Annotated in this window: 56 protein-coding genes and 1 pseudogene (1 of these 57 cut by a window edge); 27 read left to right on the top strand and 30 right to left on the bottom strand. The window is 60.4% G+C overall.

Features of this window, described 5'->3' with window-relative positions:
* The 7 genes from C8N32_RS11155 to C8N32_RS11125 all read left to right on the top strand — a co-directional run.
* A protein-coding gene (locus C8N32_RS11155; RefSeq protein WP_107893066.1) for an ABC transporter permease crosses the window boundary here: on the top strand, window positions 1–687 show its 3' portion. 159 nt of this gene lie to the left of the window's left edge; only the last 687 of its 846 coding nucleotides appear in the window; its start codon lies off the left edge, out of view; its stop codon occupies window positions 685–687.
* Window positions 688–732: 45 nt separating this feature from the next.
* Entirely contained in the window at window positions 733–1,707 is a 975-nt protein-coding gene (locus C8N32_RS11150) for an ABC transporter substrate-binding protein (RefSeq protein ID WP_107893065.1), read from the top strand.
* Between the two features lie 279 nt (window positions 1,708–1,986).
* Window positions 1,987–2,604 carry a TetR family transcriptional regulator C-terminal domain-containing protein gene (locus tag C8N32_RS11145; protein WP_420853803.1) on the top strand — a complete coding sequence of 206 codons (618 nt, stop codon included), beginning with the start codon at window positions 1,987–1,989 and terminating at the stop codon, window positions 2,602–2,604.
* 160 nt (window positions 2,605–2,764) lie between these two features.
* The gene (locus C8N32_RS11140) at window positions 2,765–4,090 is read left to right on the top strand and encodes an NAD(P)-dependent oxidoreductase (RefSeq protein ID WP_107893063.1); all 1,326 of its coding nucleotides are present in this window, start codon (window positions 2,765–2,767) and stop codon (window positions 4,088–4,090) included.
* A 3-nt stretch (window positions 4,091–4,093) separates the two neighbouring features.
* Window positions 4,094–5,392 carry an NAD-dependent dihydropyrimidine dehydrogenase subunit PreA gene (gene preA / locus C8N32_RS11135; protein ID WP_107893062.1) on the top strand — a complete coding sequence of 433 codons (1,299 nt, stop codon included), beginning with the start codon at window positions 4,094–4,096 and terminating at the stop codon, window positions 5,390–5,392.
* Between the two features lie 394 nt (window positions 5,393–5,786).
* A complete protein-coding gene (locus C8N32_RS11130; protein WP_107893061.1) occupies window positions 5,787–6,938 on the top strand; it encodes an efflux RND transporter periplasmic adaptor subunit in 1,152 nt (383 codons plus the stop codon).
* Window positions 6,939–6,949: 11 nt separating this feature from the next.
* Window positions 6,950–10,105, top strand: a complete 3,156-nt coding sequence (locus tag C8N32_RS11125) for an efflux RND transporter permease subunit (RefSeq protein WP_107893060.1) — start codon at window positions 6,950–6,952, stop codon at window positions 10,103–10,105.
* A 291-nt stretch (window positions 10,106–10,396) separates the two neighbouring features.
* Here the strand turns inward: C8N32_RS11125 and C8N32_RS11115 are convergent, their stop codons facing one another.
* The 3 genes from C8N32_RS11115 to C8N32_RS11105 form a co-directional block, all read right to left on the bottom strand.
* On the bottom strand, window positions 10,397–11,074 hold the full coding sequence (locus C8N32_RS11115; protein ID WP_107893058.1) for a type 1 glutamine amidotransferase domain-containing protein: 678 nt from the start codon (window positions 11,072–11,074) through the stop codon (window positions 10,397–10,399).
* A gap of 11 nt (window positions 11,075–11,085) precedes the next feature.
* Complete coding sequence (locus C8N32_RS11110; RefSeq protein ID WP_107893057.1) at window positions 11,086–12,120, bottom strand: NADP-dependent oxidoreductase; 1,035 nt, start codon at window positions 12,118–12,120, stop codon at window positions 11,086–11,088.
* A 144-nt stretch (window positions 12,121–12,264) separates the two neighbouring features.
* Window positions 12,265–12,855, bottom strand: coding sequence for a TetR/AcrR family transcriptional regulator (locus C8N32_RS11105; protein WP_107893056.1), 591 nt, complete (start codon window positions 12,853–12,855; stop codon window positions 12,265–12,267).
* Window positions 12,856–13,486: 631 nt separating this feature from the next.
* Here C8N32_RS11105 and C8N32_RS11100 point away from each other — a divergent pair.
* A complete protein-coding gene (locus tag C8N32_RS11100) occupies window positions 13,487–14,425 on the top strand; it encodes a 2-hydroxyacid dehydrogenase (protein ID WP_107893055.1) in 939 nt (312 codons plus the stop codon).
* Window positions 14,426–14,437: 12 nt separating this feature from the next.
* Complete coding sequence (locus tag C8N32_RS11095) at window positions 14,438–15,205, top strand: HpcH/HpaI aldolase family protein (protein ID WP_107893054.1); 768 nt, start codon at window positions 14,438–14,440, stop codon at window positions 15,203–15,205.
* Between the two features lie 4 nt (window positions 15,206–15,209).
* On the opposite strand, the gene denD is transcribed toward C8N32_RS11095, so the two are convergent.
* From denD to C8N32_RS11065, 6 genes are all read right to left on the bottom strand, one after another.
* Window positions 15,210–16,178 (bottom strand): D-erythronate dehydrogenase, encoded by a 969-nt coding sequence (denD, locus tag C8N32_RS11090; RefSeq protein WP_107893053.1) that lies wholly within the window; start codon window positions 16,176–16,178, stop codon window positions 15,210–15,212.
* The gene (locus C8N32_RS11085; RefSeq protein ID WP_107893077.1) at window positions 16,175–17,059 is read right to left on the bottom strand and encodes a sugar kinase; all 885 of its coding nucleotides are present in this window, start codon (window positions 17,057–17,059) and stop codon (window positions 16,175–16,177) included. The genes denD and C8N32_RS11085 overlap by 4 nt, the downstream gene beginning before the upstream one ends.
* A 29-nt stretch (window positions 17,060–17,088) precedes the next feature.
* The gene (locus tag C8N32_RS11080; RefSeq protein ID WP_242509516.1) at window positions 17,089–17,517 is read right to left on the bottom strand and encodes an SMP-30/gluconolactonase/LRE family protein; all 429 of its coding nucleotides are present in this window, start codon (window positions 17,515–17,517) and stop codon (window positions 17,089–17,091) included.
* Between the two features lie 53 nt (window positions 17,518–17,570).
* On the bottom strand, window positions 17,571–18,713 hold the full coding sequence (locus C8N32_RS11075; protein WP_107893052.1) for a fumarylacetoacetate hydrolase family protein: 1,143 nt from the start codon (window positions 18,711–18,713) through the stop codon (window positions 17,571–17,573).
* A 537-nt stretch (window positions 18,714–19,250) separates the two neighbouring features.
* Window positions 19,251–19,853, bottom strand: coding sequence for a LysE family translocator (locus C8N32_RS11070; protein ID WP_107893051.1), 603 nt, complete (start codon window positions 19,851–19,853; stop codon window positions 19,251–19,253).
* Window positions 19,847–20,884, bottom strand: coding sequence for an L-idonate 5-dehydrogenase (locus C8N32_RS11065; protein WP_107893050.1), 1,038 nt, complete (start codon window positions 20,882–20,884; stop codon window positions 19,847–19,849). Before C8N32_RS11065 ends, C8N32_RS11070 begins: the two co-directional genes overlap by 7 nt.
* 114 nt (window positions 20,885–20,998) lie before the next feature.
* Here C8N32_RS11065 and C8N32_RS11060 point away from each other — a divergent pair, with 114 nt between their 5' ends.
* The 5 genes from C8N32_RS11060 to C8N32_RS14995 all read left to right on the top strand — a co-directional run bounded on the left by C8N32_RS11060 (window position 20,999) and on the right by C8N32_RS14995 (window position 25,925).
* The gene (locus tag C8N32_RS11060) at window positions 20,999–21,760 is read left to right on the top strand and encodes an SDR family oxidoreductase (protein WP_107893075.1); all 762 of its coding nucleotides are present in this window, start codon (window positions 20,999–21,001) and stop codon (window positions 21,758–21,760) included.
* Window positions 21,761–21,859: 99 nt separating this feature from the next.
* Window positions 21,860–22,777 carry an AEC family transporter gene (locus C8N32_RS11055; RefSeq protein ID WP_107893049.1) on the top strand — a complete coding sequence of 306 codons (918 nt, stop codon included), beginning with the start codon at window positions 21,860–21,862 and terminating at the stop codon, window positions 22,775–22,777.
* A gap of 365 nt (window positions 22,778–23,142) precedes the next feature.
* Entirely contained in the window at window positions 23,143–24,924 is a 1,782-nt protein-coding gene (locus C8N32_RS11050) for an IlvD/Edd family dehydratase (protein WP_107893048.1), read from the top strand.
* Window positions 24,925–24,934: 10 nt separating this feature from the next.
* The gene (locus C8N32_RS11045; RefSeq protein WP_107893047.1) at window positions 24,935–25,669 is read left to right on the top strand and encodes an SDR family oxidoreductase; all 735 of its coding nucleotides are present in this window, start codon (window positions 24,935–24,937) and stop codon (window positions 25,667–25,669) included.
* Between the two features lie 79 nt (window positions 25,670–25,748).
* A complete protein-coding gene (locus C8N32_RS14995; RefSeq protein WP_170106785.1) occupies window positions 25,749–25,925 on the top strand; it encodes a hypothetical protein in 177 nt (58 codons plus the stop codon).
* 255 nt (window positions 25,926–26,180) lie between these two features.
* Here the strand turns inward: C8N32_RS14995 and C8N32_RS11040 are convergent, their stop codons facing one another.
* The 8 genes from C8N32_RS11040 to C8N32_RS11005 all read right to left on the bottom strand — a co-directional run bounded on the left by C8N32_RS11040 (window position 26,181) and on the right by C8N32_RS11005 (window position 34,981).
* The gene (locus C8N32_RS11040) at window positions 26,181–27,092 is read right to left on the bottom strand and encodes a DMT family transporter (protein WP_107893046.1); all 912 of its coding nucleotides are present in this window, start codon (window positions 27,090–27,092) and stop codon (window positions 26,181–26,183) included.
* A 276-nt stretch (window positions 27,093–27,368) separates the two neighbouring features.
* Window positions 27,369–28,262: an NAD(P)-dependent oxidoreductase gene (locus C8N32_RS11035; RefSeq protein ID WP_107893045.1), complete on the bottom strand. Its 894-nt coding sequence runs from the start codon at window positions 28,260–28,262 to the stop codon at window positions 27,369–27,371.
* 10 nt (window positions 28,263–28,272) lie between these two features.
* On the bottom strand, window positions 28,273–29,337 hold the full coding sequence (locus C8N32_RS11030; protein WP_107893044.1) for a Gfo/Idh/MocA family protein: 1,065 nt from the start codon (window positions 29,335–29,337) through the stop codon (window positions 28,273–28,275).
* On the bottom strand, window positions 29,337–30,830 hold the full coding sequence (locus tag C8N32_RS11025) for a UxaA family hydrolase (RefSeq protein ID WP_107893043.1): 1,494 nt from the start codon (window positions 30,828–30,830) through the stop codon (window positions 29,337–29,339). Before C8N32_RS11025 ends, C8N32_RS11030 begins: the two co-directional genes overlap by 1 nt.
* Before the next feature lie 8 nt (window positions 30,831–30,838).
* Window positions 30,839–31,348, bottom strand: a complete 510-nt coding sequence (locus C8N32_RS11020; protein ID WP_107893042.1) for a hypothetical protein — start codon at window positions 31,346–31,348, stop codon at window positions 30,839–30,841.
* Window positions 31,349–31,422: 74 nt separating this feature from the next.
* On the bottom strand, window positions 31,423–33,051 hold the full coding sequence (locus C8N32_RS11015) for a TRAP transporter large permease (RefSeq protein WP_201132373.1): 1,629 nt from the start codon (window positions 33,049–33,051) through the stop codon (window positions 31,423–31,425).
* On the bottom strand, window positions 33,052–33,861 hold the full coding sequence (locus tag C8N32_RS11010) for a TRAP transporter small permease subunit (protein WP_107893041.1): 810 nt from the start codon (window positions 33,859–33,861) through the stop codon (window positions 33,052–33,054).
* A gap of 106 nt (window positions 33,862–33,967) precedes the next feature.
* Window positions 33,968–34,981, bottom strand: coding sequence for a TRAP transporter substrate-binding protein (locus C8N32_RS11005; protein ID WP_107893040.1), 1,014 nt, complete (start codon window positions 34,979–34,981; stop codon window positions 33,968–33,970).
* A gap of 221 nt (window positions 34,982–35,202) precedes the next feature.
* Here C8N32_RS11005 and C8N32_RS11000 point away from each other — a divergent pair, with 221 nt between their 5' ends.
* Both C8N32_RS11000 and C8N32_RS10995 read left to right on the top strand, forming a co-directional pair.
* Window positions 35,203–35,889 carry a GntR family transcriptional regulator gene (locus C8N32_RS11000; RefSeq protein WP_107893039.1) on the top strand — a complete coding sequence of 229 codons (687 nt, stop codon included), beginning with the start codon at window positions 35,203–35,205 and terminating at the stop codon, window positions 35,887–35,889.
* A gap of 49 nt (window positions 35,890–35,938) precedes the next feature.
* On the top strand, window positions 35,939–36,340 hold the full coding sequence (locus C8N32_RS10995) for a fumarylacetoacetate hydrolase family protein (protein WP_242509512.1): 402 nt from the start codon (window positions 35,939–35,941) through the stop codon (window positions 36,338–36,340).
* A 35-nt stretch (window positions 36,341–36,375) separates the two neighbouring features.
* On the opposite strand, the pseudogene C8N32_RS10990 reads toward C8N32_RS10995, so the two are convergent.
* Window positions 36,376–36,939, bottom strand: a pseudogene (locus tag C8N32_RS10990) (transposase); the annotation flags it as partial.
* A 423-nt stretch (window positions 36,940–37,362) separates the two neighbouring features.
* Between C8N32_RS10990 and C8N32_RS10985 the strand changes: the two are divergent.
* The 5 genes from C8N32_RS10985 (at window position 37,363) to C8N32_RS10970 (ending at window position 39,508) form a co-directional block, all read left to right on the top strand.
* A complete protein-coding gene (locus tag C8N32_RS10985; RefSeq protein WP_146159709.1) occupies window positions 37,363–37,818 on the top strand; it encodes a gp436 family protein in 456 nt (151 codons plus the stop codon).
* A gap of 2 nt (window positions 37,819–37,820) precedes the next feature.
* Complete coding sequence (locus C8N32_RS14990) at window positions 37,821–37,994, top strand: phage virion morphogenesis protein (protein ID WP_170106784.1); 174 nt, start codon at window positions 37,821–37,823, stop codon at window positions 37,992–37,994.
* Window positions 37,981–38,199, top strand: coding sequence for a hypothetical protein (locus C8N32_RS10980; protein WP_242509513.1), 219 nt, complete (start codon window positions 37,981–37,983; stop codon window positions 38,197–38,199). Before C8N32_RS14990 ends, C8N32_RS10980 begins: the two co-directional genes overlap by 14 nt.
* The gene (locus C8N32_RS10975; RefSeq protein WP_107893037.1) at window positions 38,196–38,570 is read left to right on the top strand and encodes a DUF1353 domain-containing protein; all 375 of its coding nucleotides are present in this window, start codon (window positions 38,196–38,198) and stop codon (window positions 38,568–38,570) included. The genes C8N32_RS10980 and C8N32_RS10975 overlap by 4 nt, the downstream gene beginning before the upstream one ends.
* 143 nt (window positions 38,571–38,713) lie before the next feature.
* Window positions 38,714–39,508 (top strand): DNA adenine methylase, encoded by a 795-nt coding sequence (locus C8N32_RS10970; protein WP_107893036.1) that lies wholly within the window; start codon window positions 38,714–38,716, stop codon window positions 39,506–39,508.
* Between the two features lie 582 nt (window positions 39,509–40,090).
* On the opposite strand, the gene C8N32_RS10965 is transcribed toward C8N32_RS10970, so the two are convergent.
* From C8N32_RS10965 to C8N32_RS10940, 6 genes are all read right to left on the bottom strand, one after another.
* Window positions 40,091–40,750 (bottom strand): HAD family hydrolase, encoded by a 660-nt coding sequence (locus C8N32_RS10965; RefSeq protein ID WP_107893035.1) that lies wholly within the window; start codon window positions 40,748–40,750, stop codon window positions 40,091–40,093.
* Window positions 40,750–41,007 (bottom strand): tautomerase family protein, encoded by a 258-nt coding sequence (locus tag C8N32_RS10960; RefSeq protein ID WP_107893034.1) that lies wholly within the window; start codon window positions 41,005–41,007, stop codon window positions 40,750–40,752. The genes C8N32_RS10965 and C8N32_RS10960 overlap by 1 nt, the downstream gene beginning before the upstream one ends.
* A 21-nt stretch (window positions 41,008–41,028) precedes the next feature.
* A complete protein-coding gene (locus tag C8N32_RS10955; protein WP_107893033.1) occupies window positions 41,029–41,868 on the bottom strand; it encodes a hypothetical protein in 840 nt (279 codons plus the stop codon).
* Window positions 41,869–41,940: 72 nt separating this feature from the next.
* Complete coding sequence (locus tag C8N32_RS10950; protein ID WP_170106783.1) at window positions 41,941–42,699, bottom strand: AfsA-related hotdog domain-containing protein; 759 nt, start codon at window positions 42,697–42,699, stop codon at window positions 41,941–41,943.
* Between the two features lie 58 nt (window positions 42,700–42,757).
* The gene (locus C8N32_RS10945) at window positions 42,758–43,369 is read right to left on the bottom strand and encodes a hypothetical protein (protein WP_107893031.1); all 612 of its coding nucleotides are present in this window, start codon (window positions 43,367–43,369) and stop codon (window positions 42,758–42,760) included.
* Window positions 43,370–43,505: 136 nt separating this feature from the next.
* Window positions 43,506–44,516 carry a LysR family transcriptional regulator gene (locus tag C8N32_RS10940; protein ID WP_244905917.1) on the bottom strand — a complete coding sequence of 337 codons (1,011 nt, stop codon included), beginning with the start codon at window positions 44,514–44,516 and terminating at the stop codon, window positions 43,506–43,508.
* Window positions 44,517–44,537: 21 nt separating this feature from the next.
* Between C8N32_RS10940 and C8N32_RS10935 the strand changes: the two genes are divergently transcribed.
* From C8N32_RS10935 to C8N32_RS15545, 4 genes are read left to right on the top strand one after another with little or no spacing between them, the layout of a single operon-like run.
* Window positions 44,538–45,521 carry an aldo/keto reductase gene (locus C8N32_RS10935; RefSeq protein WP_107893030.1) on the top strand — a complete coding sequence of 328 codons (984 nt, stop codon included), beginning with the start codon at window positions 44,538–44,540 and terminating at the stop codon, window positions 45,519–45,521.
* A complete protein-coding gene (locus tag C8N32_RS10930; RefSeq protein WP_107893029.1) occupies window positions 45,518–45,898 on the top strand; it encodes a carboxymuconolactone decarboxylase family protein in 381 nt (126 codons plus the stop codon). Before C8N32_RS10935 ends, C8N32_RS10930 begins: the two co-directional genes overlap by 4 nt.
* Window positions 45,899–45,941: 43 nt before the next feature.
* A complete protein-coding gene (locus tag C8N32_RS10925; RefSeq protein ID WP_107893028.1) occupies window positions 45,942–47,132 on the top strand; it encodes an MFS transporter in 1,191 nt (396 codons plus the stop codon).
* A gap of 31 nt (window positions 47,133–47,163) precedes the next feature.
* A complete protein-coding gene (locus tag C8N32_RS15545; protein ID WP_107893027.1) occupies window positions 47,164–47,307 on the top strand; it encodes a tyrosine-type recombinase/integrase in 144 nt (47 codons plus the stop codon).
* A gap of 13 nt (window positions 47,308–47,320) precedes the next feature.
* On the opposite strand, the gene C8N32_RS10915 is transcribed toward C8N32_RS15545, so the two are convergent.
* From C8N32_RS10915 to C8N32_RS10890, 6 genes are all read right to left on the bottom strand, one after another.
* Window positions 47,321–47,647, bottom strand: a complete 327-nt coding sequence (locus tag C8N32_RS10915) for a helix-turn-helix domain-containing protein (RefSeq protein ID WP_107893026.1) — start codon at window positions 47,645–47,647, stop codon at window positions 47,321–47,323.
* 97 nt (window positions 47,648–47,744) lie between these two features.
* Window positions 47,745–49,628, bottom strand: coding sequence for a TniQ family protein (locus tag C8N32_RS10910; protein WP_107893025.1), 1,884 nt, complete (start codon window positions 49,626–49,628; stop codon window positions 47,745–47,747).
* A complete protein-coding gene (locus tag C8N32_RS10905) occupies window positions 49,625–50,581 on the bottom strand; it encodes a TniB family NTP-binding protein (protein ID WP_107893024.1) in 957 nt (318 codons plus the stop codon). The genes C8N32_RS10910 and C8N32_RS10905 overlap by 4 nt, the downstream gene beginning before the upstream one ends.
* The gene (locus tag C8N32_RS10900) at window positions 50,578–52,716 is read right to left on the bottom strand and encodes a Mu transposase C-terminal domain-containing protein (protein WP_107893023.1); all 2,139 of its coding nucleotides are present in this window, start codon (window positions 52,714–52,716) and stop codon (window positions 50,578–50,580) included. The genes C8N32_RS10905 and C8N32_RS10900 overlap by 4 nt, the downstream gene beginning before the upstream one ends.
* Window positions 52,713–53,411: a hypothetical protein gene (locus tag C8N32_RS14865; RefSeq protein WP_211309711.1), complete on the bottom strand. Its 699-nt coding sequence runs from the start codon at window positions 53,409–53,411 to the stop codon at window positions 52,713–52,715. The genes C8N32_RS10900 and C8N32_RS14865 overlap by 4 nt, the downstream gene beginning before the upstream one ends.
* Window positions 53,412–53,629: 218 nt before the next feature.
* Window positions 53,630–53,824, bottom strand: a complete 195-nt coding sequence (locus C8N32_RS10890; RefSeq protein ID WP_170106782.1) for a helix-turn-helix domain-containing protein — start codon at window positions 53,822–53,824, stop codon at window positions 53,630–53,632.
* A gap of 208 nt (window positions 53,825–54,032) precedes the next feature.
* Between C8N32_RS10890 and C8N32_RS10885 the strand changes: the two genes are divergently transcribed.
* The gene (locus C8N32_RS10885; RefSeq protein WP_107893020.1) at window positions 54,033–54,476 is read left to right on the top strand and encodes a hypothetical protein; all 444 of its coding nucleotides are present in this window, start codon (window positions 54,033–54,035) and stop codon (window positions 54,474–54,476) included.
* Window positions 54,477–54,855: 379 nt separating this feature from the next.
* Window positions 54,856–55,749 (top strand): toll/interleukin-1 receptor domain-containing protein, encoded by an 894-nt coding sequence (locus tag C8N32_RS10880; RefSeq protein ID WP_107893019.1) that lies wholly within the window; start codon window positions 54,856–54,858, stop codon window positions 55,747–55,749.
* Window positions 55,750–55,840: the final 91 nt, after the last annotated feature.

The following is a 55,840-nucleotide window of genomic DNA, read 5'->3' as shown; positions in this document are numbered from 1 at the left end:
GGTTTGGACGTGCCTCATGTGATCCTGCCACCGCCATCGGCCATCGCGGAACGCTTTGCCGGCAGTCTCCCCGTTCTCTGGGTCGATTTCGTTCAGACTTTCGTCAAGGGCGCCCTTTCCGGCTACGTGATCGGATGCGGCGCGGCGTTCCTTGTTGCGGTGCTGATCGATCGCTCCCCGTTCCTGCAGCGCGGTTTGCTGCCGGTGGGCAATTTCATTGCGGCTCTGCCCATTGTGGGCACGGCCCCTATTCTGGTCATGTGGTTCGGCTTTGACTGGCAGTCGAAAGCGGCCGTTGTCGTCGCGATGGTCTTCTTTCCGGTGCTGGTCAACACGGTACAGGGCCTGACCGCGACCGACAGGATGCAGCGCGACCTGATGGCGACCTATTCGGCAAGTTACTGGCAGACGCTGACCAAACTGCGCCTGCCCGCCGCGATGCCCGCCGTTTTCAACGGCCTGAAAATTGCGACAACGCTGGCGTTGATCGGAGCCATAGTCGCCGAATTTTTCGGCAGCCCCATCAAAGGTATGGGCTTTCGGATTTCGACCGAGGTCGGCAAACTGGGGCTTGATATGGTCTGGGCGGAAATAACCGTGGCGGCATTGGCCGGTTCGGCCTTTTACGGCGCCGTCGCACTACTCGAAAAAGGGGTCACGTTCTGGCATCCCTCGCAAAGAGGCTGAGCAACCTGAATCAACCAACCGGGAGGAAGACAAATGATAAGGCAGATGAAAGCAGCCCTTGGGGCGTTGGCGCTGACCGCAGGGGGCGCCTTGGCCGCCGACGATGTGACGCTACAGCTCAAATGGGTCACCCAGGCGCAATTCGCGGGCTACTATGTGGCTCTTGAGAACGGCTATTATGCCGACGAAGATCTCAACGTCACCATCAAACCGGGCGGGCCTGACATTGCCCCCGTTCAGGTGCTCATGGGCGGGGGGGCCGATGTCATGATCGACTGGATGCCCTCGGCTCTGGCCGCACGTGAACAAGGAGCCCCGGTCGTCAACATTGCGCAGCCTTTCAAGAGCTCTGGCATGATGCTGACGTGCCGCAAGGACACGGGCATCACCGGCCCGGCCGATTTCCCGGGCAAGACGCTGGGGGTCTGGTTTTTCGGGAACGAGTATCCGTTCCTGAGCTGGATGAGCACGCTGGGCATCGGAACCGATGGGGGGGACGACGGTGTGACCGTTCTCAAGCAGGGTTTCAACGTCGATCCGATTCTTCAGGGTCAGGCCGATTGTGTATCGACGATGACCTATAACGAATACTGGCAGATCATCGACGCGGGCCTGACCGCGGACGATCTCGTGACCTTCAAGTATGAAGATCAGGGTGTCGCCACGCTCGAGGACGGCCTTTACGTGATCGAGGAACGGCTGGACGACCCGGCATTCGTCGATCAGATGACCCGCTTCGTGCGAGCCTCCATGAAGGGCTGGAAATGGGCCGAGGAAAACCCGGAAAAGGCAGCCATGATCGTTTTGGACAACGATGAAACAGGGGCCCAGACCGAGCATCACCAGATCCGAATGATGGGGGAAATCGCCAAACTGACGGCAGGGTCGAATGGCGCCCTTGATCCGGCAGATTATGAGCGGACTGTTTCGACTTTGATGTCGGGGGGGTCTGATCCGGTCATCACCGCGGTTCCGGAAGGCGCCTGGACACATGTCATTACCGATGCCGCGTTGAACTGAGCGTGCCTGACCGATGGATTCGCCGTTACGCCGGTGTGCCGGCGTAACGGTGAGGGGTCGCCATGCGGCGGTGAATCTGCGGCCTGCGATCCGGGCGGAGGCTTGTGTGGGTCAGAAACTTGCGGATAACGTTCGCCGTTGCCGCCCCGCATCCGATCAGGCGTCTGTGGGGGCGTATTTGACATTTTGTTGCCGTTTGGCCAGATTGCTTGCTACCGGGAATTTTGCCGGACACCCGGCCGGCTCCGATGTTACCTGGTTCAGAACGGGCATTGCATCATCTTGAAGCCGCAGCGCAATACCCGCATCCAGCGGAAGAACTCCCAAGCCATCCTCGACGCCGCGCTCGAGGTGTTTTCACGCCATGGATACCGTGGGTCGACCCTGGATCAGATCGCACAGGAGGCCGGGCTTTCAAAGCCCAATCTGCTCTATTATTTCCCCTCGAAAGAAGACATCCACGTGACGCTTTTGTCCGCGATGCTGGAAACGTGGCTGGCTCCGCTGCACAGGCTCGACCCGGATGGCGACCCCGTTGAGGAAATCCTGAAATACGTTCAGCAGAAGCTGGATATGTCGCGCACCCAGCCGCGCGAAAGCCGCCTGTTCGCCAACGAGGTGTTGCAGGGCGCGCCCAGAATCATGGCTGCGCTCAAGGGCGAATTGCGCATGTTGGTAGAGGAAAAATCAGCCGTCATTCAGGCCTGGATGGATGACGGCAAGCTGACGCGGCTCGATCCGAAACACTTGCTGTTCTCGATCTGGGCAACAACGCAGCATTATGCGGATTTCGATGTACAGGTCAGCGCGATACTCAACAGGTCTGGCGAAGACCATTTCCCGCAAGCCGGGGCTTTCTTGAAAAATTTCTACCGCAGGGCGTTGACACCTTCCTGAGATTGCATGCGGTACGGGCCAAAAGGCAGGCGCCAATTCGTCGGACCAAGGCCGTTATTTTCCGGGGTTCGAATGCCGATTTCCGGCCCCCGGAAATTTTTACTTGTTGATCAAAATTTGATCGGGTGTAAAAATTGCTGGGCCATCAGGGAAGAGAGCAATGACCAATGATCATTCCACTCCGGGTGTTGCGTCCGGGCGGTTGTCCTCCGCGCAGATCGGCTCCAATTTCAGTGAACTTCACCCGCCGCTCAGCGATCATGAGGCCCGTGTTGCGGCGGATCGGTGTTACTTCTGCCACGATGCCCCCTGCATGGAGGCCTGCCCGACCGAGATCGACATTCCATTGTTCATAAGGCAGATCGCGACGGGGCGGCCCGAGGCTGCCGCTCACACGATTTTCGCGCAAAACATTCTCGGCGGGATGTGCGCCCGCGTATGCCCGACCGAAACCCTGTGTGAAAAGGCCTGTGTCCGTGAAGAAGCGGAAGGCAAGCCCGTCATCATCGGCCAATTACAACGCCACGCCACCGACCGTCTGATGGCACAGGGGGGGCACCCCTATACGCGCGCGGCCTCAACGGGCAGGTCCGTTGCGATCGTGGGGGCCGGCCCCGCCGGTCTTGCCTGTGCGCACCGTTTGGCGTTGCATGGCCATGATGTCTCTGTTTTCGACGCGCGCGCAAAAGGCGGCGGTCTGAACGAATACGGTATCGCCGCGTACAAAGCCGCGGACGATTTTGCCCAGAAGGAACTGAAATGGCTGATGGGCATTGGCGGGATCACCCTTGAATACGGAATGCGGCTTGGGGGGAATCTGTCGCTTGAGACGCTCCGGAAAAGCCATGATGCCGTGTTTCTCGCAGTCGGTCTGGCGGGTGTGAACGCGCTGACAATTCCAGGCACTCATGACGCCGATGTGAATGCGGTGGAGTGGATTTCCGAACTGCGTCAGTCACGGGATAAAACCGACATTCCCGTAGGCCGCAATGTTGTGGTGATCGGGGGTGGCATGACCGCAGTGGACGCCGCTGTTCAGGCCAGGCTTTTGGGTGCTGAAACCGTGACAATCGCCTATCGTAGGGACAAGGCCGCCATGGCAGCCTCCGAATTCGAGCAGATCCTCGCGACTTCGAAAGGTGTTCGTATCCTTTACAATGCCGCACCAAGATCTCTGGCTTCGGGCAGCATCACACTTGCACGGACCGAAACCCGCGATGGAAAGCTGGTTGAGACCGGGGCCGAAATCACACTTCCGGCCGATCAGGTGATGCGCGCGATTGGACAGGCGCTTGAAGGTGTGCCCGATATTCTGGCGGTACAAGATGGCAAGATTCAGGTGGGGGAGGCCGGCAGAACCTCCGTTGAGGGAATCTGGGCCGGCGGGGACTGCGCTTCAGGCGGGGAAGATCTGACCGTGACAGCCGTTGCCCAGGGTCGCGATGCTGCCGAAGACATTCACAAGAACCTGATGGGGAAGGGATAAGTCATGGCAGATCTGAGTTCGGAATTCATTGGCATCAAATCCCCGAATCCATTCTGGCTGGCATCCGCGCCACCGACGGACAAGGAGTACAACGTACGCCGCGCTTATGAGGCCGGATGGGGAGGGGTCGTTTGGAAAACTCTCGGCGAAGCCGGCCCGCCTGTCGTGAATGTCAGCGGCCCGCGTTATGGGGCGATTCATGGCGCGGACCGCCGGCTTCTTGGTCTGAACAATATCGAACTGATCACCGATCGTCCGCTCGAGGTGAATATCGAAGAGATCACCCGGGTGAAGAAGGATTATCCCGATCATGCCCTTGTGGTCAGCCTCATGGTTCCTTGCGAGGAGAAGCCCTGGCGCGACATCCTCAGGCGGATCGAAGATACCGGCGCCGACGGGGTCGAACTGAATTTCGGGTGCCCCCACGGGATGGCCGAACGGGGGATGGGATCGGCCGTTGGCCAGGTGCCCGAATACATCCGGATGGTGACGGAGTGGGTCAAGAAACACTCGGACTTTCCCTGCATCGTGAAGCTGACGCCGAATGTCACCAATATCCTCTACCCTGCCAAGGCAGCCTTGGATGGGGGGGCGGATGCCGTATCGCTGATCAATACGATCAACTCGATCACGTCGGTCAATCTCGACACTTTCGCGCCCGAACCCACGATCGACGGCTGGGGCGCGCATGGTGGTTATTGCGGACCTGCGGTCAAACCGATCGCGCTGAACATGGTGGCTGAAATCGCGCGCAATCCGGAGACCGCCAACCTGCCGGTCAGTGGCATCGGCGGCGTCACGACATGGCGGGATGCGGTGGAGTTCATGGCGCTTGGGGCAGGAAACGTCCAGGTGTGTACCGCAGCCATGACCTACGGTTTCAGGATCGTACAGGAAATGATCTCGGGCCTCGGCCAGTACATGGACGAAAAGGGCTTCGGGAGTGTCACCGAGATCGTCGGCCGTGCGGTTCCCAACGCCAGGGACTGGCAGGATCTGAACCTGAATTATGTTACCAAGGCTGTGATCGATCAAAACAAATGCATCAAGTGCGGGCGATGCCATATCGTGTGCGAAGATACCTCGCACCAGGCGATCTGGATGCATCAGGGCCGCGTCTTCGAGGTCAACGATGCGGAATGTGTCGCCTGTAATCTGTGTGTCAATGTCTGCCCGGTCGAAGGTTGCATCACGATGCGGGAACTGGAGGTGGGGGAAGTGGACGAACGTACAGGCAAAAAGGTTGGCCAATATGCAAACTGGACAACCCATCCCAACAACATCGGGGCCGGATGCGGTTAGGGGCAGGACCCGGCCCGCGTTTCACCGGCCTCCCCAAGAGATCTTGATTTTGGTTCTGCGATCTCACGGGGAGGGGACATTCCAGGCCACGTTGTGCGGGCGGTTTTCGCTGGGGTCCTGGCCCCGGTCTCCTGCTGGTGAGACCCATTTTAGGTGCCGTTCCCTGGGCTGTCTGTCAGTTCAGCCTGAGTCTTGCGCTGCCGGCGCCGTGGTCAGGCCAGTTGTCGGGTCGAAATGACCTGTTCATGGGGTGGCCTATCAGGGTCAGGCGCGACGAAAAAACCGTATCCATTTAAGAATTAAACTCAAGAAATGCTCTAGAACTGGTTAAAATTCTGCTTTACGCTCGCCCAGCAAATTGCCCGAGAAATGCGTACAGTACAAGGAGCTCACCATGATTTTGTCCGGCCCTCAACGTGCTCCGAGTTCTCATTCCGGAGGCTTGCGCAGGATAATTTTTTATTTTATAATAGGTATTTATTCGATATCGGCGCCTGTGTCCGCTCAGTCGGATGAGGCGGAGCGGCCCGCGCCGGCGGTTACCGTCGCGATCACGGAGACCAGGAATTTTGAGAACGCAAGTGCGTTCACGGGCCGGGTCGAAGCAATAGAAGCTGTTGAACTCCTTGCTCGGGTCCAGGGGTATCTCGAGGCCAGGCACTTCGAGGAAGGGGCGCGTGTGGAGAAGGGCGATCTTCTCTATGAGCTGGATTCGGAAATCTACCGCAACGCGCTCAATCAAGCTCAGGCCGCGTTGCAGATCGCACAGGCAAACGAAAAGCTGGCACAACAGCAATTCGACCGGCAACTCGAGTTGACAGAACGAAACGTCCAATCCCGCGCGATGCTTGAAGAGGCGCAGGCAAGGCTGGACATCGGCTTTGCGAATGTCGCGGCCGCCAAGGCCAAGGTGGAAGAGGCGCAGATCAACCTGGGATACACAACGATCGAGGCGCCCCTGACGGGGTTGATCGGGCGCTCGACCGTTTCTGTAGGGGATTTGATCAGTCCGCAATCCGGCGTGATGGCAAGCATCGTGCAAACCGATCCGGTATATGTGAGATTTCCCGTCCCGCAGACCCTGTTCATCGATATCCGAAAGCGTGGGGCCCGCAATGAAGACGTCTTTGTCGAGTTGACCCTGGCCGATGGCAAAAAATATGAGCACCATGGGCAGGTTTCATTCGCCGATGTAACCGCGAATGCCTCGACGGATACGATTGTCGTCCGGGCAACCGTTCCCAACCCTGACTATTTTCTGGTGAACTCCGGACTTGTGGATGTCCGCGTGGTTTCGAACGAGGACACGAGTGTTCTGGCCATTCCTTTGCAGGCTTTGCTTATCGATCAGCAGGGATCTTTTGTCTTGACTGTCGATGACGAGGATAAAGTCCAGATTGCGCGTATTGAAGAGGGGCGCCAACAAGACGGTTATCTGGAAGTCAGGTCGGGCCTTGAGCCGGGCGCGCGCGTCATTGTCGAGGGGATCCAGAAGGCATCGCCAGGCATCAAAGTGGCTCCGAATGCCGCTCAACCAAGTAACTAAGGAGCGGCGCCGTGATTTCCGAAGTTTTTATTCGCCGGCCACGTCTCGCGTTTGTCATCTCGATCGTGATCACAATTGCCGGCCTGATCGCGATGCGCGTGATTCCGGTATCGCAATATCCAGAGATTGCCCCCCCAACGGTACAGGTTCTGGCCTCGTATAGTGGCGCATCCACCGATTCTGTCGAGGAGGCGGTGGCGCTTCCCATCGAAAGTCAGGTGAACGGCGTTGCGGGCATGCGTTATATGCGTTCCAACTCGAACAATTCGGGTCAGTATGCGCTTCAGGTCATGTTCGAATTGGGCGAAGATCCCGATATCGCAACGGTGAACGTTCAAAACAGAGTCAAGTTGGCAGAGCCCAAGTTGCCGCAATCCGTGCGTGACCAGGGGTTGTCGATCTTCAAGGCATCTACCGACATTCTTCAGGTTTTCACGTTCCACTCCGACAACAAGGATCATGACCAGTTATTCCTGGCGAACTTTGTTGCGATCAACATTGTGGATGAGTTGAAGCGCATCGATGGTGTGGGGGATGTATATAACTTCGGCCTGCGGGATTACGCGATGCGTGTCTGGATCGATCCGCAGAAGCTGGCCGATCTGGATATTGCGCATGAAGACGTCGTGTCGGCAATCCGCAGCCAGCATTTACAGGCTGCGGCGGGCCGTGTCGGTGCCGCGCCTTTGGTCAAAGGCAGCGATACGCAGCTGCAAATGACCATAACGACGAAGGGCAAGCTCACGGATGTTGGAGAGTTTGAAGACATCATCGTGCGGGCCATGCCCGATGGGTCTTATATCCGGATCAAGGATATCGCCGAAGTCGAACTTGGCGGGCAGTTCTATGATGTCGAGACGCGATTCCAGGGCGAAGCCAACGCGCCGGTCGCGATCTATCTGTCCCCCGGCGCCAATGCCGTTTCGGTAGCCGAGGCGGTTCGTGAGAAATTGCACGACCTGGAAGAGCGGTTTCCGGATGGCGTGAAATACACTTACATCTATGACACGGCCGAGTTCGTTGAGGCGATGATCAAGAAGGTCGAACACACGCTGATCGAAGCCTTCATCCTTGTCGGCATCGTGGTGTTCGTGTTTCTCGGACGTGCCCGCCCGACGATCATTCCCCTGGTCGCCGTTCCGGTCTCGATCATCGGGACCTTTGCCGTGCTTCTGGCGCTTGGGTATTCCGCCAATACGATTTCGTTGCTCGCCATGATCCTTGCTATCGGCATCGTTGTGGACGACGCAATCGTGGTTGTGGAAAACGTCGAAAAGGTGATGCATGAAGAACCGGACCTTTCTCCGGCGGATGCAACCCGAAAGGCAATGAAGGAGATCACAGGGCCGATTATCGCGATCACGCTGGTCCTGCTTTCGGTATTTGTGCCTGTGGCGTTTCTGTCCGGTTCCAGCGGCGTGTTGTTCCGGCAGTTTGCCGTTACGATTTCGGCCGCGATGGTGATTTCGGCGATCAACGCCCTGACGCTTTCACCGGCGCTTTGTGCCGTGCTGATGAAACCCGGTGAGCCGGTCAGTTTCATGAAGAATATCTCTGACGGCATCAACTCCATCAGCCGCGGCTATGGCAGTCTGGTGCGCCGCCTCGCGCGTCTTGCGATTTTAAGTATCGCGCTGACCGCCTTGTTCATGTTTGCCACGGCGCGCCTTGGCGCGATCACGCCATCCGGCTTCATGCCGGCCGAAGACAAGGGCTTTATAATGGCGACGGTGACGCTGCCGCCCGGTGCGTCGCTTAACCGGACTTTCGATGTGATGCAGGAAGGTCAGAAGATCTTCGAAGAGGACGAAGCGGTTGAAAGCGCGGCTATCGTCGCAGGGTTCAGCCTGATCGACGGCGGGCTTGCTTCGAACGGCGGTGTCGCATTCATTCGGCTTACCCCGTTCGAAGAGCGAACGGGCGCAGACATGCATTCTACCGCAATCGTGCGCCGTCTGACGGAGAAGCTTCAGCAGATCCCGAACGCGAATTTCCTGGCCCTCAACCCGCCCGCGATCCCGGGTATCGGAACCACTGGCGGGTTCGAAATGATGGTGGAGGCGTTGCAGGGGCAGGATGCAGGCGAAATGGCGGCCGTAACGCGCAGTCTGATCGTCAATGCCAACCAGAATGAAAAGCTGTCAGCAGTCTATACGACGTTTGACGCATCTTCGCCCCAGATCCGCCTGGATATAGACCGTGAAAAGGTATACGCGCTTGGTCTGACCTTGCCGCAGGTTTTCACGGCCCTGCAAGGCACATTGGGCGGTATTTATGTCAATGACATCACGCTGTTTGGCAAGAACTTCACAGTTTGGGTCAACGGCGCCCCCGAGGCCCGCGACAACATCAATGCACTTTATGATATCAGGGTGCGTAACGCCAATGGCGAGATGGTTCGTGTCTCATCATTTGCAACGGCTGAAATTGATTCGGGGCCGCGGTCATTGGTTCGGTACAATAATTATCGATCCGTGGCGATCAACGGCAGCCCCGCGCCGGGTGTTGGCGACGGCGAAGCCATCGCGGAGATGGAAAGGATCGCGGACGAGGTGTTGCCGGACGGTTTCGCCTATGAATGGACCGGAATGGCGCTTGAGGTGAAAAGCTCTGCCGGGCAGACCACGATTGTCCTTGGGTTCGCGATGTTGTTTGCGTATTTGTTCCTTGTGGCGCTCTACGAAAGCTGGAACGTTCCAATTTCGGTTATGTTGTCCGTTGCCGGGGCGGTGCTTGCGGCAATCTTCGGTGTTTGGGTGGTCGGCTCGTCGCTCGACGTTTACGTGCAGATCGGTATCGTCGTGTTGATTGCCTTGGCCGCGAAGAACGCCATCCTGATCGTTGAATTCGCGCTCATGCGATTGGGAGAGGGCGAATCGATCGAAGAGGCGACAGTGATGGGCGCGCAGGAGCGTTTCCGCCCGGTCATGATGACCTCGTTTGCTTTCATCGCGGGTCTTGTGCCTCTGGTTACTGCGAGTGGGCCTGGCGCAGACAGCATGTTCGCGGTCGGTGTGCCCGTGTTTGCCGGGATGATCGGTTCAGCGGTGATCGGCGTCATCCTGATACCCTTGCTGTTCATAGTCTTCGAACACATGCGGGATTGGACGCGGCCGAAAGACCAGAAAGTCGCCAAAGGATTGGCCGAAAAGGGGGATGCAGCCTAGGTCAGGGCTTGATGGCGGCGGCGGGATCGCAGGCTGAGGGGATGTCTTCCGGGGTCCTCATAACACGTTGCGCTGCGTCGCCGCTCAGAAGATGCTGAAAAACGAACCGTTCTTGATTTCCCGCTCTGCTGTGTCGTGGGCGGATTGAACGGGTGTGTCCCGCGATGAATGTGGTTTCCGGGCGGTGCGCAGGATGGATATATCCCCCCTGAAGCCCACTGAAAGGGTCCGCCATTTTGTTCGGGGAAGCGGAGAACCCTTTGAGTGGGGGATCAGCCCGATCAATACAGGTCAGCCGAGCAGCGTCAGTATTTCTCTGGCGGTCCCGGCAGAAGAAGCGGGGTTCTGTCCGGTGATCAGATTGCCATCGCGCAGGACAAAATCGCCCCAGTCCTCGCCGCGCTCGAATTGTCCGCCATTGGCCTTCAACATGTCCTCGACAAGGAAGGGCACGATGTTTGTCAGCCCCACCGCGGCTTCTTCGGAGTTGGTAAAGCCCGTGACGCGACGCCCCGAGACCAACGGCGTGCCGTCGGCTCTGTACGTGTGGCGGAATACGGCCGGTGCGTGGCACACGGCGCCCATGGGCCGGCCGGCTGCTGCGAAGGCCTCGATAAGGCGCTTGCTGTCGGCGTCTTCGGCCAGGTCCCACAGCGGGCCATGCCCGCCCGGGAAGAAGATCGCGTCAAAGCCGTTTTCGGGAACATCCGCAAGCTTCAGTGTCGTGGCGAGATGCTGTTGTGCGTCGCTGTCGGCCCTGAACCGGCGGGTGTGTTCCGTCTGGGCGGTGTCATTGTCGCTGGACGGGTCGATCGGAGGCTGACCGCCCTTGGGCGAGGCAAGCGTGATCTCCGCGCCCGCGTCCTTGAAGACGTAGTAGGGAGCGGCGAATTCTTCCAGCCAGAAGCCGGTCTTGTTACCCGTCTCGCCAAGTCGGTCATGTGATGTCAGAACCATCAGAATTTTCATTTTCTTGCCTTTCAATCCTGGGCAACGCGGATAACCCGCTTGCCGAAATTCTCGCCTTTCAAAAGCCCGACAAAGGCTTTGGGCGCGTTTTCTAGGCCATCGATGATCTCTTCGCGGTATTTGATTTTGCCAGCTTCGATCCACACCGACATTTCCCTGGCGAATTCGGGGTAAAGATGTCCGAAGTCGTCAAAGATGATAAAACCCTGTACCTTGACCTTCTTGCTCAGGATCTGGCCCATCAGCCAGTTCATGCGATCCGGCCCATCGGGCATTTCGGTGGCGTTATACTGCGAAACCAATCCGCAGACTGGTATCCGGGCATTGGCGTTCAGCAAGGGGATCACCGCATCCAGCACTTTGCCGCCGACATTCTCGAAATAGACGTCGATGCCATCGGGGGTCGCAGCGGCCAGTTGTTCGGCAAAATCATCTGCCTTGTGGTCGATGCAGGCGTCAAAGCCCAGGTTGGTCACTGCGTGGTCGCACTTGTCCGATCCGCCGGCAACGCCGACAACGCGGCAGCCGAGCAGTTTGCCGATCTGGCCGACGGTTGCCCCCACCGGGCCGGTTGCTGCCGCGACCACGATTGTTTCACCCGGCTGAGGCGCGCCAATGCGGGTCAGCCCCGCCCATGCGGTAAAGCCGGGCATGCCGAGGATCCCAAGCGCCCAGGAGGGGTGATCCGGGGACTTTCCAAGGTTCGTCACACCTGTGCCATCCGACACGGCATAATCCTGCCAGCCGTTGAGGCTGAGCACGTAATCCCCCACGGCGAACCCGTCGATATCGGAGGTGACGACCTGCGCGACTGTGCCACCCACCATGACGCCACCGACCTCTACAGGGGCTGCGTAGGAGGGGGCATCGCTCATCCGGCCGCGCATGTAGGGATCAAGCGACAATAACGTGGTGCGGAGCAACATCTGACCTGCACCGGCCGTCGGTATGGGCGTCTCGATCAGTTTCAGCGTGTCTTTTGTCGGTTCGCCCCGGGGGCGTTCCGCAAGTATGAGTTGGCGGTTCGTCATTGTGGTCTGTGTCATGTGCTGTTCCTTTCCTGTGAATGGTTCGCGGGAGTGTCGCACAGTTGCGCGGGACATTCTCCAAAGTTGAACTTTTAAAGTAGACCAGTCGTCTTATCTGCATTCGCAAATGGTCAGAAGGTCCGCCTTGTTTGCTTCCGGGGATCAAGGGGCGGGTATGGCCTTTCTCGTTGTTTTCATCGCCGCTTGCAGGGGGGCGTCGTCATGGGAAAGGCCCGCAACCAGGCTGGCCCCCAGCCACTGGTAGTAGATCGACTGTGCCAGATCGTTTGGGTTCTCCAGCGGTGCGATCGATCCGTCAGCGGTGCCTTGTTCCAATGTTTTCGCCAGCCTCGAGATGATGCTGTTTACGCCGTTTTGCAAAATCCTGCTCATGTCCGGCGACAGATCGGCGACCTCTGCGGATAACTTCACCACAAGGCACCGATCCTGCAACACAGGGCCAGTTTGTTTTGCAAGCCAGCCTTCAAAATACGCCAGAATCCGGCTGCGTGCCGGTCGTTCCGGATTCCCGAGGGTGCTGGCAAGCGTTTCCTGGTATTGCTCGACAAAATCCTCAAGAAGTGCGCAACCATAGGCTTCTTTCGATTCGAAGTAGTGGTAGAACGATCCCTTGGGAACGCACGCAGCTTTCAGGAGCTCATTCAGTCCCACTCCGACATAGCCCTGGCGCGCCGTCAGGCTGCGTCCAACTTCCAGAATATGGCTGCGTGTATCTTTGGCTTGTGTTTTCATGTGGGGGATCTAGGCACGATTAGACCGGTCGTCTAGAGGGGGCGCAAATTTTTTTACCCAATATTTCACATGAGCATTTCGGACCCCGCGAAAACAGCGGCCCACACCAGGGCGATGGCTGCTTTCGGTGAGTCCTGCTGACAAATACGCATCCAAAGGCGGGTCGACATTTTGTCGGTCATTGGCTGGTGTGCGTTTTTGCCTCGCTTCATTCCGGCTGTCGATATCTGCCTCCGGAGCCGGTCATGGTTCGGGGCCGGGCCTGCCGGTGAACGCGTGACCGTTCGCGAATTTTCGGGCGGGTCACCTCATGGGCTCCGGTGTGAGCAGTCCGGAAAATCCCGTCAGGTCCAAGCCGCTGGTTGGGTTGCGCTCGTTCGTGGCAGGGGACGGGCGTGGTGAATCGTTCGGGGCGTCTCCTGCCTCGCCCGACATCGATTCTCGTGCCAAACTGGTCTTCATTGCAGATGCCAGCCCGAAGTACGCCCAAGGCGTTTTGCGACTCCATTTTGTAAACACGGTCTCGGGCACAGGCCGGGCCAATGTGCAGTTACTGGCGACACGGGGCTTTCCCGGTTTGACAGGGCGGGTCCAGCGCCGCATCGTTGACCCAGCTGCAAAAGGAGCGATTATGACCGCCACACTTGTTATCGGCCCTTATAGCGACATCGATACCGCCGCCCTGAAAGAAGCCTTTGATCCGGTGTTCCTCGACCATCCTGAAAAGCTGTCCGGACTTGATGGTGCTGCCCGCGGGGCGATCACGGCCCTGGCCTACAAGGGGCACCATGCCGTTGGCATGACAGAGATGGACCTTCTGCCCAACCTCGCCCTGATTGCCAATTACGGGGTTGGCTACGATGCGATAGACGTCAAAGCCGCAAGCACACGCGGGATCAGGGTGACGAACACGCCAGATGTGCTGAATGACGATGTGGCGGATCTTGCCGTGGCGATGCTGCTGATGCAGGGCCGTGAGATGGTGCAGGCCAGCGAATGGGCAAGGTCTGGCAACTGGAAGACCGCGGGCGAATACCGGTTGAACCGCAAGGTTTCAGGCGGGCGCGCGGGTATCGTCGGCCTGGGGAGGATCGGCCGCGAGATCGCCGATCGGCTGGCGGCGTTCAAGATGGATATCCACTATTTCGCCCGCTCCGAGAAACCAACGCCGGGTTGGACCTATCATGCCGATCCGGTGTCGTTGGCGCGGGCGGTGGATTATCTGGTGATTGCCCTTGTCGGCGGCGCGGAAACCGAGAAATTCGTCTCGAGAAAGGTGATCGACGCGCTTGGCCCCCGCGGTGTGGTGGTTAATATCTCGCGTGGCACGACGGTGGATGAGCGCGCCTTGTTGGAGGCGTTGGAAGAGGGCAGGATCGCCGGAGCGGCGCTTGACGTGTTTCTGAACGAGCCGGATATCGACCCCCGCTTTTACAGGCTGGAGAATGTGGTGATCCAACCGCATCAAGGATCCGGCACATTTGAGACGCGTGCCGCGATGGGGCAGCTTCAGCGCGACAATGTGGCAGCCCATCACGCGGGCCGGACGCTGTTGACGGCCGTGAACTGACAGGGGCGGGGTATGAAAGAGAACCGCTTCAAACGCGCCATTGTCCAAGGGCGACAGCAGATCGGCATCTGGAGCATGATGCGCGAGCCGATGGTAACCGAGATGCTGGGGCAACTCGGGTATGACTGGATCCTGCTCGATTGCGAACACACCCCTAACGACGAGCCTGGCGTGATGGCGATGTTGCAGGCTCTTTCAGCCTGCGAGACCGAACCGATGGTACGGCCCAGTTGCCTCAATGTGGCCGAGATAAAGCGCCTTCTGGATGTGGGTGCGCGCAACATCCTGATACCTTACGTGCAGACGGTCGAGGAAGCCGAACTCGCCGCTGCCGCGGTCGCCTATCCGCCGGCTGGCATTCGGGGGGTGAGTAACGTGTCTCGCGCGGCGGGTTTCGGCGCGGCGCCGGACTACTTCGTCACGGCACGGGACGAGATTTGCCTGATCGTCCAGATCGAGACCGGCGCGGCGCTGGACCGGCTGGAGGATATCGCGGCGGTGCCGGGAATCGACGGGCTGTTCATCGGGCCGGCCGATCTTGCCGCGAGCCTGGGCCATCCGGGAAACCCAAAACATCCGGAGGTCCACGCGGCGATCCTGGACGGTATCCGCCGTATTCGTGCCGCAGGAAAGCCGGCGGGTTTCCTGTCGCCGGATCAGGGCCTGTTGGAAGATGTCGTGAGCGCCGGCTGCGTGTTCACCGCCATCGACATGGATTTGAGCGTTCTGCGACGGGGTGCAATGGCGCGATTGGAAGCGTGCCGGACAATCAGGGAATAGGCCCTTACGCGCCCGGCAGATCGTCTTCGAGGAAATAGCGGATATTGTCCTCGAAGCTTGCATCCGCCTCCAACCCCAGGCTTTCGGCCTTGTCGGCGCGGATATCCATGCGCCAGCCATCAAGGATCAGATCCAGCCCAGGCTGCTTTTCCCAGCTGATCAGGCGGGCGGGCCCGGACCCGGCCACCGCTGTCATCGCGTCGATCATCTGCCGGATGGTCCAGACCCGCCCGGGCATGGGCATGCACCGGTTCAGGCCCAGGGCTTCGGCGGGCAATTCGGCCCCTTTGATCAGGTTTTCAACGCATTTGCGCGGCGACAGGTAATAGTGGTTGAAATCGGAAGAAACCGGGCAGTTGGCGGTTCGTCCCTGCAACGGTTCGCGAAAGATCGACGACATGAAACCCGATGCCGCGCGGTTCGGCTTGCCGGGCCGGATCGAGATCGTAGGCAGGCGAAAACCGCGCCCATCTATCAGGCCCCGGCGCGAGAAATCGGTGACCAGCAACTCGCCAATCGCCTTTTGCGCGCCGTAGGAGGTTTGCGGGTTGAGGCCCGTGTAATCGGTGAACGGCTGGGGGACCTCGCCGCCATTTACCGCGATAGAGGAGGTAAAGACCAGAACGGGCCTGGTTCCCAACGCACGGGCGTGCTGTAGGACATTGAGGGTGCCCATCATGTTGATCGAAAGACCCGCGTCGAGGTCTTCCTCGGCATGGGCGGAGACGACCGCGGCAAGCAGATAGATCACATCGACATCCGCCGTAACACATTTTGCGACCGACGCCGGGTCGGCGATGTTGCAGACAACGGTCTTGACCGGAACTGCACTGCCGGGAATCCGCGCCGGATCGACGATGTCGGCGAGGGTGATCCCTGAAATGACTTTCCCACGCAACTCTCCGCGCGCCGCGAGCGCCCGGCCGAGTTTCTGACCGATTACGCCTCCGCCGCCAATGATCAGGATGTTCATGACGTGCCTCCCTGAAATATTCCGGGAACAAGCGCCCCCCGGAATTGAATGACCTTTGCCGCCAGTTCCATGGCGCTGCGACCGGCCGCGTCGGGATTTTTCCCACTGGCCAGTCCGGCCAGGAAGGCCGCGGCGAAACTGTCGCCGGCGGCAGTCGTGTCGACAAAATCCTGCACCATGATTGCCGGTAGTGATCGCGGACCACCACTGTCCCACAGGGTCAGCGCGCGACCGCCGTCTTTGACCGCAACGATCCGCGCGCCGCAGTCGCGGTAGCGCGCTATGGTGTCCGCAGGCGTGGCATCACCGAACAGCCAGCTTTCCTCGTCGAAGGAGGGGAGCACCACATCGGCAACCTTTGCCCCCATCCGCATTCCCGCCCGCATCGTATCGCGATCTTCCCAAAGACGCGGGCGCAGGTTGGTATCGAACGCGATCTGAGCCCCCCCCCGGCGTGCTTCGGCCAGCGCGTCGCAAAGCCTGTCGCGCCCCCGTGACGACAGGATCGCCAGGGTGATCCCGGAAAAATAGACAATGTCGCGTTCAGACAGGATTCCTCTCAGCCAGACCCGGTCCTCTGTCAGCATCCGTGCCGCCGACTGCCCGCGCCAGTAGGAAAAGCTGCGCTCGCCCGCGTCGAGGCTGATCATGTAAAGGCCAACGGTGCGGCTCTCCAGTCGTCGCAGGGCTGTCGTGTCGATGCCCTCGCCGGCCATGAAAGCGCACATTTCGGCCGAGACCGCATCGGTTCCGATGCAACTGCCATAGCTTATGGTCCATTCCGCAGGCAGAAGGCGGCGAGCGTACCAGGCGGTGTTGAACGTGTCCCCCGCAAAACCGCGACGGTAAAGTCCGTTGCCCGCGTCGGACAGTTCGACCATGCATTCGCCAATGGAAAGGAAAGACCCGGTCACAGGATCACCCGATGTTCTGGCTGACGGGCCGCCCCGACGGGCAGGCAAAAGGTGTTTCCTCCACCGCCGGTTTGGGCCTTGGTTTTCTGATGGGCGGGGATGACGAACAGTGACCGCTGCTCTGCCTCACCGAATACCGGGCAGGTCGTATGCGCGGGCAGGAAATCGTGAAGTTGAAGGTCCCCGTCCTGACGGGAAAACACTGCGGATCCGGCGTTTCCGTAACGCGTGCACCACATATCGCCACCGGTATCCGCAACCGCCCCGTCGGGACGGTGGCCGTCTGCGGGCCAGCCCTTGCCATCCAGTGTCTTGTGCCGGAAAAATCCGGCTGGTGTGTCGGTCAAATAGGCAAACCCGCTGTGTGCATACAGACGGTGCGTGGCGCTATCGAAGCAGAAAAACTGTTTGCGTTCGGGATGCATGACTGGACATTCCCCAAGCGGGCCGCGGCTCTTGTCGAAAATTTCATTGGTCTTCATAGCAACCCCCGTCCTGCAAGGTTCCGCATCAGCGCAGCCGTGCCGAATTTCCATTCCGGGCATTCTGTGGAGAGACGCACGGTATTTTGCAAGGTCCCCAGGGATGGCTCATGAATCGTCACCATATCGCCCGGGTGATGGGTAAAGCCCTGTCCCGCCCTGTCACGGTCTTTCACCGGTGCGAACATGGTGCCGAGGAACAGAAAGAAGCCGTCGGGGTATTGGTGATGTGTCCCGATGGTCTGGGCGACGATATCTTCCGGCCGACGGCTGATCCTGGTCATCGAGGAATGACCTTCGAGTACGAATCCGTCCTGCCCCACGACCTGCATGCGCAATACCGACTTGCGGAGATCCTCGAGACCGAAATTGCCATCGAAAAGCCGCAGAAACGGGCCGATGGCGCAAGAGGCGTTGTTGTCCTTGGCCTTGCCCAGCAGCAGTGCCGAACGCCCCTCGACATCGCGCAGGTTGACATCGTTGCCAAGCGTGGCGCCGACGACCCCACCCCTTGAGTTCACCGCCAGCACGATTTCGGGTTCGGGATTGTTCCAGCACGAGATCGGGTGCAACCCCACCGCCGCGCCGGATCCGACGGCGGCCATGGGCTGGCACTTGGTGAAGACCTCCGCATCCGGCCCGATGCCGACTTCAAGATATTGCGACCAGAGACCTTCCTCCTGCAAGACCGCCTTCACCTGCATGGCCTGCTCCGATCCGGGTTCGATCCCCGAGAGGCTGTCGCCGATTACGGATCTGACGCGGGTGCGGATCGTCTCGGCCCGACCGGGATCGCCCGCCGCCTGCTCCTCGATGACCCGCTCGACCATGCTTTCGGCAAAGGTGACGCCCGCCGCCTTGATTGCCTGAAGGTCGGGCGGGGAAAGAAGGCGCAGATCGTCCCCGCCCGCGGTTTCGGTGGAGGCCACCTCAAGCGCGGCCCGCATACAGAACGGGTCGCCGGGCGCGGCACGGGCCGTTGCGGCGGGATATTCCGTCTCCAGAAGCGCCTGCATCGTTGGTATTTGGCGATGAGTGATGTCCGTCACCGCATTCCCGTCCAGCCGTACCAGCGCCGGACCAATACCGGGTCGCCAGACGCGACCGACCAGCAGGGCTTTTTTATCGGCAGGGATCATTGCGGGCTCCTGGGGGTCGGGGCAACGGCTTGCCGGGGTTGAGGATCTTGCGGGGTCGACCCGGTTTTCGCCGCATGACGCGGTTCACCCTTGTTATATCGGGTTTTGGGCCGCCGGAGACAGCCATATGTCGGCTGCCGGGGCCGCTGGCCGCATCGCCCGTCACCGGGGCCCGGCGCGTAATGGATGGGCAGGGTAATCGGGATATCCGCGGTGTTTTCCAGGCAGGCTGGCGCACCGGGCGGCGCATCGGCATGACAGGTCTTGTCGCGCCCGCGCCGGGCCTGGCCTGGCCTGCCAAATGTTCCAGCAACAGTCTGGGCAGCGTTTCGCGCCCTGAATCCGGGGTCAGGAGTCGTTTTGAAAATTCGGCGGGGGCGCACAGGCCCCCAACTTGCTGGCCGCTCATGCAATCGCGCACGGGCTTCATCCCCCGGTATCGATCCTGCCGTCCGACCGGAGCGGAGTGGGGCCCACGGGCCAGATACCGGAACGGATGGAGTGGGTCGCGGGGCCGTCACCTTTTGTCTGGTCGCTTCATTCGGTGCCGTGCGCCATCGACCAGAGCGCAAGCGCCACGACCCCCAGCATCGACAGCGCCATCAGGATGTTGATCGTTCGCTGCGTGCGATCGGTCAGGTCGAGACGGCGCAACGAAACTCCGGCCCAGAGCCATGCCAGATGGACCGGAATCCAGATCGTGTTGAGGATGGCGGCCTTGGTCATCATCTCGAACAGGAAGGCGTCGGGCGCATAGTTGAACCCGGTGATGAGCGAGGTGTTGACCGCGTAGGCCTTTGGGTTGATCGCCTGCAAAAGAACGCCGCCGGCGATGCCGGGCGGCTGTTCCGCCCGTATGAAGGCGACCCGCGCCCCGGCAAAGGCGATCCGCGCGGCAAGGTAGAGCAGATAAGCGACCGAGGCCAGCATAAGCCCCGTCCGCAGCCAGGGCGTCGACAGGATGACCGCTGCCAGTCCGCTCATCACCGCCAGCATGACCAGATTGGTCCCGATGAAGAGACCAATCACATAAGGCAGGGAAGGCGAGAAGCCATAGGCCGCACCGAAACCCGCCGTGGTCATCACCCCGGGACCCGGCGTGATGATCAGGAATAAAACGGCGACGGCGAAGGTCAGCATTCGGCAAAGTCCAGTTGCACCTTCATGGCCTGACTCCGGTCCGACGCCGTGGCGAAGGCCGTGTTGAAATCGCGCAAGGGAAAGCTATGCGTGATAAGGGGTTTGACATCGATCAGTCCCTTGCACATCAGCGCGATGGCCACTGAGAATTCCTCGTGAAAGCGAAACGAGCCACAGATGGACAGTTCCTTGGCCGTGATCTGTACCATCGGCAGGCGCATGTCGCCCGACAGGCCCAGTTGTACCACTGTGCCACGCGGGCGCAGGGCCGCGATGCCGTTGCCAAGCGCCGCATCGGCGCCGGAACATTCGAACAGCAGGTCGAGGCGGCCTTTGCCCTTGGTGTAGGGCGCAAGCGCGTCCGGGTCATTGGCGGTGTTCAGGGTTGCATCCGCACCGGCTTCGCGGGCGAAACGGAGCCCGTTTTCGGCGAGATCTGTGGCGATGATCCGGGCAGCCCCGGCCCGCCGCGCCGCCAGGATCGCCAATACGCCGATCGGGCCGCAGCCGGTCACCAGAACCTGCCTGCCCAGTATTTCACCGCCCCGCCGCACCGCATGCAGGGCAACGGCAAGCGGTTCTGCCATTGCGGCCTCGGCGGCGGAAAGTCCGCCTGCGGGCACACATTGCTCCGCGTCGGCGATGAGCGTTTCGCGGAAAGCCCCCTGGATGTGCGGGAACGGCATGGCAGAGCCGTAAAAGCGCATGTTAAGGCACTGGTTTGCCAGCCCGCGCAGGCATTCGGTGCAGGTGCCACAAGGGCGCGAGGGAGATACCGCCACAAGGTCGCCTTTTGACAGCCCGTCAACGCCGTCGCCCAGGGCATCGATCTTGCCCGCGACTTCATGCCCAAGGATCATCGGCTCGCGCAGGCGCACGGCACCGAACCCACCGTGATTATAGTAATGCAAATCCGAACCGCAGATGCCGCCCCGGATCATCCGCACACGCACCTGGCCCGGGCCGGGTGCGGGATCGGCGCACTCTTCCAGGCGTAAATCCTGCGCTGCATAGGCATAGAGCGCCTTCATCGCCGCTTCTCCTCCGGGCTTGTTCTTGCATCGCCACAGAAATGGTATACCATTTATCAAGGCGGGTTCGGCCGGAAATGTCAATGCCCGGGGATGCCCGCGCAGGGGGAAAAGATGAAGCTCTTCGATCTGACAGGCCGCACAGCACTGGTGACCGGGTCATCCATGGGGATCGGCCTGGGGCTGGCGCGGGGGCTGGCTCAGGCGGGCGCGCGGCTGGTGATCAACGCCCGGAACGCAAAACGGTTGGACGAAGCTGCTGACGTTCTGCGCCGCGGAGGGGTAATGGTGGAGACGTTGCCCTTCGATGTCACCGATGCCGAAGCGGTGCGTGCGGCCATCGACGGGTACGAGGCACAGACCGGTCCGCTCCATATCCTCGTCAACAATGCCGGTATGCAGCATCGCACACCGCTCGAGGCGTTCGAGCCGGAGGATTTCGACCGGCTGATGCGGGTCAATGTCAACTCGGTTTTTTACGTCGGCCAGGCCGCAGCACGGCATATGATCGGGCGCGGGTCGGGTAAGATCATCAATATCGCCAGCGTGCAGGCGCGGCTCGCCCGGCCGGGCATCGCGCCCTATACGGCGAGCAAGGGGGCGGTGGCCAATCTAACCAGGGGAATGGCGACGGATTGGGCGAAATACGGGCTCAATTGCAACGCCATCGCGCCGGGTTATTTCGACACTCCGCTGAATGCCGCGCTGGTGGCCGATCCGGAGTTCTCCGCCTGGCTGGAAAAACGTACGCCCGCAGGCCGCTGGGGCGAGGTCGAGGAACTGGTCGGCGCCTGTATTTTTCTTGCATCCGATGCGGCGAGCTTTGTCAACGGTCACACCCTGTTTGTCGATGGCGGTATCACGGCGAGCCTTTGAAGGAGGTCGGAACATGAACAGGGAACCGGTTGTCGCTTCATCGGCGTGTGCACAAGATGAAGCCTTGATGCCTCTCCTCTGGCAGAGGCCCGCAGCAGAATGACCGTCGGCCTTCTGGTACTCCCGATCATATTGACCATCACGGTCGGCTACCTTGCGAAACGCTTTGGGGCAGTCCCCCGCGATAACTGGACGGGGATCGAGCAGCTTAGCTTCAAGGTGCTCATCCCGGCGATCATCATCCAATCCATTTACCAGTCCGATCTTGCGCTCTCCCAGCTCGGCGAATTTATTTGGGCGCTTCTCATTACAGTTTCCATCACCGGAATCCTGGTTCTGGCGTCCCGGCTCGTAATCCCGCACTCGGCTCTTGGAAACCCTCAGCTCACCACGATCTTTCAGGCGACGACGCGCTGGAATGCATTCATCGCCTTGGCCCTGTCTTCACAGGCCCTTGGGCAACCCGGCCTCGCCCTGATCTCAATCGCGATGGCCTTCATCATTCCTTTCGTGAACGTTCTCAACATCGTGGTCCTGGCGACGTATGGCGACACGCCGATCAATGTCCGCAAAACAGTTCAGAACATCGTCACCAACCCGCTCATCCTCGCCTGTGCCATCGGCCTCTTCCTCAACTTTTCAGGCGTATCGCTAGCCTCCAGTGCCGAAAGCACCCTCAAGACAATCGGTCAGGCCGCCATCGGCATAGGGCTTCTTGCCATCGGCGCTTCGATTGATTTCAGAAAGCTGATCGCAGTGTCGTGGCCGCTGGCATTCGGAACAGTTGCCAGGCTTGTCGTCGGGCCAGCGATTTTCTGGCTGATCGGGCAAGCCTTTGGCCTGGACAACACGCAGATGCTCTGCGGGATGCTGATCTGCGCCGTGCCCGCCGCCTCCAACGGATACATCGTCGCAAAGCAGATGGGCGGGGACGCCGACCTCTATGCCCATCTGCTCATGTGGCAAACCATCCTTGCGATTTTTACTCTCCCGATCATGATCGTTCTCGCCTCGTAAGGCCTCGAATCTACGGCATGAACACATACTGTTCCCTGCTCATTACAGGTCACACCGAATCCGCTGTGAAAGGCTGATGAACATTTTTGCGCAAAACGACAGCGGGGCGCGCAAAATCCCGGTGCAGGGTCAGAATGGGCGGTTCTTCGATCATGGCAGTTTTCCTGTGACCAGAGCATTGGAGATGCGCATCGGGCGAATATCGGCACCGAAAAAGCCAGCGGCATCTTTGGTTTGGAAGAATCCCTCGAATGCCCCGGTATCGGCAAGCTTTGCCCTTGCATTTGGTATACCAAGTGGGAATGCTGTCACAAGGGCCGTGTTCCGCAGGGGCCGCGGTACAGGGCGAACGAGAGGACGATTCGATGGCAGATACCCGTGCTGGCAAACGATTCCGGTCGCAGGAATGGTTCGACAATCCCAATAATCCGGGTATGACGGCGCTTTATGTCGAGCGTTATCAGAACCAGGGATATACACGAGAGGAACTGCAAGGGGGCAGGCCCGTTATCGGCATCGCCCAGACCGGGTCGGATATCGCTCCCTGCAACAAGATCCACATGTTCCTGATCGACAGGATCAAGGCCGGTATCCGCGAGGCCGGGGGGATTCCGATGGAGTTTCCTGTCCACCCGATCCAGGAAACCGGCAAGCGGCCTACGGCGGCGCTGGATCGGAACCTGCAGTATCTGAGCCTTGTCGAGGTCTTGCATGGCTACCCGATCGACGGCGTGGTGCTGACCACGGGGTGCGACAAGACCACCCCGGCAATGTTGATGGGGGCGGCAACTGTGGACCTGCCCGCAATCGCCCTGAATGGCGGGCCGATGCTGGATGGCTGGTGGAATGGCAAACGGTCAGGTTCGGGCATGATCGTGTGGGAAAGTCGCCGCCTGCTGGCCGCGGGGGAGATCGACTATGACGAATTCATCAACCGGGTCTGTTCGTCGGCGCCCAGCCTGGGCCATTGCAACACCATGGGGACCGCCAGCACGATGAACGCCATGGCCGAGGCCCTGGGCATGTCGCTGACCGGCAACTCCGCGATCCCGGCGCCGTTCCGGGAACGGATGGCAATGGCCTACGAGACTGGCAAGCGCATCGTCGGGATGGTTTTCGAGGATCTCAAACCGTCCGATATCATGACCCGCGAAGCGTTTGAGAACGCCATTGTCGTGAATGCCGCCATCGGCGGGTCGACCAACGCGCCGCCGCATCTTCAGGCTGTCGCGCGGCATATCGGTGTCGATCTGAACGTCCGGGACTGGGAGACCATCGGTTTCGGCGTGCCGCTGATGGTCAACATGCAGCCCGCGGGCAAGTACCTTGGTGAGAGCTTCTACCGCGCGGGTGGCGTGCCGGCGGTGATGGGTGAATTGATGAAGGCGGGCCGTATCCACGCGGGCGCGATGACGGTGACCGGTCAAACCGTTGGCGTCAATCTGGAGGGCTGGGAAAGCCGGGACAGGGAGGTGATCACCACCCATGATGCGCCGTTGCGCGCGAATGCGGGCTTCAAGGTTCTGTCGGGCAATCTTTTCGATTCCGCGCTGATGAAGACCAGCGTGATCTCGGAGGATTTCCGTCAGCGGTTCCTGTCGGAGCCTGGCAATGAAGGCGTTTTCGAGGCCCGCGCGGTGGTATTCGAGGGGCCCGAGGATTACCATGACCGGATCAACGATGCCGCGCTTGGCATCGACGAACATACCATTCTGTTCATACGCGGTGTCGGCTGTGTCGGCTATCCAGGCTCGGCCGAGGTGGTGAACATGCAGCCCCCCGATGCCATTATCCGGCAAGGGATCAGCCACCTTCCCACGGTTGGGGATGGCCGCCAATCCGGCACGTCGGAAAGTCCCTCGATTCTCAACGCTTCCCCTGAAAGCGTGGTGGGGGGCGGTTTGGCCTACCTGAAGACCGGTGACAGGGTGCGGCTCGACCTGAATGCCTCGACCATGGACGCGCTGGTCGACGAGGCCGAATGGCAGGCCCGCATCGACGCCTGGCAGGCGCCGGAAATTCGCAGCCAGACCCCGTGGCAGGAGATTTACCGTACCCATGTGGGGCAACTGGCCGATGGCGGTTGCCTTGAACTCGCCACAGCTTATCAGAAGGTCGGTCGCGACCTGCCGCGCGACAATCACTGAGGGGGAGGCCATGAAAACCATCATTATCACCGGTGGTGGCGGCGGTGTGGGCCGTGCAACCGCCCGTGCGTTTCTGAACGCCGGGTGGCGCGTCGGGTTGGCCGGGCGCCGCGCCGGATCGCTGAAGGAAACCGCGGGCGGGAACGCCGATGCCCTGATCTTGCCCTGCGACGTGACCGACGGCAGGCAAGTCGAGACCGCTTTCGACACGGCCATGCAGGAATGGGGGCGTCTCGATGCGATCTTCAACAATGCAGGCGTCAGCCTGCCCGGAGCGCCGGTCGACGAGATTTCCATCGAGGAGTGGCGCAAACTCATCGACATCAACATCACCGGCAGTTTCATCTGCGCCCGTGCTGCCTTTGGCCTGATGCGCCGCCAGAACCCGCAAGGCGGGCGGATCATCAATAACGGGTCCGTCTCGGCATATGTGCCCCGCTGGGGCTCGGCCCCCTATACAACCTCAAAACATGCGATCACGGGCCTGACCCGCAGCCTCAGCCTTGATGGCCGGCCTTTCAACATCGCCTGCGGCCAGATCGATATCGGGAATGCGCTGACCGATATGGCCGAGAAAATGACCAGGGGCGTCCCTCAGGCCGATGGCACGATCGCCGTCGAACCGGTGATGGACGTGGCCCATGTCGCCCGGTCGGTCCTGCACATGGCCGAATTGCCGCTGGAGGCCAATGTGCAGTTCATGACGGTGATGGCGACGAACATGCCTTTTATCGGGCGGGGATGACCCATCCGCAAAATCAACCGCCTGGTTGTGACCGGCGGTGCCGGGACAATGGCTCAGCAGATCCGTCCGGCCTGACTGAATGCGCCGCGATTGGCTGCTGTCGGGCGCCCTCGGCGGGGATGAGCCGGGCAGGGGCAAGAAATGCGTTGCCTGCGATCTGACCGCCCCCGATGCCGCGCAAAGCAAGGTTTCCGATCCGTTTTCGCAAGTCGGGGCCATGTCATCGGGCTACATGGCCGTGAACCGTGCCTCATGACGCCCTCACCGATCCGGCCAGACAGCAACTCCGGCGTGTTGAAAGCCGGTGGCGAAGCGTTCGTACGGATGTATCGGGATAAACACGGTCTCGAAACGCCGGGCCGCGCATCGGTGTGAGTTTCTCCCGGCCAAGGGGCGACGGATGATGGCGACATGGAGGTCCGCCGCGGGCATGCCAAGGCTGGTGGGTGCCATGCGCGGCGCCCAGACCGGAGCCGAACGACCCGGCGGTGCTTTGCCAGGGCAAGAGACATTACGAAGACCGATCGGCTTGCGTATGTGGGGGTGCCGCGCGCCGTTCCCGGTGCCAGATATAAAGCCCCGATGCAATGATGATCAGGCCTCCGCCCAGTGTCCAGACCGTGGGCCAGGTTGCAAAGACCACGATCCCCACGAATGCTGCCAGAAAAACCTGAACGTAGATGATTGGTGCAAGGATCGACGCATCGGCCCAGCGATGGGCGGTCGTCGCGAGAATATGACCGGCCAAGCCGAACAAGCCGATCAGACACAGGATCAGCCATTGCAAGTTGCTCTGGGGCCAGACCCAGACGGACAGGCCGAAGGGCGCCAGGGCAACCGACGCCAGCCCGGCCGACCAAACCTGCTGGGTCGCGTTGGTTTCAACGCCAGCCAGCATGCGCGTCATGATAAAGTATAATGAGGCGATCACCAGCGCAGCGAGCGAATAAAGCATTGCCGGGTGGAACGCGGCCCCCCAGGGCTGGATTACGACCAGAACACCCAAGAAACCGGTGCAGACCGCCACGATCCGGCGCAGCCCGACCTTCTCACCCAAAATCGGGATCGCCAGAAGGGTCACGACGACAGGCCCGGCGAACATGATCGTTGTGGTCACCGTGATCGGCAGGGATTGCAGCGCGAAGAAATTGCAGACTGTCGAGCCGAACAGAAAAAGTGAGCGGAAGAATTGCTTGACCGGTGCCCGCGACCGGAAGGCCTCGACGCCTTCCTGCGGCAGGTAGATGATCGCGGCATAAACGAAGTGCCCGAAATACCGCGCAAAGACCACCTGCAAAACCGGCAGACCGGCAAGCGTAAGCCACTTTGCCGAGGTATCGATGCAGGTGAAAAACAGGACCGCGCAGAACATGCTCAACAGGCCGGCGGCAATGCGGTCCTCACGAGGTCTCGGTGCGCTCAACAGGTCTCTCCGAGGCTGGTTGCAGGGTCATGCCGCCATCGTTGGTTACGCATTGCCCGGGATATGCCGGCTTTCGCCGCTGGCAACATGGACTGCCGCGGTCGCGATCTTTTGCGCGGTCTCCCGACCCGCCCAACGGCCCATCGGCAGGTGGGTCGGGGTCTTGTCAGAGCGCCCGTGGGCTTCGGCCGGCCGTGCAGTGACGAAGTGTTCACGGTGCGGGCCCGCCTGCCGGGTGCCCCGCCGCGGCCGTGACGGTGCGTTTGTCTGCCCGTGTCATGATTGTTCATACTCCAGATGCCGCACCATCCAGTCCACCATTTGCGGGATCATGATCTCGCCATCGCCGCCATTGCTTGCCTCGCGCAGGGTGGCATCGGCAGCACCTGACATACGGCTGAAAAGCCCCAGATCACCGGACATCTGGCGGTAATAGCCGATATCTTTTGCACCGTTGGCCACCGAAAAGGCGAGATCGATCTGCCCGTCCACTGCGTAGTTGCGGATGAAGTCCATCATGCCCGAATGCAGCGGTCCCGCCGACATCACCCCGTAAAGCGCCTGGCGCTCGACCCCCGCCGCGTCGGCCAGAGCAAAGGCTTCGGCCATCGCCATGGCGAGGGTCATGCCGTAGAAATTGTTGATGAGCTTGATGGTGTGGCCATTGCCCGATTTGCCGAGGTGGAAGACGTTTTCACCGATAACATCGAGCACTGGCCTGACTTGCGCATAGGCGGCGTCATCCCCCGCGCACATGATGTTCAGCCGCCCCTCCCTGGCATGGGCCGGGGTGCGTCCCAGAGGCGCGTCGAGATAGGCAGCCCCCCTGGCCTTCAGATCATCGCAAATCTTCAGCGTCGAAGCGGGCAGCGAGGTGCCGAAATCAATCACCACCTGGCCAGGTCTTATCCCCGCCAGCACACCGTCATCGCCATAGATGCGCGCCTCGACCTGGGCTGACGTGCCGACACAAATCATGACGATATCGCAGCTTGCCGCCAGGTCCCGCGCCGTTCCGGCCTCATGCCCGCCACGGGAAAGCGCCTCTGCGATTCCGGTGCGGTCGCGATTGCCCAGCACCGTAACGTCATAGCCTGCGCGCTGAAGGCATTCGACCATGGCCCGGCCCATCAGCCCGAGCCCGATAAATCCGATGGTTGGTTTGGTCATTAGGATCTCCTCATGCTCCCCTGTAATCTGCCGGCACCGCGCCGGCGCGCACCGGATGCCCGGTTTTGGCAGACAGCGCCGCGGCCAGCGTCACGTCCAGCGCCGCGATCCCGTCCGCACCGGAACACAGCACGTCATCATCCTTGCCGGTTACAAGAACGGCAAAACGGTTCAGTTGTTCCAGCAACGGGTCCACTTTCTGCAGGCCCGGCCCGGATCTGCGCCGCAGCGGTTTCGACCATTCGATCTCTCCCGGTGCGGACCTGCCCCAGCGGGTCAGCGATGGAAATGCCAGTGCGCCTTCGGTCCCGGCGATGCGAATATAATCCTCGCCCGAGACGGCGATTGCAGGGTTCTCGCCGGTCGCCGTTTCGAAGCTCCAGGGGGACGCACCGGCATCCGAAACCAGGAACGAGCCCAGCATGCCATTTTCGAACCGGAACGCCATCGCGGCGGTGTCTTCGATTGCCAGCCCGCGCCGGGCCGATGAGGTTAGCGTCGTGACCTCGGCGATCCCTCCGATCAGAAAGTGCAGCAGGTCGATTTCATGGCTCAGATTGGTCATCAGAGGTCCGGCCCCGACGCGCCTGCGCCATTCGGGTTCGTAGTAGGCCGCATGTTTGCGCAGACACCACATTCCCTGAAGCCCGACCAGTTCCCCCATCTCCTGCACCGCTTGCCGGGCGGCCATGACAAACGGGTGGCAGCGGCGATGATGCCCCACGATCAGGGGCAGCCCGCGCGCCTGTGCCGTCGCGAGCAGGGCGCGGGCATCCTCCAGCGTGACGGCGACAGGTTTTTCTATCAGAACCGCGAGGCCACGCTGCAACGCAGCCTCGCCGCTCATCCGGTGAGCGGGTGTCGGAGTGGCAATCACCGCAGCACGCGTATCCGCCGGCACGTCGGCCAGGGTGGCCGCAACCGGCAGGCCCGAATCCGCAAGCCCGCCGCGGCGGGCGGCATCGGACTCAACCACCGCGGTCAGGCGCACGCGGTTCGATCTCTGAGCCATCCCGATATGCCGCATCCCGATTGTACCGGCACCGACAATGCACAGCGGCAGGGGCGCGGCCATCACATCACCGCGCCGATCTGCCAGGGCACGAACTCGTAATCCCCCAGCCCCTGCGCCTCGGATTTCGACGGCATGCCAGAGGCCAGCCTTAGCCATGCCTGATAAATTTCGTGCCCGATCTGTTCAACACTGGCGCCGTCGGTCAGGATGCGTCCTGCGTTCACATCCATGTCCGCGGTCAGGCGCTGGAACATCTCGGTATTGGTGGCAACCTTCAGGGTTGGCGCGGGCTTGGAACCAAAGGCCGAACCACGCCCGGTGGTGAACACCACGAGGGTACAGCCGCTGGCGATCTGGCCGGTTACGCTGACCGGATCATAGCCGGGGCTGTCCATGAACGCGAACCCCCTGGCTGTCACGGGTTCGGCGTATTTGAAGACACCGGTCAGCGGTGTCGTGCCCCCCTTGGCCGCCGCACCCAGCGATTTTTCAAGGATCGTGGTCAGCCCGCCCGTCTTGTTGCCCGGACTTGGGTTGTTATCCATGCTGCCCAGGTTGCGGGCGGTGTAATCCTCCCACCAGCGTATGAGGCCCAGAAGCCTGTCGCCAACCTCTCGGGTCGTTGCGCGGGCGGTCAGCAGATGTTCGGCGCCGTATATTTCCGGTGTTTCGGCCAGTACGCCGGTTCCTCCCTGTGCCACCAGAAGGTCGCAGGCATATCCTACCGCCGGGTTCGCGGTGATACCGGACCAGGCATCCGATCCGCCGCATTGCAGGGCCACCATCAGTTCCGAGGCGGGGCAGGGCTGGCGCTGCACGTCATTGACCAGCGGCAGCATCGCCTCGATTCTGCGGATTCCCAGATCGACGGTCTTGCGCAACCCGCCCGCGTCCTGGATGTTCATGGTCTGAAACAAAGGCCCCGGTGTCAGCCCGTAAGCCTCGACCAGCCAGTCGATCTGGTTCATCTCGCAGCCCAGTCCGGTCATCAGCACCCCGCCCACATTCGGATGCCGGGCATAGCCCCACATCACCCGTTGCAGGGCCTCGAATCCGTCGCCGGACCCGGCCATGCCGCAGCCGGTGCCATGGACGAAGGCAACCACGCCATCGACATTCGGAAAGCCGGCCAGCCGGTCGGGTGAAAAATACGCGGCGATCATTCGTGCCGCCGTGGCCGAGCAGTTTACCGATGTCAGTACCGCGATGTAGTTGCGCGTTCCCACCCGGCCCGAGGCACGCCGGTATCCCATGAACATATCGGCTTGTGCCGCGGGTATGATCGGGGTCACGTTGGTCGAGAACTCGTATTCAGCCTCGACCGGGCGAAACTCCAGATTGTGGGTGTGCACATGCGCGCCCGCTGCGATATCGCTGACGGCATAGCCGATCACCTGCGCGTATTTGCGTACCTTGTCTCCCTTGGCGATGGGCCGCGTGGCGAGCTTGTGGCCGCGCGGGATGTGCTCGACGGCGCCGGCCTCGCCCGGGGCCAGCCGGGTGATCGCTGTGACCACGTTGTCGGCCTTTGACAAGCGAATGGTTTTTTGCATGGGCGACCTCAGGCGCAGGCCGGGCTGTCCGCCCGCCAACGGTGAATGGGATTGTGCGGTTGGTCGGAAAGGTGTGCCCGCGCGACGTTCCCGGTGTTGCACCGGATGTGCCAGCCCTTCGGCTGGGTTTTCGGCTTTTCGCGTGGGCGGGCGAAACGCCGGGGCAAATGTGCCCTGCCGACGGGTTGCCCGGTCACGCGGCGGATGCCCGAGGTCCGGCGGAACCGGTCCGGCAGATCGTTGAGCACGACACAGGGCGTCAGCGGGCGGGACATCACCGCCCCGCCGGCCCCGACCGGCGAAGGCCGGGCCCGGACACGCCCAGGGTGCCCATCGGCAATGGCCCTTTGCCCCCCCGGCAAGGGCACCCGGCCCGCCCGGCGCCGGTCGTCATGGAATGTGGCGGGCGGCGCGGCATATTCTGCGCACCCCGATATCCTCCCCCTAGGCGGCAACAGGTCCGGAACTCCCGGCACACCGTCGCGGGCGAAGGCGTCGATCTGAGCCTGATTGAGCATGATGTCTCTCTCATGGGCGGTTGAACGTCGGGGAGCGGGCATCCGTCCCCCGGAATTTTGTCAGAGGCCGCGCATCACAGGAACATCGTCACGATGGGCGGCCAGATCAGCAGCACTGAAAGCGCCAGAAGCTGCAGCACGATGAAGGGCAGAAAGCCCCGGAAGATTGCCGTCAGCGAAATATGCGGTGGCGCCACCGACTTCAGATAGAACGCGGCGGGGCCGAAGGGCGGCGACAGGAAACTCACCTGCATATTCATGCAGAACACCACGCCGAACCAGATCGCGACGTGGCGCGGGTTCAGTTCTCCAAAAACCCCGATCTCCTGGACGGGCAGTTTGAGTACGATGGGAAGGAAGACGGGCATGATCAGGAGCACGATGCCGATCCAGTCCATGAACATGCCCATGATCAGAAAGATCAGCATCATCACCAGAATGATCCCCATCGTGGGCAGGTCGGCGGCGACGATCATGTTCGCAACGTAGGTCGGCCCGCCGGCCAGCGTGTAGGCGGCCGCGAGCGATGCCGCGCCGATGGTGACCCAGATGATCGTGCCGGTGGATTTCAGCGTGCGTATCAGGCTGTCCCAGACGATTTCGAACGTCATTTCGCGCCGTGCAAGCCCGATGACAAAAACCGCGACAACTCCCATGCCGGCGGCCTCGGTAATGCCGGTGATGCCCATGTAGATAGAGCCCAGAACCACCCCGATCACGATGATCGGCGGCACCAGCCCCTTGCCCATGCGCCACCCCGCATCGGCGCGTTCCCGGCCCACCGCGAACAGGATCAGGAACAGGGCCAGAACGAAGGCCCCCACGATATAGGGGATGTCCGACACCATGCCGAGCGCGATTGGGTCAAGCCCTTCCTGTACCGCGTTTTCTCCGGTCACGGTGAAGAACAGGGCACGGAGGAACAGGAACCCGGTGATCCATAAGGCGAACCGTGAGAGAAAACCGACGAACAGTACGAATTTCTGCACCCCCTTGGGGGTGTCCGGGTCTTCCTCGGGCAGCGGCGCCAGTTTCGGGTTCAGATGGGTGCGGATGACAATGTAGAGAATGAAGAACGATGCCAGCATGAACCCCGGCAGGAACGAGGCGGTGAAAAGCGCCTTGATCGATGTTTCCGTTACCAGCCCGTAAAAGATCAGAACGATCGAGGGCGGGATCATCGTCCCCAGCGAACCCGAGGCGCAGATCGTCCCGATCGCGAGGTTCTGGCTATACCCAAGGCGCAGCATCTGCGGCAGCGCGATCAGCCCCAGAAGCACGACTTCACCGCCGATGATGCCTGACATCGCGGCCATGATGACAGCCATGATCGAGGTGACGATTGCAATGCCGCCCCGTGTGCGAGACAGCCATTGGTTGAGGGAGTCGTACATCTCCTTTGCAATGCCGGAACGTTCGAGCAGTGATGCCATGAAGATGAATAGCGGCACCGAAATCAGTACGTAATTGGTCATCTGCCGGTAGACGGCCTGCGCCAGGACTGACATCGGCCCGCTGCCGAACCGGCCGAACGAGGCCTCCGGGCCAAATTTCATCACGATCACCGCCACGGCCAGAAACGCCGAGGCGAAGCCAAGCGGCATCCCGATCGCCAGCAGCGCAAACATGCCGAAGAGAAGCAGAATCGAAAGGGTCGCGATGTCATCGACCTTCATCCAGGCGAACAGCTCGAAGAATTCCATCTATTTCTTCTCCAGCGTTTCACGGATGTTTTCGATTTCGGATTCGTCGATGTCGTCCAGTGGAGAGTGATGTTCCGGTTGCTTGTTCCAGTCGGCGATCAGGTTTGACACCGCCTGCAATGCGACCAGAACGACGATGATCAGGATCGCCGGTTTGACGATGCCGGGAATCGGCGGATCCCAGGCCGTGCCGAAGGTCTCGAGCCGCAGAAACCGGCGCTTGGCGTCGGCGTAGTTCCCCCATACAAGCGCGACGGTGAAGCCGACGATCAGCAGCACCGACAGGACATCGGCGGTCTTCTGTGCCCAGCGGGGCATGATGTCGTAAATCACGTAGATGCGGATATGGCTGCGCTGCTGCATCGCGTATTGACCGGCGAAAAGAAAAACGAAGGCGGCAATCCAGAGCGACAATTCGTTTGCCCACAGCGTCGGTCGCGAGAACACGTAGCGTGAGACGACCTCGTAAAACATTACGATCACGATCAATGCGGTCAGGATCATCGCCATGCGCGACGTGATCAGGGACAGAAAGTCGAAAAACCCCTCGGGTTCGGTTTCGATCTCACCCTGGAAATCGGACAGGTAGAGCGATGCGAAGACCATCGCGCCCGCAAGGGAGATCAGCATTGCCCAGACAATCGGCCGGCCTGTCGGGCGGATCATCTCATGCATGCCGAGAGCGTCGTCGGACAGGAGGCGGTTGACGACCAGCCATACGTAAAGAAGCGCCACAATCCCAGAGAATACCAGCATGGCGGTACGAACGGGTTGCCGAAACCTGCCCAGCCACACGCTTTTCTTTTCCATGCTGGTCCCCCCCACCGTTCACGGATTTGCGCCGTCTTTTGGCCGGTGGCCAGCCCCGGTGCGGGGCCGCGCCCATTGTTTGGTGTCAATCGGAGCGTGGTTCGCCCTAATCGATCAGGCCCAGCTTTTGCATATAGGCCTTATGGCTTGCCAGGATGGCGCCGGCTTCCGGCGAACGCGTGCCCCAGTCATCCCAGGCAGCCTGTGCCGCCTTGCGAAACTCAGCCCGGTCTTCCGGCGACCAGTCGTGCAAAGTAACGCCTTGGGCCTGCAATTCGGATGCCGCAGCATTGTTGTTCAGTTCGTTCGACAGCGCGATCTGGAACGAAACCTTCTGCCAGGCCGTATCGATGATCCGGCGCTGCTGTTCGGTCAGACTGTTCCAGACATCGAGATTACAGGACAGGTGGTCCGACGGCATCGAATGGAAGCCCGGATAGGTGGCATGTTTCACGATGTCATAGAGGCCAAGGCCAACGTTGTTGTAGAGACCCGAGGCGTCGGCCCCGTCGATAATCCCTGTTTCCAGCGCGGTGAAGATTTCGGTGAAGTCCATCACGATGGGCGAGGCGCCGAGCTTTTCAAAGATTTCGGTTTCCATCCCCGGAGGCGAGCGGAATTTCCAGCCCTTCAGGTCCTCGAAACCGGCAATCGGCTTTGACGAGGACAGCGATTCCTGGCCGTAGATCGACCAGCCGATCAACTGCATGTTCTGCCCGTTATAGAGTTCCTGTGCGGCCGCATAGCCGTCACCGTAGTAAAGCCATGAATACTGCTGCCAGGGCGTTTCATACCCGCCCATGATGTCGCCGACGAACTGGAAGGCAGGGTTCTTGCCGGTCTGGTAGGCGCCGCCGGTGGCATCGCAGTCGAGAATGCCGTTGATCGCGGCATCGAAGGTTTCAGTTGTCGCCACGACCGATGACGAATAAAACATCTCGACGGTGATTTCGCCGCCGGACATGACCTGCACATCATCCGCCCATTCGGCCAGTTGTTTGCCCGTCGGGTGTTCTGTTGCGTAATGGGTCTGAACCCGCAGGGTGACCGGTTCGGCGATTGCCGCCCCGGCCATCAGCGCACTGGCGCCGGCGGCCATGAAAAAGGCATCGAATTTCATATTTTCTCCTCCCTTGGCGGTGTCTGTGCAGCGCCGGTTTGAGTGTCGCGCATTCTCTTTTGTGCGCCGGCGATGGTATACCATCTGACTGACGGTAACCAATGCCGCCTCGACAATCAACAATTTTTGGTATACCAAATTTTAAAAAAGTGAGCTTTACATACCCGAAACCGCGATGTTTAGGGGGTGCTGAATCTCGAACAGCAAGGTGACGACACCACATGGCTGAAAACACGCTGGCAGAACAGATCGCGACGCAGTTGCGCAGGGACATCCTGCGGGGCAAGCTGGTGCCCGGCACCTCGGTCAAGGAACGCGACAATGCCGCCGAAATGGGGGTCAGCCGCACACCGATGCGTGAGGCAATCCGCATCCTTGCCAAAGAGGGGCTGGTGATCCTGCGCCCGGCCCGCAGTCCGATCGTGGCCGAGTTGAGCCTGCATGAGGTTGAAAACAATATCGAGGTTCTGACGGCGCTTGAGATGCTTTCCGGGGAACTGGCCGTGAAGCGCGCCAGCGATACCCAGCTTCAGGAAATCGCGGATATCCAGAGCCGCATGGAACGGCTCTACGACGATCTGAACATGGTCGATGTCTTCGAACTGGACATGGAATTCCACAAGGCCATCGTACGCGCCGCAGGCAATCAGGTTCTGGCTGACACCCACGGCGCTATCCTGGCGCGCCTTTGGCGGGCCCGCTATCTGTCGGCCAGCCGAAAGCGGTCCCGTGATCGGGTACTTGCCCAGCACAACGCGATCGTCGCCGGGCTGCGTGCACGGGATACAGAGATGATCAAGCAGCACCTCCACAGCCATCTGGAGCATCTTGTCATTAACGTGCGCGATTTTTTCGAACAAGATCGGGAGGATCTGCCTCCCGAACCCACCAACCAGACGGTTTCCTGATCCCGGCGATCGCAACAGGGGAATGGAAACTCCATGAAACTTTTGCGTTTTGGCCCGAAAGGCCAGGAAAAAACCCGGCCTTCTGGATGCTGATGGGCAGGTCAGGGATCTTTCGGGCAAGGTGGCCGATTTTGCCGGTGCGGGGGTGTCTCCAGCGGCGCTCGACGCTGTTGGCGGGCTGGACGTAAATAGCCTGCCGGCGGTCGCGGATCCGGGCCGGAGCGGACCCTGCCTGGCCTCTGCGCCAAATTTCTTCTGTATCGGCCTGAACTACGCCAGGCACGCCGCGGAAACCGGAGCGGAACCGCCGAAGGAACGGATCATCGCCTCCAAGGCGAGTTCCGCCCTCTCCGACCCGTTTGATCCTGTTGTCATTCCACATGCATCCGTCAAGTCGGATTGGGAGGTCGAATGTCCGTCGTCAGGGATTTTGGGACAGATGGCTGCCTGAACTAAGAGAGGGTCTGGCGCATCTGGTTGGTTTGATTATGCGGCGGATTTTCGGTGAAGCAAGCGCCGCGCTTCGATGGTCTTTCGTTTGATCCTTTCTCGTTGTTTGAGGATGGTCTTTCCGCGCCCGAAGTAGACGTCGGCTGGCGTGAGGTTCTGTAGGCTCTCGTGGTAGCGTCGGTGGTTGTAGTGCTCAACAAAGGCATCGATCTGTCGCCTGAGATCGCCTGGCAGGTAGTAATTTTCCAGCAAGATTCGGTTCTTCAGGGTCTGGTGCCAACGTTCGATCTTGCCTTGGGTCTGCGGGTGATATGGTGCGCCTCGTACGTGGTCCATCTTTTGATCCTCGAGCCAATCAGCCAGTTCGCCAGATATGTAACTGGACCCATTGTCGCTGAGCAGGCGCGGCTTGTGCAGGACTGTTGCCTGATCACAGCCCGAGGCTTGCAATGCCAGGTCGAGCGTATCAGTCACATCCTCTGCCTTCATCGTCGTGCAGAGCTTCCAGGCGATGATGTACCTGCTGTAGTCGTCGAGGATCGTGCTGAGATAGAACCAGCCCCAGCCGATGACCTTGAGATAGGTGAAGTCGGTCTGCCAGCGCGACGGCAAGCCCAAGCTTGACAGCTTGAACGCCCTCCTGGGTGACGAGCTGGGCAAGATCTCCGGAGCGGAACGCGACCGCGTCTGGGAGGCCATGAAAGAAAGCGGGTTCGAAGCGCCAACCGCTTCGAGCTGACCAATACCTGAGAGAGGGGGCAACTGGTCCGGGCCGCAAGTCCGTCAGCACCCATAGACCGCCGGTTTGAAAGCCCTTCGTGGCACCGGCGCAGGGGACGCCCAGAGCGTAGCGCCAAGCGAAGCCCCCAACACGCCGCGACCTGGGCATGTCAGAAAACTGCCCCTGAATTCAAACCCGGCACGCGGGCGAGCAGACATCCCCCCAGGTGGCGCGCGCGTCGGAAAAGCCCGGTCGGTGGAGTGGCAGCACTGCTGGCCGGGCAACCCAAACAGAGGACGATCATGGCCTACGCCACGCAAGACGATATCATCACGCTCTATTCCGAGGACGCGCTCTATGTCGCGGATCGGGATGGTGACGGCGTGGTTGAGGCGGATGCCGTGGCCCGTGCCCTGACTTCGGCCTCCGGTGAAATCGACAGCTATATCGGTGTGCGCTACGGCCTGCCGCTTGTGGTAGCCGAGGGCGATGCGGCGAGCGAGTTGCTCAAGCAGTTCTGCGTCGATATCGCGATTTACCGCTTGGCACTGGCCCGCGACGTGCTCTCCGAAGAGCATCGCCGCCGCTATGAAGACACGATCAAGCATCTCGACAAGATCGCCAAGGGCACCGCGTCCCTGAACCTGCCTGGTCCCGTGGATCCCGACACCGGCGAAGCCACCCAAACCTCACCGCGCCCGATCGTGGCCGGTGGCCCTGCGCGTGAGTTCACGCGCGGGAAAATGCGGGGGCTTTGAGCATGGCTGGTGTAACCGCATCCCTGACCACCGAAGGGCTTGATGCCGCGATCAAGCGGCTGAGCCGTCTCGAAGGTTTCCAAATGGCCGAGCTGACCGACGCGGCCGGGGCCATTCTGGAAAGCTCCACTCGCGGCCGCTTTGACACCAAGATCGCACCGGATGGCGCGGCCTGAGCGGTCGCGCCGGGCCAGCGGCAAGATCAGCATCGGGCTGGGCGGTTTCTGGGGCGACCTGATGGCGGAGGCCAGGGTCGATCTCCAGGGCATCAAGCCCGAACTGACCGGCGAGTGGTTGATCACCCGCGTCCAGCACCGCCTGACCGACACCCTGACGACCAGCTTCGATGCCGAGCGTGACAACGAGCAGGACAAGGAATGAGTGCACTTCCAGACGTCTCCTGGTGCCGCAAGGGTGGTGCACGTGGCTATGTCACGACGCAACCGATCGAATGGTGGATCGGCAAGAAGGAAAGCGGCTGGAAGCTGACAGTCCCGGTCGACCGCGAGTTTGAAAGCTCGGTGCCGCGCTGGCTGACATGGGTGTTCTCGCCCGACGATCCGTTTTTTCTGAAGTCCGCCGCCATCCACGACACGCTCCTTGAGGAAGGGTTTCGTCAGGCGTTTGCCGACAGCCAATGGTTCGAAGCCGCTCTCAGCGAACACGCACCGGGCCTGCGCACCTGGGTGGCCTATTCCGCCATGCGCGCGCGGCGTTTTCTCCTTTGGGCCACCGGCCGATCACCAGAGTGATCGACTTGGGAGGCCACGGGGCGTGCCAACGCCCCGCAACACGGGGCCAAACTCTCACATCGGACCCCGCCGACCAGCAGAAGCCTTATGGCCGCTCCCACCCCTGATCAGGGAAGCGGCATAGAGGCATGATTCTACACCCCATGAAAAGAGACCATTTACGCCCCGTTAAACCCGTCAATCCCGTCGCTCCGTGGCTGGGCGGCAAGCGCAATCTGGCGAAGCGGATCACAGCCATCCTCGATGGCGTCCAGCACCAGACCTATGCCGAGCCGTTTGTCGGCATGGGCGGCATCTTTCTGCGGCGCTCGATGCGCCCGCGCTGCGAGGTCATCAACGACTTCGGCCGTGATGTCAGTAATCTCTTCCGGATCCTGCAACGGCACTATCCCCAGTTCCTCGAGGTGCTGCGTTTCCAGCTCACCACCCGCGCCGAGTTTCTGCGCCTGGTCGATACCGATCCGAACACCCTGACTGACCTCGAGCGGGCAGCGCGGTTTCTCTACCTTCAGCGCACGGCTTTCGGGGGTAAGGTTTCAGGCCGCAACTTCGGTGTTGCCAGGGATCGGCACGGCCGGTTCAATCTGACCACGCTCGAGCCGATGCTCGAGGATCTGCATACGCGCATGGCGGGGGTGGTGATCGAATGCCTGGATTATGGCGACTTCATTACGCGCTACGATGGAAAGGAAACGCTGTTCTACCTGGACCCGCCATACTGGGGCTGCGAGGGCGACTACGGCAAGGAGCTGTTCGACCGTGAGGCGTTTGATCGGATGGCGGGCCAGCTTGGCCAGATCAAAGGCCGCTTCCTGATGTCGATCAACGATGTGCCCGCGATCCGCGAGACCTTTGGCGCATTCCGGGTGACAGAGGTGGCAACCACCTATACGATCGGCAAACAGAACGACAGTCGTGGCAGCCGATCCGAGCTTTAAATCTCGAATTTCAAGTGGGATTGAACGGGGCGTTAAACAGGCCGCTAACGCTCGCCAAATCACTCAGGAACAGAAAAACGCGCTGCTGCAACTTTCCGTGTCACACACTGAAAAAAATTTTGGCGAGCTACAGAAGAGACTCACGAAACCGCCGCCGAAAAGCCGAATAATCCGGATCAAATCCGGACCGGGCGTGAACGAGGCCCGGAACAACACTTGCTAAGCATTTGATGTCGAGAGTCACCCGACTTGTCCTTTTGACCGCGCGCAACTCTTTGAAAACACGCTGGTCTAATTTGGCTCAGAAACAAAAATGACCTTTTTCGTCAGAAAACATGTTGATAGCCTCTCAATTCACTAATCAGAATGGTCTAGGTTTCAAAGGTCGTTTTCGCCTCGCGGTGCCCCGCAAGCCTCGCGATCTGGTGCATGCCGCCGAGGGTATCGCGCGCGGCGAACTCTTGCCGGATCGCCTCTAGCTGTGCCATCTGCGCATCCCGATCCATCGCCTGCAGGACCGAGCAGACGACCCATTCCCCGCGTGACGCGCGGCCCCGGTCGCAGGACCACGCCTTGGCGAGATCACGCTGTGAGCGGCAGCTGCGCCCATCCCATGTTCTGGGCCTTGCCACAAAGCGCCGCGTCCTGCCCGACCGCAACCGGGTGGCCCACGCTTTCCAACATCGGCACGTCGGAGATATCGTCGCCGTAGGCCCAGCAGTCCGAAGCCCGGGCGCGGCGCGTCGACAGGAACTGCGCGATGGCTTCCGCCTTGCCCTGGCCGATGGTCTGGGGCCTGCCGATCTCGCCGGTCAGGCAGTTGTCCAGCCGGACGTCCAGCCGCGTGCACAGGATGTGGCGCACGCCCAGGTGCTCCGCGATGGGGCGCAGTACCGGCTCGAAGGAACCGGAGACGAAGACCGGGTCGATCGCCTGCCGCATCCGGGCGCGCAGCTGTGCTACGGCGGCTGGAAAGAACAGCGCCTCGCCGATCACGCCTCGGGCCCATTGGCGTCCGGCGGCCTCCAGCCGGTCCAGTTCCACCCCCGCCAAAAAGCGATAGTAGTCGCGGTTGAGCTGCTCGCGCGGCACGCCTCGCGCCCGGGCCAGCCGGAAGTGTTCCTCGAAGCGCCGCAGCAGGGCCGGGTCCTGCTGCCAGTCCTCCGCCCAGAAGCGGAAGAAGGCGAACATGCTCTTGGTGCGGATCAGCGTGTCGTCCACGTCGAAAAAGGCATAGGCCATTACGCCGTCCTCCGAGCTTTTTCGGTCTCCGAAGGCGTGTCGTAGTCCATACGTCGGCTGGCGGTGCGGAAGTCCGGATCCGATCCCACGACCCCGGCGTCGGCCCAGCGGGCGGGCTGGATCTCGGTCAGGTAGACGCTGATCTTGTCGAGCGGGATGCCGGTCACACGATGCATCGTGGCGGTCATCTCGGTGAGTAGTTCCTCGGCTTTTTGCTGGTCGTCCATGGCGAAGGTCGCAATCTGTACAACGGGCATGTTCGTGTCCTTTCAGAAGGTTCAGGAAATGGTGCGCAGGTCGTCAAAGGACGGGCCGCGCAGTTTCAGTTGGGCGTGGATGTCACCGCCAAGGCCGTAGCGGCCGATGGCGCCGCCGTGGCTCTGCTGGTAGCTCATCCACAGCACGACGATGTTGATGACGCGGTTCGCCCCCGGGCGGGCCGGATCCGGAAAGGGATCGGGCAGTCGCGCATGAAAGGTCGCGCGGCCCTCGGCGTCGGTCACGAAGACATTCGGAATGCCCAAGGGGCCGGGCCGTGTCGGACCGTCGGGGTCGAGGTCATGGGCACGCAGCGTCATGATCGTATAGAGCGACCCGGGAAGCAGCCCGGCGAAGGTGCAGTCGAAATCTGCGGCACGTTGATCTTCGGTGACGGTCACGGTGACCTGCCCGCGCGCGGTGGCCCACTCCCGCAGCCGGATCGGGGTCGTCCGTGCCCGCCCGTGTTCCGGCAGTGCATCGGGGATCGGCGTGTCGTGGAATGGGTAGGAGGGCCGGCTCTCGGAATTGGCCTGTGGGTATTGATCCGGCGCAAAGAGCATCGGGTAGTTGGTGCAGGGCAGGGGCAGGGGCAGGGTGTGCAGCACGCTGTCTGCGATGTCCTCGGGAATTTCCGGGCCAAATTCGCGCAAAATGTCATAGGGCGCACGGGCGCCAAAATCGGGCAGGGCGCTGTCCGGCTTCACGATGGCTCCGCCCCAGTCGGTCCGCACGCCGCCTGCGCCGTCATCGCGGTTCAGCGCACCGATAACGATGAAATTGCCGTCTTGGTCCATGACCTCGCTCGGCGGATAAAGCGGCCCCTGTGTCGTGAGGCTCAGGTCGAGTGTCGTCTGCATGGGATGTTTCCTTTGGTCAGGGGAGGAACCCCGCCCGGCGGGCTGCTTGCGCCTGCCGGACGGCCTTGGGCTTCATGCCACGTGTTGCGGCTGAACCGTCTTGAGGACCTGCGCCGTGGCGACCATCGCCAGCTCCGCCTCCTTGGCTGAGATCACCTCCTCTGGATAGGCGGTGAAGCCGAAGCGGGTGCTGGCCCGGACCTCGCTGCCCTGCACCAAGTCGATCTCGACCTGGAATTTCTGCCGGCGCAGATTGATGTCCTTGTCGACGATCCGGTAAATCATGTGCGCCGCCAGCGGGAAGACGAAGCCCAGGAACCGGGTCTGCATGTCGTTGATGACAAAGTAGCTTTTGTGGTTCATCCCTTGCAGGAAAAACTTCTCCGTCACCGCCAGAAACGCCTGGCGGGCGGCTTCGACCAGCACCATGCCCTGCACGTGCTGCCCGGTCTGGTGGTCGTCCATCATCTCGCAGGCTTCGTCGATGCACAGATCGATCCGGTACTGGTCCAGACCGTCGGTGCGCGGGGTGCCGATCAGCGTGTTGCAGGGCTTGCGCTTGTGCGACAGCTTGGCCTCGGCCCGGGAGGGCAGTGCCTTCAGGCCGGTGATGTCCCAGCGGTCCTCATGGCCGCGGGAATTCTCGACCAGGGTGACGATCTCGCTGCAATCATCATCGGACAGGCCCTGGCCCGGCAGCAGCCGGTTGCGATCCTGCAAGAGGTGCGTCGGCAGCGCCATCAGCGCCTTGAGCTGGCTGAGCGTGATGGTCTGCGCGTTGATCGCGAAATCGGCGAACTTGTCGGCCACGATGATGAAGGTCGCAGGCATGACGGTGTCGTTTGCGTGTACGTTCATGGGAGGAGTTCCTTGTGTCGGGGACGATGGGTTAGGCAGCCAGGGCGGTCGGGGTGCAGTAAATCTTGGTGTAGAGGCCGTCGGTGCCGCCGGTGATGTAGGTGTCCCCCGCCTGGCGCACGATTTCGGCGTAGTGCTCGGAGGTGAAGGCGGAGGTGTAGTCCTCCGGCGCGCTGGAGAAGCCAGCCACGAACATCACGCCCGGCTGGCTGCTGATGACGGAGTGGTAGGCGAGAAAGACCTCGGCCGCGTCGTGCCCGCGCACCACTTCAAAGATCGTTTCGTCGCGCCATGTGCGATAGGCCGCCTGCTGTTCGGGCTTCACCTCGACATGGCGCAGCTGGATGTAGGGGGTGTCGGGCAGGACGCCTGCGCAGGGCTTGGGCGCTTCGACATAGCTGAGCAGCTCGCGGCGGACGTCCCCGGCAAGGTACGGAGCGAACTGGCCGGCCTCGGGCGAGAGCAACGCCTCGGTTTCGGCCAGGGTCAGCGTGTCGGGAAGAGCCCGCAGTTGGAGCACCTCGTCAGCCTCCATGGAAGCCAGAACCTGGGTGTCGGCGCTTTCGCCGAGCGCCTCGATCATCTTGGTGGCAAAGCCCGGCTTGACCGGGAAACGGGAAAGCAGAAGGGTCGATGTCGGCATGAGTAATCTCCTTTAAGTTATGTTTCTGCGCTGCAACAAAGAGCGCAAATTCACCTTAACGAGATCTCAAAACCGAAATCTTTGGCTGTTTGGCAGAAGCCATTTTCCGAAAATGGAAGCTGTGGCGGCGGCGGTATCAGCCGCCACTCAGCATGTCCTTGTTGCCCTGAACCAAATTGCGAAGGAAATGCGCCACCACCTCGACCCGTGCCGCCTGGGCCAGGTCCGACTGCACCACGAGGTAGATCGCCTGGTCGAGTCCGAGGTCACCGTCGATGCAGGTCAGCCCCGCCTCGCGTGCGAGGAAATGCGGCAGAGCGGCGAGGCCCAGCCCGGCGCGCACGGCGGCGATCTGTGTCGACAGCGACGTCGTGGTGACCGCGGGGGCGCGGCCTTGTAATATGCGTTCCACCCATTGCGCGGGGCCGAGATGTCCCTGCGCCTCGCCCCATCCGACGAAATCATGCGTGTCGTATCCGGCGGCATCCGGCGCGGCGGTGTGGGCTTCGAGGTAGTCGCGGCTGCCGTAGAGCCCATAGCCCAGCACGCCAAGTCTTTGAAGGATAACGTTTCCACGCTCGGGCCGGACCATTCGCAAGGCCAGATCCGCATCCCGCCGGTGCAGGTTCACCGTAGCGATGTCGGTCACGATCTCCACCGTCAACGCCGGATGAGCCTGACGCAGCGCGGGCAGGGCGGGCAGGATCAGGGCCGTCGCAAGGTTCTCCGCCGTGGCCAGCCGGACCGTGCCGGAGATCGTAATCCGGTCGTCGCATCCGGCCCGCATGGCGTAGGCCGCAGCCTCCATCGCCTCGGCTGCGGGCACCAGCGCGGTACCGTCCTCGGTCATCTGGTAGCCCGATTGCTGCCGGACGAAGAGCGGGGCGCCGAGCGCCTCTTCCAGCCGTTCCACCCGCCGCGACAGCGTGGCAATGCCGACCCCCATCTGCTCTGCCGCAGCGCTGAGCGTGCCCGCGCGGGCGACGGCAAGGAACGCCTTGGCATCGTCCCAGATCAGCCGCTTGTCATTGAGCTTTCCGATTTTGAAAATCCCTTCGCCACTCTTTACTACATCCTTACCGTGCAGAGCCTGCCATGGTGATGCTGCACCCGCAAGGGGATTAAAACACTCATAAGAGTAAGACACTCATAAGAGGAGGAGAACACCATGGAACGCCGCACACTAAGCCCCGGATTCGAGGTCTCGGCCATTGGTTTGGGCTGCATGGGCATGTCCGAATTCTACGGTCCGCGCGACGATGACAGTGCGATGAAGGTCCTGTCCGAAGCGGTCGACCTGGGCGTAGACTTCTTTGATACGGCCGACATGTACGGCCCGCATCACAACGAAAGCCTGCTTGGCCGCTTCCTGGCGGACAGCGGCGCGGACGTGAAGGTCGCCACCAAGTTCGGCATTGTCCGTAACCCCGGCGAATACAAGCGCCGCCTAGACAACTCGCCCGACTACGCCCGCCGCGCCTGCGAGGCGTCGCTGAAACGGCTCGGGCGCGAGCAGATCGACCTTTATTACGTGCACCGCATCGAGCAGGATCGCGCCATCGAAGAGACGATGGAAGGTCTTGCGAACCTGGTGCGCGCGGGCAAGATCGCCCGCATCGGCCTGTGCGAGGTCAGCGCCGAGACGCTGAAGCGCGCTCATGCGGTGCACCCGGTCGCTGCCGTGCAGACGGAATATTCGCTCTGGTCGCGTCACGTTGAGGCCGACATCCTGCCGACCTGCCGGGCGCTCGGCGTGGGCTTCGTGCCTTATTCGCCGCTGGGACGCGGGTTCCTGACCGGCAGCTTCCAGGAGGAGGCGGCTTTCAAGGAAGGCGACTTCCGCGCCAGCCTGCCGCGTTTTCAGGACGAGGCGCTCACCACCAATCGCCGCATCGCCGGAGCCGTGGCCAAGATGGCCGCCGAGAAGGGCTGCACCCCGGCGCAGTTGTCGCTGGCCTGGCTGCTGTCCAAGGGCGATGACATCGTCCCCATTCCCGGCACAAAGCGGTTGGAGTACCTGCGCGACAACGTCGGCGCGGTGCAGGTACGGCTGGACGCGGCTGACGTCTCCCGGCTGGAATCGCTGATCGAGGCGCTGCCCGTCGCGGGCGCGCGCTACACGGCGGAAGGCATGAAGGGGGTGAACGCATGAGCCGCTCTGCCGACGCTCTGCCGACAGCAATGGATCTGTTGGCGCAACTCGAGGCCGGCGCACCGAACAAGGTGCGCGCCAACCTCGACGCCTTTCACCCCGACACCGCCGAACTGGTGCTGGGCTGGTCCTTTGCCGACGTCGTCGGGCGCGACGGGATCGACCTGAAGACGCGCGAGATGCTGACGGTGGCCATGTTGGCCGCCATGGGCACCGCGCCGGGGCAGCTCGATTTCCACATGCGCGCCGCGATGAACACCGGCGTCACCCGAGAGGAGATCGTCGAGATCGTCCTTCAAGTGGCGGTCTATGCCGGGGTTCCGGCCTGCATGAACGCGATCACCTCGGCCAAGAAGGCCTTTGCCGCGGTGGACTGACCGCCGCGTCGCTCCATCGAACTTTATCAAAAGGAATGACACTATGACCGAACACGTCCCTTCGACGTGGCGGCAGTGGTTGGCTGTTTCGGCGCTCGGCGTCGGCAGTTTCGCCATTGTCACCACGGAACTCGCCCCTGTGGGCCTTCTTTCGCCCATCGGCGCAGAGCTTGGCCAGAGCGAAGCCACCGTGGCCCTCGCCGTCACGCTCTACGCCTGGATCGGCGCCGCAGCAGCTTTGGCTTCGGTAACATTGCTTAGCGGGATGCGCAGGCGTCCCCTTCTGGTCAGCCTCATGGCGCTACTGGCGCTGTCGGCGCTGATCTCGGGCCTCGCGAACAGCTTCGGAATGCTTATGGCGGCGCGGCTCGCGGGCGCCTTGGCGCACGGGGCCTTCTGGGCGATGATCGGCACGCTGGGGGCGCAGATCGTGCCGCCCGAAAAGGTAGGTCTCGCCACCTCGATCATCTTTGGCGGGGTCTCTGCGGCGAGCGTGCTGGGCATCCCGGCCGCAAGTTTCATCGGCGGATTGGCGGGATGGCAGACGGCCTTCCTCGCGGTGGCGGCGCTGGCCGCGCTGGTGGCCGTGACCTTGCGGGGCAGCGTGCCGGACCTGCCGGGACAGCCGGGGATCTCTGCGGCGACACTGGGGCGGATCGCCCGCGACGGGCGCTTTGTGCCGATCTTTGCGGTCACCATTCTGTCGATCATGGCGCATTTCATGGCCTTCACATTCGTCGAGCCGTATCTCGCGACACAGCTCGCTGTGGGTCCGACGACGATTGCCTTGTTGCTGTTCGTCTTCGGAGGTGCGGGTCTTCTGGCCAACGTGCTTTGCGGGGCGCTGATCGACCGTCACCTGAAGACGTTGTTGATGGGGGCGCTGACCGTCTCGTCCGTGGCGCTCGGGATGCTGACGCTGCCGGTGACGTCAGGGACTCCGGTGCTGGCGGGCCTGTGCCTCTCTGCCTGGGGCGGCGCGGTGGCGATCATCCTCGTCGGCCTCCAGACCTGGATCCTGAAGGACGCGGGCAAGGATGCCCTCCCGGCCTCAGCGATTTACGTGGCGCTGTTCAACGGGGCGATCGGCCTCGGAGCGGCGCTCGGCGCGGCGATCCTCTCGGTCGCGGGCATGCCGGTGCTCTTTGCGGTGGCCGCGCTGCTGACGCTGGCCTGCCTCGTTGCCTTGGCCGCGCTGGAGACGCCTGGCGTCGCGGTCGAACAACGCGGATGAACGGGCCGGTCTCGGGTACATTAATCCGCATATGCTTCGCCATTCCTGCGGTTTTGCTTTGGCAAACCGGGGGCATGACCTTCGCTTGATTCAGGACTACCTTGGGCATCGCGACCCGCGACATACGGCGCATTACACACGCACTGCTGCGCGTCGGTTTGACGATCTCTGGTGAAAAGCCCGCGTTCTCAGTCACTGGGCGCGCAGCTTCTGCGCGCAGTTGGCGCATCTGCATTTGCCAGCGTCTTCGCGACGAGCTCAGGCTCCGCCTCAATCAAGCGAAGGAGCAGGAATGCGGCACGGTCAGGACGCCGCCGCCCTTGCTCCCAATCGCGAATGGTGCTGACCGGAAGGCAATATCTTTCGGCGAAGCGACTTTGTGAAAGCCCGAGAGACTTTCGGAGCGTCGCAACGTCGATACTCTCAGGAGTGAAGACCGCGCCGGGCTGAGATATGCCCTCCGCGATAGCTTGAGCTTCATGCGCGCTTTCGATCAACTCTTGTCCGAACACCATGATTCACCTGCGCTGCTTTGTTTCAACACACATGACTATACGGCAATGCCGTAGCGTCGCCAATAGTTTCTCTCTGAACGCGATAGAACCGGACCGCCTATCCGACGATGCCTGCGGTTGCCTTCCGCCCTCTTCGCTTGCCGCTGATTTCCCGGAAATGAAGATCTTCAACGATGCGTGGCAAGTCCTTACGCTGGAGGAAACGAGCCCCCCGCTGTCCCGCTGAGAGGAATGGAATGCCCAGCCGGTCAGCTGCGGATTGGATCGCCTGAAAGGGTTCAAAGATCTCATCACCGGCACGGGCAATGGCAACGTACCGAGCTTGAAACGCGTCCAAGCTGTCCTTCTGAACCGTGACAAGCGTATCCCCTGTCATCGGGTGACGCTCCTCCAATGGCTCAAGCTGGCCAAGGCGAAGCAGTCTTGCGACAGTCCGCACCGAGACCCCCAGGATTTGCGCAACCTCGGAACGAAGGAGGCCTTGACCTTCGTAGGATGGGCAGATTTTTGAGACAGCCTCCCGAGTGAGTACGACGCCCGACATCATAGTTTCATCGTGGCGGCACCGCCCCATTTGCACTTCGTCGCGCATCATCATCCTCAAAAGTTCACCGATGGAACGTTTGGATGCTTGCGCAGCAGCGGCGAGCGGAACCGCATCTTCGTGACTATCTTTGACGATTGCCAGTTCTTGGAAGCGATCCAAGAGTGCGTTCACGTCGGACCGCGAATACCAATGCAGTTGAACAGGGCTGTCTTCATAAGGACGCACCAACCCCGCTTTCAGAATACTGGCAAATGTGCCTTCGCTGCATCCCAGCAAATTTCGCGCTTCTATCGGTTCGATGACACCTGCACTGATCGCCCTGACCGCAGACGCCTGCTCCGCTGTGACCAAGGAAAGGGCTTGCAAGTCTTCGAGTGCTGGTGGCAGTGATGGAGCGAAGCCGGAAGAGATGACATCGCGAATAAACGATGTGCTGACGCCGGCTGTGCGGGCGAAATGACGGGTTGGCAGCAAGTTCGGCGTTGCGATGGTTTGACCAAGAACCTTAGCGCCAGCCTTTATGGCGTAGTTCCTGACAATAAACTCCGCGAACACTTTCCGTAGCGGGAAGTAATTTGGGTGCAGCCGGGAAGTCGTGAGCCAGATGTTGATTGGGCCGAGGTCTTTTCCGTAGCGACGGCGTCGGCCTTCCTTGCTAATGCATGTTGTTTCCAGCCAATCGGTCAAAGCTGAAGATCCGCCTTTCAGAATATCGAAACCTGCCGCGCGGGCGCGATTGAGCACACTTACCTCATGCCCGGATAATGCGGCATCGGCCCCGAGACAGGCTCGCAGTCCGATTACTTCGCTCGCGCGCGCAACAACATGCGCTGGCAGCCCATCAAGCCAATCGCAGGTTGATCGCCCATCTACGATGCGTGCAATCATGTAGGTTTCGATTGCGGCAGGCCGACCACTGGCAAGGTCTGTCGGCGGAACCTCCAACAATGCCAGATGCTTGCGTGCGATGGCCGTCACATCGAAATTGTCGATTGCAAACCGCGCACGGGGAAGCACGACCAAAGGCCGTTTGTGCCACGGGCATGTGAGAACTGGCGCGATGATATTCTGTAAGACTTGGATCGCCGAGAACGGCATCTCGCCATCATCGGCGTTACGAGCGCATATCGGGCAAAGACGGACCTGAGTTCGTTCCAGAACCTTGTCCGAGACCTCGCCAAAGCGAGTCGCGAGCCTACGCCGCCCGACCACCCTGACGGATTGCGAGATCAATTGCTCTTTATCGGTGCCCGACATGTCCGCCAATCGAGCGAGTTCGTGAGCGTCGCCATTGATCACCGCGCGCCACTCCAAACCTACGTCATGGCAAAACTCATAGGCGGAAGCGCAACCGTTCCGCGCCGCCAAGCGCGAAACGTAGGATGTTTGGGTCTCACATGGGGCGAGCGGTAAGGTCAGAGCCAGTTGGTTCATAGTTCCATGCCCCCACGAAGCATCCGAGTATCGAGATGTTGGAACTGATCTGCAAGGAACGGGTTCACTCCGTCCACAACACCTGTGGCGCGGCGGAAGGCTGCGGCAAAATCGACCGCCTCCAGCGTTCCGCCACCCGCATACAAACGTTCGCGGATAGCATTGACGATCAACTCGATCATGCGGCCAAACTCGTGCGCCGAAGCATGAACAAGCCGCTCGACAAAGTCGCGCTCACCAAGACCTGATGCTGTTTCCAACCGGGCCTTCGCACCATATGCCTGAACGATTTGCATGATATTTCCACCTGATCGCGCGGCTGAAATGGGCTGAAATTCCACCGGGTGAAAACGCCTCGCCAATTGCGGGTCCATGTTTAACATCGACCTGAGGTCCGGCATCCCGGACAATATCAGGCCGACTGGCCACGAGGGCTCTTGCATCAGGGATTTCAGAGTGTTCACGACATCAATTTTTTCCTTGTCACTTTGATTGATCGCGAGGTCTTGCGCTTCGTCGAGATGGAGAAATTTTACCTGACGTTCCCGTAGGTGAAAGCGAACCTTTCTCCAGATTATCATACTCGTAGGCAGCCGGTTCATGGGGTAACCGAGCGCATTCAGAAGCTCATAGCCGACATGCTTCAGTGTGGCCGGCGACGGCACCTGAAAACTCGCAACTTCAGCCGTGTCCTCACCGGCCTCGGGAAGGTAATTGCGTAAGAGATGACGAACAGCCGTCGTTTTGCCGCTTCCTGTGTCCCCGATCACCGCTATTCCGCGGGCTTCCACAGGTCGTCCGGCCGCCAGAGCGGCGCAACGCTCGGCCAGCAGAATTTCGAATTGCTCTCGCAACATCGCATAGCCTTCGTGATGCGCGAAGAAAGCACGCAACTCGACAACGGTGGTGGCGATCTGATTTGCACGGCGGTCAGTATTTTGCTGTGTGGTCATTTCGGATCCTCCAACCACCAATCAGGGGAGGCCCCCTGATCATCGTCGGGCCGACTATTCTCTTTATCCAGATCCTGCGGGATTGGGTGATGACCCGGAGCATTGATGACGTCGCCAAACAAATCGGCCTCATCTGTATCCAGAGACTGCGCCTCGCCGTTCTCCTCCCAACTCAAATGGATGAACAGATTGCGCTCCAGTTTCTGAATGTCTTTTTCTGTCATGAACCTCGGTGTCAGCCGGGCGCGCTGGCTGGCGGCACGGTCAATTTCCGAGATTCTTTCGAACGCACGCCGGACAATTCCCGCATTGATGATCTGCGCATCGCGATGCTGCTGCCGAATGTCGCGCATTGCAATCGTCCATTCTTCGAGGGACATGCCTTCGAAACCTGCCTGCACCGCTTTCGCTCCATGCCACTCATCGTCAATGTAGATCGCAATATGTCCGAGATCCTGAGGATCCATGCGAAAACGAACAGATCGATCCGTACCGTGCCGGAACAATTCCCCCAAGAGAGGGTGATCATAGTGGATGCTACATACGCGGATCCCGTGCCGCTCAACCTTGCGCACGCCTGGTATGCCAAAGACATAGCGGCGCTGTGTTGCATCTGGTGCGGGGAGCCTGCCGACCTCGCTGCACAGCCTCTTCCAGGCATTTGCCGGTGTTTCTCCACCAAGGCCCGCGTGGGGGCTATTATGATACCCATCTACGACGTATCGCACGAGGATTTCTGTCAGCTCATCATCCTTAAATACGGCAAGTGCTTCGGAAGGGTAGTCGCCACGCTCTACGACATTTGAGAATGTCCGGCCTGACAACCAAGGCATCAGTTGGACGCCGAAGGTTCTGAAAACACGTTCCACTGTGGCCCGCATTTCGGCGAGTCCGGCAGCAGGCTTTTCGACCGTCGCGCCGAGATCGGTGACGGCAATTTTAAACTGATCGGATATGAAGGAAGGCCCTTGGTCCGACAGCAAAGCGCCAACACCTCCAAACTGATCCCAGGGCGCCTCACAACTGGCAGCGTCAGAGATGGCCGTCTTGTCGACGGTGATGAGCTCCAGAGAGCGAACCGCGTCCTCGGGTGTCGGATTCTCGCAAAGCCGCATTGAGAGGATGCAGCGTGTGGCGACATCAATGGCGACATAGAGCCAGCGACGTCCAACCCGAAAACGATCCCTCAACCCCGATGGGGCGCCGTCAAATGCCCCTCCTTCATCAAGGAGCGTCATAAGATCAATGCGCCACTCGTCCATCTCGATCCGTTCCAGTGGAGTCAGTGTTGAGACACCGGTCCGATAGGGCCGAAATTTCTTACGAGCGGCATCGGCGCCATGACGTTGCGCATAGGTTTCAAAAGGATCGAGTTGTCGAATTCGCCGTCGAATCGTTGAAGCTGACGGAGGCTCAAGAGGTAGCCGCCCCTCGCGGGCACGCTCTTCATTTGCCTTACGAAAAGCCGCTGCCGTATTGGCAATGATGATTTCCATCGTAGGCCGGTTGCGCTCCTGATAACCTTGCACGCACTCCTGAAGCAGTGTTTCTCGCGCCCGATAGCTCTCAATCGTTCTGGCCTGACATTTGGTGCGTGCCCGAGCCAACGCCAGAGGAGAATGCCCTGCACGTTCGTAACGGCGCACCCACCGAAGCAAGGTTTTCGGATGTGGTGGTGCGTTCAGGGTGAGAGGATGGCCAGCTCTGCGGGTGTCCCCACAGCCCTGCCTTTGTCGCTCTCTCTCGTCGACCATGTTTCGAAGAGTGGAAAGCGCAGATGAGATCGAGATTTCCGTGCGCTGAACTTTGCCATTCAGTTCGGCTCGCAGGAACTCTTCGCACCAAGCAGATTTCCAAAGGATCACGCGCCGCTGTTTTGGATGAACGCTCTCAAGGTACAGCTTGTCGCAGGCCAGCCGACGCCGGACTCCTTTTTCGTCGTAAAAGCCACGTTTCAGGCGCACATCGGGTTTTTGGAGCAGTGCATGGAATTCAGCATGACTGAAGCTTTTCACAACATCCGGGGCATGGACGTCTCGCAGAGACAATTCGGTGGCCGATTGGGCCGCCAGCCGAAGCTCTGAATCTCCAATCTTGACCATGTCGGTTTCGAGCAAACGGATGCGCCAACTCATGACGCCACCTCTGCGCTACGCGCTGCGCAAACTTGGGAGCGCGGTGTGATTTCGCCGTCGTCTAACCTGCAAAGGACACCTGTATAAATGGCGCGAAATGCGGCGGCGAATCCTCGTTCTCCGAGTTCTGCCTCCACAACGAGAGCTTCAATGCTCGTCGGGACAATAAGGCCCTGGGCAACCTGCGCCACGATCCGATCAGCCTCGTCATCGGCGTGGCGCCGAAAGAAATGCAGCCGCTCTGCATTAAGTGCGTCAACACGACGATACGAACGGTCAGTCACCAAGACGACCTCATGTGCATAGCTCACATCGGTAGCAGCGCGCACATACTGAAGGTACTCTCGAAACCCGGTACGTTGGCAAATTTCAAAAGGCTTGATGGCAAGCGCAATACGCCGAGAATCACGGAGGCGCACAAGATAATCATAGAAATGCAGGCGAACGTGCCCTTTAGCATCGCAAAACGTGATGCCCGGCGGTTGGTCCCAGATATCATGCACGTCCCGGCGAGCGAGAAGCAGATGCAGAATGTGGTGTTCGAGTTTACTTTCGTACTGAATTCGGCGTGGGTGACTGTCGGCGGGCAGCTGAGCCACGACGATACCGCGGCTGCTTGCCTTTGAGCGTGCAGGAATTTTCCGAGTGGCTTTGCTGTTCTTGGGTGGGCTGAAAGGTTTGTTCTTAGAGGTCATTTGTCCAATGCCCATAGCGTCCGGCCGCGACAGGCCGTTCGCCCAAGGGCGCTCCTTTATTGATGAAAACATGCGTGTCCGACCGTCCCTGCGGGCCGTCAGTCTTGACACGGGATGAGTGATGGAGGACAAAGGAGCATCGCCCGCGAAATCGATATTCCCGACGGCCGCGAAAGTTCCAGCTTTCGTGGCTGTCCTCGTTTTGGGAGTGGTCTATGTCATTTTTCGCCCTCCTCTTCGTCGTATCGGTCCGGCCAGAGAGCTTCGGGTGAAGTGCCCAGCTTTCCAGCGATAGCCTCTTCCACGCGTCGCGATTTGCAACGCCCCAGCGATGCGGTCACCACGGTCGTCGGGGTGATTGCCAATTCACGGGCGATTTTCGAGAAAGATGACCCGGAAGCACGCAATCGCATTCGAATTTCTCTATGCTGAGCGTGATCCACAACCATATTACCGAATATCGATTCCCTATGTCTGACACATACCGATATCCCGAAAGTATGCGCTCGTCAAATTTTAGCATAATAAAACAAATGCTTATGCGGGTTTCATTTCCGAATCCCGTAGATTTGAAATTCAACACAAAATTGAAAATTGAGATGCGAAGGGTTGGATACTTCAATGCGCATTGAGGGAGGCCGCATCTGGATAGAGTCTAAGTCTGCTGGCTATTGGCTGTCGAAATCTAAGCTCCAAAATCTATTCGATAGCGAGGAATGGCTCTCCGAAATGCGGCAGGTGCATGACCTTAGCGCGCGCGTCATGATTCAAGCGCTCACAGTTTCTGGCTGCGATTTCGACGCGCGTCTTGTCGAACAATATCAGGCAGGGGCCTTAGTATCGGAACTCATGGGCAAGCATGGCGTGTCGCACGCGCGCGTCCAAAAGGCGCTGGAGGGCCGAGGGATCAACATCTCTCGTGGGAACCATCTGCGCAAGGCATCAGATGCCGAGTTCACGGCCGCATTTCTGGCGGGCAAGAACGATGCCCAGATTTCCAGAGAGATGAACGTTGACCGTGGCACGGTGAGGAAACGTCGCGCAAAATTAACGGCAAGAGGATGAGAACGACACGCCAACGGCGGCTTCCAGACCTTCTCTGCAAGTGCGAACACCACCTCGTCAGATCATAGAAGCGGACGCGCCGCCAAGCTCGCGCCGCCGAACTTCAGGCCACCTACGGAATGGGCGGAAAGTGTGCATTAGCCGCGTTGCAGCGGGAGACAGCCCAGACCCCTAAATCAGACCTTGGTCACGGAAATCCAGGGTTGGCCGTACTCAAGCACACACCTTCTCGGAAGCTATCATTTTATGAGCCTGGCTTCATCGACGGTCGCATTTGGCAAAATGCAACTGGTTAGGGTTGTGTTCGGGCTTGGCGTGAGGCAGCGTGTTCTGGTCCCGCCATGGTTGGGCTACAAAAATCAATTGAGAACAAGAAGCAATGAATAACGTCAGTAGTGGTAGTATTTTTCTGTCTCACGCGGCTGCAGACAAAACCTTTGTTGAAAAGGTATACGAGCGGCTTGATGTCTCAAGCACGTTTTACGATATCAAATCGGTTCAACCCGGGCAAAGCTTCATCGAAGCAATGCAAGAGGGAACGTCCGGCAATAATATCTTTGTGCTTTTCCACTCACCCAACACGCAGGATACTTGGGTTGAATATGAAAAAAGACTTGCTGAGATTAACAATGCATCAATGCGTGGCAAAGTGCTTGTGGTGCCGTTGCTTGGCGAGACTTACCGCAGTTTGCCCGAGTGGATGAAAAGCTTCATGACCTGCACCGAGTGCTACTCGGTTTCAGATATAGTCCGGCAAATTCAGTTACTTCAAAGACAACTGATTGATGAGCTTAGCGGCCATACTGATATTGTTGTGGGGCGCGAAGAGCTGTTGCGGCAAGCACACATCGAGACTTTGAAACGTGTTCAAGAGACAGGAAGCCCCATCCAACACATTGTTCTTTCTGGGCTTGCGGGAATGGGTAGAAAGACCTTTGCGCAAGAGTTTGCAAAGAAATCTTTTAGCCGAATGCGATCTGGGGGACCCACATTTAACCTCCCAGACATGGCGGAGGCCGTGGACTTTTATCTAGCTATGAAGCAGGACGTTTCGGGCGCTTTAACGAAAAAAGAGTTGGAGGAACAGATCGCGGCCTTTGATGCGATGGATCATTCAAATCAAGCCCAAATGATTCTTGACCTCGCGAGGCACTGGGCTGAAATTAATCAGCCCATTATTGTTAGTACAAAGCTCGGATTGCGTGATAGATACCGAAACCTCAAACCTTGGCTTAAGGAGTTCTTCAGGTTATCGGAAAGCGTACCTTCGTAAGCGGTGTCGCCGCCCCACATTGCCGACGGGATCAGCCATTGCGAGTTGATACGCATCCGAAGAGAAGGAGTGCGTTTCGCAATGTTCGCAA

This window comes from Rhodovulum imhoffii, from assembly GCF_003046545.1.
GTDB lineage: Bacteria > Pseudomonadota > Alphaproteobacteria > Rhodobacterales > Rhodobacteraceae > Rhodovulum > Rhodovulum imhoffii.
This window is presented reverse-complemented; position numbering and strand designations above follow the sequence as displayed.

What these genes read in the sequence shown, in the direction of transcription:
- C8N32_RS10965 (WP_107893035.1), bottom strand. Translation starts at nt 40,750, where the DNA reads ATGGCCTATGCCTTTTTCGACGTGGACGACACGCTGATCCGCACCAAG.
- C8N32_RS11085 (WP_107893077.1), bottom strand. Translation starts at nt 17,059, where the DNA reads ATGGTCGAACTGTCCGACGCGGGCAACGGACTTTACCGTCGCGGTTTT.
- C8N32_RS11015 (WP_201132373.1), bottom strand. Translation starts at nt 33,051, where the DNA reads ATGGAATTCTTCGAGCTGTTCGCCTGGATGAAGGTCGATGACATCGCG.
- C8N32_RS10955 (WP_107893033.1), bottom strand. Translation starts at nt 41,868, where the DNA reads ATGCAGACGACACTCGACCTGAGCCTCACGACACAGGGGCCGCTTTAT.
- C8N32_RS11070 (WP_107893051.1), bottom strand. Translation starts at nt 19,853, where the DNA reads ATGCTGACCTTCGCCGTCGCCGTTTTATTCCTGATCATCACGCCGGGT.
- C8N32_RS10935 (WP_107893030.1), top strand. Translation starts at nt 44,538, where the DNA reads ATGGAACGCCGCACACTAAGCCCCGGATTCGAGGTCTCGGCCATTGGT.
- C8N32_RS10910 (WP_107893025.1), bottom strand. Translation starts at nt 49,628, where the DNA reads ATGAACCAACTGGCTCTGACCTTACCGCTCGCCCCATGTGAGACCCAA.
- C8N32_RS11095 (WP_107893054.1), top strand. Translation starts at nt 14,438, where the DNA reads ATGAAAGAGAACCGCTTCAAACGCGCCATTGTCCAAGGGCGACAGCAG.
- C8N32_RS11000 (WP_107893039.1), top strand. Translation starts at nt 35,203, where the DNA reads ATGGCTGAAAACACGCTGGCAGAACAGATCGCGACGCAGTTGCGCAGG.
- C8N32_RS11025 (WP_107893043.1), bottom strand. Translation starts at nt 30,830, where the DNA reads ATGCAAAAAACCATTCGCTTGTCAAAGGCCGACAACGTGGTCACAGCG.
- C8N32_RS10880 (WP_107893019.1), top strand. Translation starts at nt 54,856, where the DNA reads ATGAATAACGTCAGTAGTGGTAGTATTTTTCTGTCTCACGCGGCTGCA.
- C8N32_RS10890 (WP_170106782.1), bottom strand. Translation starts at nt 53,824, where the DNA reads ATGCGATTGCGTGCTTCCGGGTCATCTTTCTCGAAAATCGCCCGTGAA.
- C8N32_RS10985 (WP_146159709.1), top strand. Translation starts at nt 37,363, where the DNA reads ATGGCCTACGCCACGCAAGACGATATCATCACGCTCTATTCCGAGGAC.
- C8N32_RS10905 (WP_107893024.1), bottom strand. Translation starts at nt 50,581, where the DNA reads ATGACCACACAGCAAAATACTGACCGCCGTGCAAATCAGATCGCCACC.
- C8N32_RS10885 (WP_107893020.1), top strand. Translation starts at nt 54,033, where the DNA reads ATGCGCATTGAGGGAGGCCGCATCTGGATAGAGTCTAAGTCTGCTGGC.
- C8N32_RS11150 (WP_107893065.1), top strand. Translation starts at nt 733, where the DNA reads ATGAAAGCAGCCCTTGGGGCGTTGGCGCTGACCGCAGGGGGCGCCTTG.
- C8N32_RS10945 (WP_107893031.1), bottom strand. Translation starts at nt 43,369, where the DNA reads ATGCCGACATCGACCCTTCTGCTTTCCCGTTTCCCGGTCAAGCCGGGC.
- C8N32_RS10950 (WP_170106783.1), bottom strand. Translation starts at nt 42,699, where the DNA reads ATGCCTGCGACCTTCATCATCGTGGCCGACAAGTTCGCCGATTTCGCG.
- C8N32_RS11105 (WP_107893056.1), bottom strand. Translation starts at nt 12,855, where the DNA reads ATGAAAACACAAGCCAAAGATACACGCAGCCATATTCTGGAAGTTGGA.
- C8N32_RS15545 (WP_107893027.1), top strand. Translation starts at nt 47,164, where the DNA reads ATGCTTCGCCATTCCTGCGGTTTTGCTTTGGCAAACCGGGGGCATGAC.
- C8N32_RS11030 (WP_107893044.1), bottom strand. Translation starts at nt 29,337, where the DNA reads ATGGCCGCGCCCCTGCCGCTGTGCATTGTCGGTGCCGGTACAATCGGG.
- preA (WP_107893062.1), top strand. Translation starts at nt 4,094, where the DNA reads ATGGCAGATCTGAGTTCGGAATTCATTGGCATCAAATCCCCGAATCCA.
- C8N32_RS14865 (WP_211309711.1), bottom strand. Translation starts at nt 53,411, where the DNA reads ATGACCTCTAAGAACAAACCTTTCAGCCCACCCAAGAACAGCAAAGCC.
- C8N32_RS10970 (WP_107893036.1), top strand. Translation starts at nt 38,714, where the DNA reads ATGAAAAGAGACCATTTACGCCCCGTTAAACCCGTCAATCCCGTCGCT.
- C8N32_RS11045 (WP_107893047.1), top strand. Translation starts at nt 24,935, where the DNA reads ATGAAAACCATCATTATCACCGGTGGTGGCGGCGGTGTGGGCCGTGCA.
- C8N32_RS10980 (WP_242509513.1), top strand. Translation starts at nt 37,981, where the DNA reads ATGGCGCGGCCTGAGCGGTCGCGCCGGGCCAGCGGCAAGATCAGCATC.
- C8N32_RS11005 (WP_107893040.1), bottom strand. Translation starts at nt 34,981, where the DNA reads ATGAAATTCGATGCCTTTTTCATGGCCGCCGGCGCCAGTGCGCTGATG.
- C8N32_RS11065 (WP_107893050.1), bottom strand. Translation starts at nt 20,884, where the DNA reads ATGAAGGCGCTCTATGCCTATGCAGCGCAGGATTTACGCCTGGAAGAG.
- C8N32_RS10925 (WP_107893028.1), top strand. Translation starts at nt 45,942, where the DNA reads ATGACCGAACACGTCCCTTCGACGTGGCGGCAGTGGTTGGCTGTTTCG.
- C8N32_RS11100 (WP_107893055.1), top strand. Translation starts at nt 13,487, where the DNA reads ATGACCGCCACACTTGTTATCGGCCCTTATAGCGACATCGATACCGCC.
- C8N32_RS10975 (WP_107893037.1), top strand. Translation starts at nt 38,196, where the DNA reads ATGAGTGCACTTCCAGACGTCTCCTGGTGCCGCAAGGGTGGTGCACGT.
- denD (WP_107893053.1), bottom strand. Translation starts at nt 16,178, where the DNA reads ATGAACATCCTGATCATTGGCGGCGGAGGCGTAATCGGTCAGAAACTC.
- C8N32_RS11035 (WP_107893045.1), bottom strand. Translation starts at nt 28,262, where the DNA reads ATGACCAAACCAACCATCGGATTTATCGGGCTCGGGCTGATGGGCCGG.
- C8N32_RS11130 (WP_107893061.1), top strand. Translation starts at nt 5,787, where the DNA reads ATGATTTTGTCCGGCCCTCAACGTGCTCCGAGTTCTCATTCCGGAGGC.
- C8N32_RS11115 (WP_107893058.1), bottom strand. Translation starts at nt 11,074, where the DNA reads ATGAAAATTCTGATGGTTCTGACATCACATGACCGACTTGGCGAGACG.
- C8N32_RS11010 (WP_107893041.1), bottom strand. Translation starts at nt 33,861, where the DNA reads ATGGAAAAGAAAAGCGTGTGGCTGGGCAGGTTTCGGCAACCCGTTCGT.
- C8N32_RS11055 (WP_107893049.1), top strand. Translation starts at nt 21,860, where the DNA reads ATGACCGTCGGCCTTCTGGTACTCCCGATCATATTGACCATCACGGTC.
- C8N32_RS11110 (WP_107893057.1), bottom strand. Translation starts at nt 12,120, where the DNA reads ATGACACAGACCACAATGACGAACCGCCAACTCATACTTGCGGAACGC.
- C8N32_RS10915 (WP_107893026.1), bottom strand. Translation starts at nt 47,647, where the DNA reads ATGGTGTTCGGACAAGAGTTGATCGAAAGCGCGCATGAAGCTCAAGCT.
- C8N32_RS11020 (WP_107893042.1), bottom strand. Translation starts at nt 31,348, where the DNA reads ATGCTCAATCAGGCTCAGATCGACGCCTTCGCCCGCGACGGTGTGCCG.
- C8N32_RS11080 (WP_242509516.1), bottom strand. Translation starts at nt 17,517, where the DNA reads ATGCATCCCGAACGCAAACAGTTTTTCTGCTTCGATAGCGCCACGCAC.
- C8N32_RS11060 (WP_107893075.1), top strand. Translation starts at nt 20,999, where the DNA reads ATGAAGCTCTTCGATCTGACAGGCCGCACAGCACTGGTGACCGGGTCA.
- C8N32_RS11050 (WP_107893048.1), top strand. Translation starts at nt 23,143, where the DNA reads ATGGCAGATACCCGTGCTGGCAAACGATTCCGGTCGCAGGAATGGTTC.
- C8N32_RS10930 (WP_107893029.1), top strand. Translation starts at nt 45,518, where the DNA reads ATGAGCCGCTCTGCCGACGCTCTGCCGACAGCAATGGATCTGTTGGCG.
- C8N32_RS14990 (WP_170106784.1), top strand. Translation starts at nt 37,821, where the DNA reads ATGGCTGGTGTAACCGCATCCCTGACCACCGAAGGGCTTGATGCCGCG.
- C8N32_RS11075 (WP_107893052.1), bottom strand. Translation starts at nt 18,713, where the DNA reads ATGATCCCTGCCGATAAAAAAGCCCTGCTGGTCGGTCGCGTCTGGCGA.
- C8N32_RS11140 (WP_107893063.1), top strand. Translation starts at nt 2,765, where the DNA reads ATGACCAATGATCATTCCACTCCGGGTGTTGCGTCCGGGCGGTTGTCC.
- C8N32_RS10900 (WP_107893023.1), bottom strand. Translation starts at nt 52,716, where the DNA reads ATGAGTTGGCGCATCCGTTTGCTCGAAACCGACATGGTCAAGATTGGA.
- C8N32_RS10960 (WP_107893034.1), bottom strand. Translation starts at nt 41,007, where the DNA reads ATGCCCGTTGTACAGATTGCGACCTTCGCCATGGACGACCAGCAAAAA.
- C8N32_RS14995 (WP_170106785.1), top strand. Translation starts at nt 25,749, where the DNA reads ATGCGCCGCGATTGGCTGCTGTCGGGCGCCCTCGGCGGGGATGAGCCG.